Below are 57,147 nucleotides of genomic sequence, written 5' to 3'. Positions count from 1 at the left end.
TCATCCGGCACTTGACGCACCGCGTGCGGCACGGCAGAGGCACGAGGGCGCGTGCCGGGCGCCGGGGAGCGGGGCCAGGCCACGGCCCCTTCGAACTGCTTCAGCGTGATTCTTGCGAGGAACCCCGGGCGTTCACACCAGGCAGGAATCACATCCGGAGGGGAGCGGCGCGCAGCACCGCAGCGGCGTCCGGTGCGCAGCGCCCGGCAGATGGATCGCGGAACCGGGGAAGCTTCCGCTCCAATGCGCGGGCCCGCAGGGCCCGGGCAGCGTCGCGGGTGTGAAGCTGGTGGTGCCCTACGCTGCTGCCGGCGCCCCTGCGCCGGGTGCGGGCGCATCGGCAGGAACGAACCGGGTCTCGCAGGCCTGGTTCGCGTGCCGGTCCTGCGGATTCGTTGATCACGCGGACCGATGGGGGCACCGCCCGCTCGAGCGAAGCCGAGAGTGGGGCAGCATCCGCGCCCGTGCGGTCAGTTGCGGCGACGCGGGGCCCGGTCAACGGCCCGTGGCCCGCCACCGCGACGGGCAGTCGCCCGGTGGGTGAGGGTGAGGGCCTCTTCCGGCCGGTCGACCCGGCACCGTGCTGGCACGAGAGCCCCGACTGCACACGGCTGCCACCTCGGCGATCCCTCCGATGCCCGCCGTGGACCGGGCGAGCCGCAAGGATCGGGTCACACAGGAACCGGGCGGCCGGCGCACCCGTGCTCCGGCAGGCGGTGTACGTCGCACACCCGCAGCGGCGGTTGCCCCGGGTTCTCGAGCCGGGAGCGTCCGGTGGACCGGGGGCGCGGCCGTGGCGCGCTCAGTGCTCCGCCTTCTGCGCCATCGGGTTCTGCCAGGGACGGCACACGCCCAGGAAGCAGACGATCGCGGCCACCGCGCTGCCCAGCTGGACCGCGGCCATCGGCACCGCCGTCTGCTTCCCCGCGATCCCGACGAGCGACGAGGCGATCGCTCCCATGAAGAAGCACGACGTGCCGACCAGAGCGGAGGCGGAACCCGCGGCGTGCGGGGTGCGCATCAGCGCGAGCGCGTTGGTGTTGGGCAGGATCAGGCCCAGCGAGGAGATCATGACGAAGAGGCAGGCGGCGATCGCAACCGTACCCGCTTCGCCGAAGGCGCCCTGCGTCACCAGCAGCAGCGCCCCCCCGGCGAGGGCGAGCACCGCCAGTCCGAACCCGAGAGTCTTGTCCAGGCGGACTCGGCCGACGAGGATCTTGCCGTTGATCTGGCCGACGATCATCAGACCGAACGAATTGAGGCCGAAGAGCAGTGAGAAGGTCTGCGGGGACGCCCCGTAGATGTCCTGGATCACGAACGGCGAGGCGGCGATGTAGGAGAACAGCGCTCCGTAGGCGAAGCCGTTCGTCAGCAGGTACCCGGTGAAGATCCGGTCGGCGCACAGCCCCTGCATGATCCACAGGGCCGCGCGCACCCCACCGCTGTGCCGCCTCTCCGGGGGAGGGTCTCCGGCAGCCGGCGCCAGACGAGCAGGGTGAGCGCGATGCCGATCACGGCGAGGACGAGGAAGATGCCGCGCCAGTTGGTGACGTGCAGTACCTGTCCGCCGATGATGGGCGCGACGATCGGAGCGATGCTGGATATCAGCAGCAGCGTGGAGAAGAACCGGGCCATGGCCAGGCCGTCGTAGAGGTCGCGTACGACGGCCCGGGCGATGACGATCCCGGCCGCGCCCGCCAGCCCCTGCAGCAGCCTGAAGCCGATGAGCACCTCGGCGGTGGGCGCGAAGGCGCACATCGTGGCGGCGACGATATAGACGAGCAGCCCGGCCAGCAAAGGCCTGCGCCGTCCCCACCGGTCGCTCATCGGGCCGACCACGAGCTGCCCGAGCGCCATGCCGGTGAGGCACGCGGTGAGGGTCAGCTGGACGGTCGTGGCGGTCGAGCCCAGCGTGCGGGTGACCTCCGGGAGGGCCGGGAGGTACATGTCCATCGACATCGGCGGCACGGCGGCGAGGGCACCGAGGATGAACGTGACGAGGAGACCGGTCCGGCGCAGAGACCGGTCCCCGTCGGCCGTATCGCCTCCCTTCGCCGGGGATGGCACCCCGGGAAATCGCCTGCCTCCGGCGGTGGCTTCCTCGGCTTGCTGGGACATGCGCCCTCCGCGTCCAGTCGTTGCATGGATAGGGCCGATGCTCTCAACAGGGCGCTACAGAATCGGCAGGGCACCGGTGGCGCAGGGGAAATCGACTTGTGCGCCACTTGAACCCAACTCGGCGTGACCCACGTCACTTTGGGGCGGTCTTGGCGCGGAGAGTGCGCCCGTGTCACTATTCCAGCACGCCCTCCCTGCCCAAAAACTGTTCTGGGGCAGTGGATTGAGCATCGTAGCCACCGTTCTGTACTGGTGAGACCGCGTGTGTGCCAGGTGGCGGCACAGGTTCCCTCTCGCATCAAATCCCCACGCGCCGTGGCGCTTTGCGCTGTCCGGCTTGCCTGCGTGCGCAAGCGCCGCCGGCGCTGATCCGGCATGCCCTGTGCCGCGCCTGTTGTCCAAGTGATCGCGGCGGCCGGCAAGTTCTGTGCGGTGCGGCCTGCTCGCGGCCGCCCGCACCCCGCCTTTGCCGTAACGACCTGACGGGAACCGCTTCGGAAGCTGTGCGCGGATTCTTCACGCACAGAAGGCAGACTCTCGAGAAATGAGACCCCAGATATGCCAAGGCTATGCAAGCCCGCGGTGAGCGCGCCGGAACACGTCATCACGATGGAAGAGACTCTGGAGTTCGCCCAGCAAGCTCATGCAGGAAAGCCGCAGCTTCCTCTGGCGCTCCGGCTGATCCGGAACACCGGGGTGCTGAAGCGGCATATCGTGCAGCCCATTGAGCAGACACTGCGCCACCCGGGGCTGACGGAACGCAACCGCATCTACGAGGCCGAGTCCAAGAAGTGGTGCCCCCCGGTCATCGAACAGGCCCTTCAGAACGCCGATGTGGCGGCTCGTGACATCGACGCCATCATCTATGTGTCGTGCACCGGGTTCCTGATGCCGTCGCTGACCGCATGGCTGATCAACAGGATGGGATTCCGCTCCGACACCCGGCAGATACCCATCGCCCAGCTGGGGTGCGCGGCAGGCGGCGCGGCGGTCAACCGCGCCCACGACTTCTGCGTGGCCCACCCGGGAAGCAACGTCCTGATCGTCTCGTGCGAGCTGTGCTCGCTGTGCTATCAGCCCGACGCCGACGACATCGGTTCGCTGCTGTCCGACGGGCTGTTCGGCGACGCGGTCGCGGCCGCGGTGGTGCGCGGCAATGGCGGCGTCGGCATCGAGCTGGAGCGCAACGCCTCCTACCTCATTCCCAACACCGAGGACTGGATCTCCTACTCGGTGCGCGACACCGGCTTCCACTTCCAGCTGGACCGCCGGGTGCCCGGGACGATGGAGCCGCTGGCCCCGGTGCTGCGGGAGTTCGCCAAGGACCACAGCTGGGACGCCGGCAACCTCGACTTCTACATCGTCCACGCCGGCGGTCCGCGGATCCTGGACGACCTCGCCAAGTTCCTCGAGGTCGACCGCAAGGTGTTCCGTCACAGCTGGTCGACCCTGACCGAATACGGCAACATCGCCAGCGCGGTCGTATTCGACGCGGCACGCAGGCTGTTCGAAGAGGACACCCCGGGCCCCGACGCCACCGGTCTGATCGCGGGTTTCGGTCCCGGTATCACCGCCGAGATGGCGCTGGGCCGCTGGAGCGTCGACGCACCGGGCGAATTGGACTGAGCCCTGTATGACTGGTCTTATTCTCCCGCCCGGTCAGGGGCGAAAGCTGATCACCAAGGCGCAGGAAGTGACCTTCAAGGCCACTGAGGCGCACGGCTCCTCCATATCGATCTTCGAGGTGGTCGTGCCGCCCGGGTTCGATGTCGGGGCACATGTCCACAGCGATGCGCAGGAGTTCTTCTACGTCCTTCAGGGAGAGCTGCAGCTCCTGGCCTTCGAGCCGATCAAGCGCACGGAGGAGAACTGGCACGAGTGGGAGTCGCCCGAAGGGGACCGGGTCGTCCGGGCCACCGAGGGTGCCAGCATGTTCGTTCCTCCGGGAACTCCGCACGCGTTCAGGAACGCCTCGGACCAGCCGGCGCGCATGCTGTTCCAGTGCTTCCCCTCACCCATTCACGAGCTCTACTTCGACGAGATCGCGGAGATCTGGTCGGCCGGCGGGCCGCCGGACGCAGAGGCCATCGAGGAGATGCGCCGGCGCTATGACGTCAGTCAGATCACGCCGCTGCGCTTCGACCCGCCCCTTCTTCTCGATTCCCCGTCGGCAACGGAGCGCCAAGCGCAACGGAGATGAGCGACATGGACAAGATTTCCCTGGTGCACGCCAGCCTGGGGGAGCAGGAACTGGCCGCCGTCGCCGAGGTGTTCGCCTCCGGCTGGCCGGCCGGCCAGGGCCCGAAGGGCAAGGCCCTCGAGGCGCGGTTGAAGGAACGTTACGGTGCCGGGGACGCGGTCGCGGTCAGCAACTGCGGCGCCGCCCTGCACCTGGCGATGCTCGCGTTCGGCGTCAAGCCGGGCGACGAAGTGATCGTCGCCGACTACACGTTCCCGGCACCCGCCCATGCGGTGCGGTACGTGGGCGCCACGCCGGTCTTCGCCGACGTACGCGCCGACACCGGCACCGTTGACCCCGAGGCGGTCGCGGATCTGGTCTGTGCGCGCACCGTGGGCATCATCGCCGTCGACACGGTCGGACTGCCCGCGGACTACACGCAGCTGCAGGCGATCGCCGACCGCCACGGACTGTTCCTCGTCGAGGACGCCGCCTGTGCGGTGGGCGCCACCTACCAGGGGCGGGAGGCGGGCGCGCTGGCCGAGGTGGCCTGTCTGTCCTTCCACGGACGCAAGGGAGCCACCAGCGGGGAGGGCGGCGCACTGATCGCCACCGACCCGGCCATCGGGGCGGACGCGCGCCAGCGCTCGTCCTTCGGCATCGGCAGCATCTACGACCAGGCGCAGGTCATCGGCCTGCCGATCCCTCAGTTCACCGAGATCGGCTACAACTTCAAGCTGTCCGACATCGCCGCGGCGATCCTGCAGGTACAGCTCGGCCGGATCGAGGAACTGCTGCAGCGCCGGCGCGCCGTCGCCGCGCGCTACGCCGAACTCTTCGCCGGGGAGGAACTCCTGACGGTGCCGCACGTGCCGGCGGACCGTACCCACGCCTGGCAGTCCTACCTGGTGACGCTGGATCCGGGCGTGGACCGCGCGGCGGTCGCCACCGACCTGCGTGCTCAGGGAATCGGCTGCCTGCACGGCACCTGGGCCAGCCACCTCCAGCCCGCGTTCGGGGCCAAGCAGGTGTGCCCGGTCTCGGCGGATCTCTTCCAGCGCAATCTCGGCATACCCATGCACGCCGAGCTGACCATGGACCAGGTCGAACGGGTCGTGGACGCCGTGCGCACCGCGGTGCGCACCCACGCACGGCCCGTCGGCCGCGCCGCCTAGGCCCCTGCGGCTCAAGGGGCGTGCCGGGGCCGCGTCCGCGCAATGATCCGCCGGACCGGCCCCGGCCCGCCCGCAGCCCGGCCGGGCAGTTGCTGACGAGCCGTCCGTACCCCCCCGCGGGCCGGGCTGCGGCCACCACAAAGCCTTGCCCTCCCTTGCCGTGCATCGAGCACAGTGCGCCGTTGACCTCGTGACGTGCCCCCGAAGGAGACAGTCCCCATGAAGGGCTCCACAGCCTACAAATCGATACAGAAGCGCGGTCTGCACATCGGCCTGCTGCCGGAGATGGCCGCGGCCGTGAACCCGTCGACGCCGATCAGCCTGGACCACGATCTGGACGTCCTGCCCGAGGTGGGACGGCGCCTGACGGTGGCTCAGTACGCCGAGCACGTGGACGACCTGGCGGGCCGCCTGTGGGCGGCCGGTGTCCGGCCCGACGAGCGCGTCGTGCTCTACAAGACCGCCAATGCCGACCACTGGATGCTCGCCGCCGCGGTGTCCCGCATCGGCGCGGTCGTGGTGAACCTGTCGCCGGCCCTGGACGCCGCGACCGTCGCCGTCCTGCTGGAGCGGGTCGGCCGGCCGACCCTGCTCACCGACGCGGCCAAGCTCGACCTCCTCGCCGAGGTGCCGCTGGCGGAGATCACCCAGCGGGTGATCTCCTCCAGCGGCCACCGGCCGGGGGCACTGCCGCTCGCCGAGTTCGCCGGGGCGCCGCGGGTCAGGCCGGTGGTCCGGCCGATCGACGAGGCCGCCGTGATCACCCACACCTCCGGCACCACCGGGATTCCCAAACTCGTGGTGCACACGCCCCGCACGCAGGGCATCCGCCTCGTACCGCAGTGGCGGCTGCTGTCCCTGATGCGGAAGAAAGAGACCGTCGCGATCCACGTGCCCTTCGTGCACTCGCGGATGGTCGCGGCGATGTCCCTGGCCCTGCTCAAGCAGTACCCGGTCCTGCTCATGCGGGAGTCGGATCCCGCCGACGTCGCCGAGCAGCTCATCGAGCACCGGCCGGCCTTCATCGAGGCGCTGCCCAACTCGCTGATGGAGTGGGAGGGGCTGACCGAGGACCCGCGAGCGCCGTTCGGGTCGGTGAAGGTCTTCAGCAGCACCTTCGACGCGATCCACCCCGCGACGATGAGCCGGCTGCTGAAGGCGTCCGACCGGCGCGGGGCCCTGTTCTTCCAGATCTACGGGCAAAGCGAGGTCGGTCCGGCCGTCGGCCGCGCCTACTTCCGCCACTCCGCCCACAAGGCCAACGGGCGCTGCGTCGGCTGGGCCATGCCGCACGGCGCCGCGAAGATCCGCGTGGTGAGCCGGGACGGCACGACGCCGTCCGAGCACAACCCCGGCTTCATCGAGGTCGCCTGGGACGGCATCGCCAAGACCTACTTCGCCGAGCAGGACCGCTACGACACCAACCGCAACGGCCAGTGGTGGCGCACCGGGGACGTCGGCTACCGCACCCGGTTCGGCTGCCTGCACATGCTCGACCGCGAGGTCGACATGATCCCCGGGGTGCGCAGCTCCCTGGAGATCGAGGACGTCGTGCTGGGCAAGCTGAGCGAACTGAGCGAGCTGGTCGTGGTGCAGGGCCCGAACGCCGAGGCGGTCCCGGTGATCTGCACCGTCGACGACAAGCCGCTGGACCGGGGCCGCTGGCGCGCGGCCGTCGCCGATTTCCCCCAGCTGGCCGACCCCGTCCAGATCCCGCAGGCCGAACTGCCCCGGACCGCCACCTTGAAGGTGCAGCGGCTCGCACTGGCCCGCCGGCTCGATGAGCAGCGGGAGCAGCGGGCGTGACCCGTGATCCGGCCGACTGCCTGTTCAAGGCGGCGTAGGCGATCACCAAGGACGCCACCGGATTCTGCTGCCGGGCCGGCCCTGGAGAGCGCCGGTGTGCCGCTGATCGGTTCCAAGGCCGGCCATCCGGCCCGGCCGCTGCTGACATGGGGGAGGGCCCGGTGGGACGACGGTGTGAAAAGGGCGCGGAACCGCACCCGCGCGGGTGCGCACCCGCGCGGCCCGTGCACCGGCCACGCCGGTCGCGGCGGCGGCGCGGACACGGCGGAGCCGGCCGGCCGGTCCGCCACTGCCGGCTCGCTGCCGGTTGTCCCTCACGCCACTGAAGCCGACGTGCTCCAGGCCGGGTTGCAGAGCCCGGGGCCTGCCCGGCCGGCCCGTCCTGCCCGGCCGCCGTCACTCATGCGCCGCACCCCGCACCCCGCCTCACGTGCTCATTCCTCCTGCCCAAGGAGATACTCAGTGACCGAGGTGACCTCCCGGCCCGGCACCGGTCAGGAGCCGGCTGCCTGCGTGCGCAGCCTCACTGATGACCTGCTGCAGCGGGTGGAGCAGCGGCTGAGCTCGTTTCTCTCGGCCGAGCGCGCCCGCTACGCCGAGGTGGACGAACGGGCGGTCGTCGCGGTCGACGCGCTGTCCGATCTGGTCGCCGCGGGCGGCAAGCGGATCAGACCCGCCTTCTGCATCACCGGCCATCTCGCCGCCGGCGGTGATCCGGGCGACCCCGGAATCGTGGCGGCGGCCGCCGGCCTGGAGATGCTGCACGTCTCCGCCCTCATCCACGACGACGTCCTGGACGACTCCGGCCGGCGGCGCGGAAAACCGACCGTGCACACGGTCTTCTCCACGCGGCACCAAACCCGGGGCTGGCAGGGCGAGTCACGCCGGTTCGGCGAGGGCGTGGCCATCCTCGTCGGCGACCTCGCGCTCGTCTACTCGGACGAGCTGGTGTCCCAGGCGCCGCCGGCACTGCTCGCGGAGTGGCACCGACTGCGCTCCGACGTGACCATCGGCCAGTACCTGGACATCGCCGCAGCCGCCGAGTTCTCGGTCGATCCCCGGCTCTCCCGGCTGATCGCCCTGATCAAGACCGGCCGTTACACCATTCACCGGCCGCTGGTCATGGGGGCGAGCGCGGCGGGCCGGCCCGATCTCGCTGCCGCCTTCACCGCGTACGGCGAGGCGGTGGGCGAAGCATTCCAGCTCCGTGACGACCTGCTGGACGCCTTCGGAGACGCCGCGCAGACCGGCAAGCCCGCCGGCCTCGACTTCAGCCGGCACAAGATGACGCTGCTGCTGGGGTGGGCCATGCAGCGGGACGAGCGCATCCGCTGCCTGATCACGCAAGCGGGACACACCCCCGACGAGGTGCGCCGCCGCCTGCTGGACACCGGTGTTCCCGAGAACGTCGAGAAGCACATCGCCGGCCTCGTCGAGCGGGGCTGCGAGGCCATCGCCGACGCGCCCGTCGCCCCGGCGTGGCGGAACGAACTGACAGACATGGCCGTGCGCGGCGCCTACCGGAACAAATGAGCCTGCACCAGACGCCGAGATCGACGCTTGGAGGAAGAATGTCGGGAACCGCTCAACTGGCAGATCTCTATGCGGACGTCGAAGAATCGGCCGGACTCCTCGACGTGACGTGCTCGCGTGACAAGATCTGGCCCGTCCTGACCGCGTACGAGGACGTACTCCCGCAGGCTCTGATTGCTTTCCGGGTGGCGACCAACAAGCGCCATGAAGGAGAGTTCGACTGCCGTTTCACGGTTCCCGCGCACGTCGATCCGTATGCTCGCGCCCGGTCGGGCGGCCTCATCACCGAGACCGGGCACCCCGTGGAGCTGCTGGTCTCGGACATCGAGCAGCGATGCCCCGTCGACCTCTATGGCGTTGATTTCGGGGTCGTGGGTGGATTCAGGAAAATCTGGGTGTACTTCCCGGAGAGCGGGTATCAGAGCCTTCCGAAGCTCTGCGGCATTCCGTCGATGCCCCGCAGCCTGGCCGAAAATGCCAGTTTCTTCGCCGACCGCGGCCTGGACGACAGGGTCGACGTGATAGGGATCGACTACCACAGCGGGACAGTCAATCTGTACTTCACCGAGTTCCCGGGCGAACTCCGCGAACCGCAGGCCCTCCTGTCGATGCACCGTGACATAGGAATCCCGGATCCGAGCGAACAGATGCTCACGTTCTGCGAGAAGGCATTCGGGTTCTATGCCACGCTGAACTGGGACACTTCGAAGATCGAGCGGATTGCTTTCAGCGTGAAGACCCAGGATCCGCTGTCGCTGCCCGCTCGGCTCGGCCCGAAGATCGAACAATTCGCGAAGAGCTTCCCGTACGGTGCCGACGACCCCAAGATGGTCTATGCGGCCATGACGAAGTCCGGTGAGGAGTACTACAAGCTCCAGTCGTACTATCGATTCCAGCCGCGCAGCCGACTGGATCTGATGCCGTCGGCCGACCTTGCCGCAGATGCCGCGTAGCCCGGGCAGTCACATGGAATCGGCAATCTTTCAGTTCAGCCGGCTGGAGAATCTCCTGCGGGGCCACTCGATCCGCACGGTGACGGTGGACGGCGCCCGCGCGGAGTTCGTCACGGATCCGGCCCTTGTCCACCGCATACTGGTCAAGGACAGCAAGAACTACGGAAAGGGCGAACTCTTCCAGAAGGCCAGGAACCTCAGCAGGGCGGGGCTCCTCGCGGAGGACGAGTCCGTCCACCGGCACTACCGGCGACTGGCCCATCCGCACCTGCGTACCGCGGTGGTCGCCGACTACGCCCCGGTCATGCGTGAGATCGCCCGTGCCGCGGTGACCTCGTGGCGTCCCGGGCAGGCCGTGGACATCCAGGCCGAGATGTGCCGGGTTTCCGCCGAAATCGCCCTGAGCACTCTTCTCCACGGCCTGCCACCGGACATGTCGGCGGTTCTCGGTGAGCGTCTTGCCGTGCTGTCCTGGGAAATGATCAGAAAGCCGCTCCATGGAAAAGCGGCCGCGCGATCACAGCGGCAGAGGTCGTCCGAGCGGCTGCGGCGGGCACGGGAGGACTTCCGCGCACTGCTCGCCTCCTGCCTGGCCGGCCCGTTGCGCTCGCCGGGCTCCAGGACGGACTATCTGTCGGCACTTGTGTCGGACTCCGAAAAGGACGGCACCCCCGTTCTGACCGCGGAGCAGGTCTGCGCCGAGGCGGTCATGCTGCTGACCGCGGCCACGGTCACCACGGCATCCGTGATGTCCTGGGCTCTGTATGTGATGTCCGAGGAACCCCTGATCGAGGAGAAGGTCCTCAAGGACATGGCGCAGGCGGGAGGCGGAAGCGCCGCACCGGCTCATGGGCAGGGGCCGGCCAGTTATACCCTCCGGTTCCTGATGGAGGTCCTGCGGCTCTACCCGCCGGTGTGGATCACGTGCCGGCGGGCCCTTTCGACTGTCGTGCTGGGTGACCGTTCATTCCCCGAGGGCACCCACGTGCTGTTCAGTTCGTATCTGCTGCACAGAAATCCCGTCCGTTACCCGGACCCGCACCGGTTCGATCCGGACCGGTGGCTCTCGATTCGGCCGGCCGCGGGCGAAGCCTCGTATATCCCTTTCGGGACGGGTGCGAAAGGGTGCATCGGGGAATCGTTCGCCTGGAAAGAACTCGAAATCCTCCTGGGCGCAGTGGTGCAGGAATGGCAGCTGACCGTCAAGGCCGGCAGCCGGATCCGTAAAGCGGCGGAGACCACGCTTCATCCCCGCCGGCTTCTCATGGTCCCTCAGCCGCGGTAGTTCCCCAGGACGTCGAAAAGGACCGCCACCGGCTCTCGCCCTGGCCGCGGCGCGGTGCGCGCCGGAAGCAACCGCACGGACGAACCGGGGAGTGCTGTCATGCCGACGACGCCCACGACGCACGGACGGAGGGCCGAACTCGCCTCCCGGGCCTGGACCGTGGCCCGCGCCATGGCGGGCGCCGGCCCGGGCCACGGCCGGCGCCCGCTCGGTGAGCCGGCGCCCGCCGCGCTGCGCGCGCACGGCAGGCTTTCGGCCGGACTCGGGCAGGGTCCCGCTCACCGCGCCCGGGCCGGGAGGCGGCGGGGCAGGAGGGCTTTGTGCCTTCCTGGCGGTGTATGCCGCCCAACAGGAGGCGGGCGGACTGCCGCTGGAGGTGGGCTCGGCGTTTTCTCGCGCGTGAAGGGCCGTACTTTCCGCTGCTCTGGCGCGAGATGGCCACCGTGTCACTCTTTCCGCACGCCTGGCCTGCCCCGGAACCGTCGTGTGGCAGTGGAATGAGCGCCCCCGGCCCGACCAGCGACGCAGCCTCACCCCTGACAGGCCCCGCCGGAACCGCGGCCAAGGCCGCTGAGCTGCTGTCCGAGAAGGGCGCGAATGGCTGATCTCACGTCAGGTCACAAAGGCGAGTGCGAAGGCCGTGTGCCCAGCCGAGTTCGGCAGCAGAGCGTTGGAATCGATACTGGAGGACGCATGTCTGGAGTCACTGTGGTCGAAGATGTGTACTCGGCCATCGAGGAATCAGCCCGGCTGGTGGGGGCCGCCTGCTCACGGGACAAGGTCTTGCCGATCCTGACCGCGTTCTTCCCTGACGGGGAAGCACTGGCGGAAGCCGGGGTGGCGCTCACCGTGCAGACCGGCGAGCGCAACGCAGGGGAGCTCGACTACACCATCAACGTGCCCGCAGAGGTCGGCGATCCGTACGCCCTCGCTCTGTCGAAGGGCTTTGTCGCGGAGACCGACCATCCCGTAGGGGCCCTGCTCTCGGAAGTCCAGCAGCGATGCCCGGTCAACGAGTTCATGATCGACTGTGGAGTCGCCGGCGGCTTCAAGAAGATCTATGCGCACTTCCCTCATGACCTGCAGGCGGTGTCAAAGCTTGCCGGGATCCCGTCCATGCCGCCTGCTGTGGCCGGCAATCTCGGTTTCTTCGCCCGTCATGGACTGAATGATGTGGCGATGATTGCGTTCGATTACCGGCGCAACACCATCAATCTGTACTTCACCCGGCTCTCGGACGAATGCCGCGGACCGCAGAACATCCTGTCGATGCTTCGTGAAACCGGCCTGCCGGATCCGGACGAACAGATGCTGGAGTTCGCTCGAGGCGCGTTCAGGGTCAATGTAACCCTCAGCTGGGATTCTTCGAAGATCGTGCGGTTCTGCTTTGCCCCGCCGCCGGCCCGCGGCTTGGACTCGTCGACACTTCCCGTTCACGTCGAGCCAGGAATCCAGAAGTTCGCAAAGAATGCCCCGTATGCCTACACGGGCGAGCGTGTGAACCTCTTGGGTGTCAAATGGACACCCGATGGAGAATGCCTTGATGTCGCGTCGTACTATCAACTCTCGCCACTGCACCGGAAGGTTTTGTCGGCGATCCACAAGCAAGAATTTTAGAGAACTCGCCGGCCCATGAGTGTCTGAGTCCGGGGCGGCACCCTGGACCTTCTCGGGGTGCCGGATCGCTGGTGCCGGATCGAGATCCGGCGACGCGGCCGCCCCGGACCCTGATGACAAGGGGCGAACTACGGGGCCCAGGGCGGGTGGTGGGCGGCCCTCGCGAAGTCGAGCCGGCCAGTGCATCCCTCACCGGGACTGTCGCAGCAGGCGGGCCCCGAATGAAAACCGACCGAGTGCCTGTTTATTGACGCACTGCTCGACAGCATTACTCCTCTCGCCCGCTCTCGGGATCTGTGGAGGACGGCTCCGGGAACGCTCGAACATTGCTGGTGGCGTGAGGTGTTGGGGGCCGGTGGCCTGGTGTTGTGCCTGGCTTCCGAGGCGAAGAAATACGAGGCGCGCGGTTTTGTATTGACAGACCGCTTGCGCTGTTTTTAGTGTTGTCGCCGCCGGACTGGCATCCGTTGATGTGCCGCGGAATGACCGGACCAACTCGGATACGAGGCAGGGGAGTTCGCGTGGACGTCGGGGCACTGGGCATCTTGGACGGCAGGGGGAGCGTCGTCTCCGTGGCGTCTGTTGTGCCGTGTGCAGGTCGTTCGCCGCGTGCTTCGCGTTGTCTTGCGGGTGGTGCGGGAGTGAGTGGCCCGGCCGGGGGTTTCGGTTTCCCGGTCGGTACGAGACGCGTGCACGACGCCGTGGATCAGTACGTCGCGGGGAGCTAGCCGGTCCGGGGTCCGTGTGCAGCGGGCCTGATCAACGTGTGTGGCGCAAGAGCGGCCACAGCGCCAACAACCGCTTCGAGGTCGCGCATCCCGACGCGGTGATCGGTGCCCGGGACAGCAAGGACCCGGCTCGATCTCCAGGGCATGTCCTGCCTCAGCGGCATCGCCTTGGACGTGCAGACCGCCCCTTCTTGAAGACAAGGACACAACGCATGACGACGTCCGGACGTTCTTCCGTCTCAGGCTTCTCGCCGCAGCGCAGGTCGCTGCTGATCGGTGGTGCCTCGGTCGCGGCGCTGGCCACCGTGGGTTCCACCGCAGCGGCGGCCGCCGGCGCGTCCGCCGCCTCGGCGGCGGCACCCATCGACTTCGACCTCGAGTCCGGCAACTTCATCCGGGACCTGATCGCCAAGTCCGACCGGAACACCTTCGAGGAACTCGTCGCCCCCATGGACGTGACCCTGCTGATGCGGTTCACCCATGCGACGTCGATCGGGTGGTTCGACGCGGTGGCGCCTTACCACCCGACCGCGGTCGGCTTCTACTCCCGGCTCGGCCGCCGTCCTGCCGGCGAGGCCGCTACCAACAGGAACAAGAACATCGCCGGCCTGCACGCCACCTACCAGGTGGTCAAGGGCCTGATCCCGGACCGGCTTGCGGAGTTCCAGACCCTGTTCGAGGCGGTTGGCCTGAACCCCGACGACGAGTCGCAGGACAAGACCAGCCCGGTCGGCATCGGCAACCTCGCCGGCAAGGCCGTCGTCGCGCACTTCAAGCGTGATGGCATGAACATGCTCGGCGACGAGGGCCGCGCGTACCACGGCCGGCCGTACGAGGACTACACCGGCTACGCGCCCGTGAACACTGCCTACAAGCTGGTCCACCCCTCACGCTGGCAGCCGCAGAGTGGGCCCCACCGCCGCCGCAACCTGCGCGAGGGCGCGGGTGACAAGGGCGTGTTCATCGTCCAGCAGTTCGTCACCCCGCAGATGAGACTGGTCAAGCCCCACTCCTACCAGGACCCGGGCAAGTACAGGCTCGCCCCGCCCAACCACATCGACCACACCAACATGCGCGCCTACAAGCGCTCGGTGGACGAGATCGTGGAGGCGCAGGCTGCGCTCACCGACGAGCAGAAGGTGAAGGCGGAGTTCTTCGACAACAAGCTGCTGGGCATCGGCCAGTCGGGGAAGGCGGCGGCCAACGCGCACGAGCTGGACCTGGACGGCTGGGTCCACCTGTTCGCGACCAACTCGACGGCGATTTACGACGCGCTGATCGCCGCGTGGTACCAGAAGAACAAGTACGACGTCGTGCGGCCTCCCAGCGCGGTCCGGCACGTGTACGGCCGCAGCAAGCTGACCGCCTGGGGCGGACCCGGTGTAGGAACGGTCCGCAACATGCCCGGCAGCGAGTGGATGCCCTACCTGAACGTGGGAGACCACCCCGAATACCCGTCCGGTTCCACGACACTGTGCTCCGCCGAGGCGCAGGCGACACGGCGCTTCTTCGACGACGACGTCCTGGACTGGAGGCATGTCGCCCCCGCCGGCTCGACGGAGGTGGAGCGGGGGATCGCCCCGGCCAAGGACGTTGAGCTGTACTGGTCCACCTGGACCGATTTCGTCAAGGACTGTGCCATCAGCCGGGTGTGGGGCGGTGTGCACTTCAAGACGACGATCGAGAGGTCCGTCGTCTTCGGCGAGCAGTTCGGCGATCTGGCCTATGAGTTCGTGCAGAAGCAGATCAAGGGCGACGTCAAGCGCTGATGCTCCGCGGGGCGGCGGGTGCCGATATGCGGCCCGCCGCCCCCGCCACGTGCTTCGGGACCAGCGTGTGGCCGGCGATGCTCCGCGAGGCACGCTCTTCGGGCACCGAACGCCACGCCCCGCCCGGCCAAAGACACAGAGGCTTCGGAGCAGATCTCCGCGCTGACCGCCGACGCACAGCCGCCCTGGCGGAGATCCCGCCCGGGCACTGCACCCGGGACCGCGGCACGATTCGCCGGCTCGGGCGCGCCCTGTCAGCGGCAGGACGCGGATCGAGACGGCTGGTGTGCCGCGGGCAGAACACGCCGTGCGGGGCGGCCGGCCCCAGTACCGGCTGCCACCAGCCACGTTGCGCACAGCGTGCCGGAGCTGCCCGTCGGCAGCGGGCGGGAGCCGGGCCCGGAGCCCCGGACCTGGGCCACGAAGAGGTAACGAAGGGTCGCGCCCGGGCGCCACAGCCGCTATTCTGACAGTCGCTACCGAAAGATTGTCGCCTATCTAAAAATAGGCGACTCTCTAAAGATAGAGCACTCTCATTGGAGGGGTGATGTTGGATTCGCAGAAGGCGAAGCGGTGGGCCCTCGTCGGCATTGTCGTCAGCGTGCTCGTACTGGGGTTCGATCTGACGATCATGAACGTCGCGCTGCCGACGATGGCGGCGGACCTCGGGGCGAGCACGGGTGAACTGCAGTGGATCGTGGATTCGTACGCGGTCGTCTTTGCCGCCTGCATGCTTCCCGCGGGACTGTTAGGCGACCGTTTCGGCCGACGCAAGCTGCTGGTCACCGGACTGGTGATCTTCATGATCGGCAGTTGCATGGGCGTGTTCGCCGACAGCTCGGCCATGGTCATCGCGGCCCGTGCGGTGATGGGCGCCGGCGGTGCGCTGATCATGCCGCTCTCGCTCGCCGTCATTCCCTCGCTCTTTGAAGGCGCGGAGCGGACGAAGGCGATCGGCGCGGTCACGGCGGGGGCGTCGATCGGCATGCCGCTCGGTCCGCTGCTGGGCGGCTGGCTGCTCGACAACTTCTGGTGGGGCTCGATCTTCGTGCTCAACATCCCGCTGGTCGCCATCGGTATCGCGGTCTGCATGCTGATCCCCGACACCCGGGATCCGTCGGCCCCGCGCGTCGACGTGTTCAGCACGGCGCTCGGCGTCCTCGGCCTCGGCGCGCTGGTGTTCGGCGTCATCGAGGCACCCTCCCGGGGCTGGGGCGACTCGCTGGTCGTGGCGACGCTGATCGGCTCCGTGGTGCTCCTCGTCGGGCTGGTGCTGCGCGAGCGTCGGGCCGAGCGCCCGATGCTCGACCTTGGTCTGCTGGGCGACCGCGCCTTCGGCTGGAACACGCTCGTGGCCGTCCTGGCCACCCTCGTGGTCACCGGCCTGCTGTTCGTGACGCCGCAGTACCTGCAGGCGGTGATGGGCAATGACCCGTTCGGCACCGGGCTGCGGATCGCCCCGCTGATGATCGGGCTGATCGTGGTCGGGAAGAAGGCGCCGAAGCTGATGGAGCGGTTCGGCTCCCGGCCCCTGATCACCCTGGGCATGGTGCTGTTCGCCGTCGCCATGCTGCTCGGCAGCCGCACCGAAGTGTCCGACGGCTACGGCTACACCGCCCTGTGGCTCACCATCACCGGCTTCGGCTTCGGCTTCGCGATGGTGCCGGCCATGGACGGCGCGATCGGCGCGCTGCCCCAGGACCGTGCGGGCAGCGGCACCGGGCTGCTCTCCACCCTGCGCCAGGTCGGCGGTGCCATCGGTGTCGCGGTCCTCGGCAGCGTGCTGAGCACCAGGTTCATCGACCGGATCGACACCGACCAGCTGCCCGCGGCGGCCGCCGACCGGGCCGAAGAGTCCGTGGTCGCCGCGCACGGTGTCGCCGACCAGCTGAGCCTGCCCCAACTGACACAGTCGGCGAACGAGGCCTACGTCTCCGGGATGAACACGGTGCTGCTCATCTGCGGCATCGCAGCGCTGCTGATCGCCGTGCTCGTCGCGGTCCGGCTCCCGGAACACAACAAGCAGCCGCAGAAGAAGAAGGAGGACGAGACGCAAGCCGCCGCGGAGTTGGCCCCCGCGGACAGCAGTGGATGACAATGACGCCCATGTCCTCCCCAGCGACTCGCCGCGCCGCCCGGTCCCCGAAGAATCCCGCCCCCGGCCAGGGGCGGGGAGCCGCAGCCAACGGGGCCGGCCTCAGCCTGCGCGAACGCAAGAAGGTGCGCACGCGCCAGGCCATCCGTGAGTCGGCCTACCGGCTTATCGCGGAGCAGGGCTACGACAGCACCACCGTCGAGCAGATCGCGGAGGGCGCGGAGGTCTCCCCGAGTACCGTCTTCCGGTACTTCGCCACCAAGGAGGACATCGTCCTCATGGCCGACGCCCTGGAGCTGGACCAGGTCCTTCGCGAGCGCCCGGCGGCGGAGCCGCCCATTGTCTCCCTGCGGGAGGCGATCATCGGCTCGATGCGCATGCTGTCCCAGGAAATCACCGATGAGCTGCTGCTGCGGCGGCTGCAGCTCATCGGCCAGGTTCCGGCGCTGCGGGCGCAGATGCACGAGGGCATGGACCACAACGTCGATCGTCTTTGCCGGGCGCTGTCGGAGCGGACCGGGCGGTCGGAGGATGACCTGGAACTCAGGGTTGTGGTCGGCGCGATGGTCGGCGCACTCGCCCAAGTGATGCTGGACTGGGTCAATCGGGGCCAGGAGGGAGACCTGCTGGAGACCGTCGAACGGGCACTGGCGGTGCTGGAGCGCGGCATGACGCTGTGACAGTGTCCGGGCCGGGACCGCAAGGCCGACTGCACTGCGCGCTGACACGTCCCGCAGAGGACTTGCTGAACCGGCATGGTCCGGCGGAGTCGGTATCCGGCGCCTCCACGCTTGAGCTTGTCGAGTGACCCAGGTCACTTTGAGGGGCTCTTGGCGTGGAGGCGCCACCCATGTCACTATTTCAGCAAGTTCTCCCTGCCCAAATTCTGTGCGGCATGGATTGAGCCCATAGCCGCCGGCCTGTACCGGCGAGACCGAAGCCGTGCCACATACGGCACAGATTCTCTTCCTCGTTCAACATCCTCGTGCGGTGGCGTCTTCACCAGACGGCCCGGGAGCCGCGGCATGCGGCACTGTCCCGCTCGGTCGTGCCATGAGCGGGAACTGGTGAAGAACCCTTCCCGTACATCGGGTTCGTCCAGGCGCCGCTCGCCGACGGCAGCGGGACGGGGACCGGACGGCAGCGAAGTCGATCAGCCCCCGGAAGGTACGCCGGCAGCCGCCCGCAGGCGCATTGCCGGACCTCGGCGGGGCGCCGGCCACGCTCCGCGGGGCTGTTCGAGGTGCTGTCCGCCGAGGTTGACCTCCCCGCAGGGCGCAAGCGGCGCCGAGCCATCCATGGCGAAACGGGCCACGGCAGTGAGGTTGTCCACGGTGGCCGGCCAACCGCCCGTCGCTCCCATGGACACTGCGCACCTCGCGCAGGAGGTGAGCGCACCCGGTGTGCCCTACCCGGTCGAGGCGGGTGCAGTCGCAGCGGACCAGGACACCGGCGAAGGCCGCCAGATACCAACTGCGCCCGCGCAAGGCCACCCGCAGGCAGCGCCGCCACGCGCATTCGGCGCGTGTACAGGCCTCATCCGCGCCCCCCGGCCTCCGGAGGCCGGGGGGCGCGTTGGCACGGCTCGGGTGCTCGACGATGTGGGCTGTCACCTGCGGTCGGGCCGGAATCGGAAGCGAAACAGCCGGTCCGCGCGGCGGCAGGAATCGGCCTCGGTTCGAGAGAACACAATTCAAAAACAGGCGTCGGATCGATAGTGGAGGACGAATGTCGGAATCCGCCGAGTTGGCAGACCTTTACTCGGTCATCGAGGAATCGGCTCGATTGGCGAACATAACCTGCTCGAGTGACAAGGTCTGGCCCATCATGACCGCGTACGGGGATATGCTCGCGCAGTCCGTGATTGCTTTCAGGGTGGCGACTGGCGCACGCAATGCAGGAGATTTTGAGTGCCGCTTCACGATGCTCCCCAAGGAGCTTGACCCGTATGCGGTCGCACTGGCGAACGGTCTCACTGCGGAGACGGACCACCCCGTAGGGTCCCTACTGGGAGAAATCCATCGGAACTTCCCCATCGGCAGTTGCGGTATTGACTTCGGTGTCGTCGGCGGATTCAAGAAGACTTGGTCCTTCTTCCCTACGGGTGACGTTCAGTCGCTGTCAGAGCTTGCCGGCCTTCCGTCGATGCCGCGCAGCCTGTCCGATAACCTCGACTTCTTCACGAGGCACGGCCTGGCCGACATAGTCACCCTGATCGGGATTGACTACTCGCACCGATCGGTGAATTTGTACTTCGGCAGGATACCTGCTGAATGCTTCGAGCCGGAGGGGATGCAGTCGATTCTCCGCGAGCTCGGAATGCCGGACCCGAGCGAGCGGATGCTGAAGCTCGGTGGGCAGGGGTTCGGAATCTACACCACTCTGAGCTGGGATTCCCCGAGGATCGAACGGATCACGTACGCCGCCATGACGACGGATCCGATGACACTCCCCGTTCAGATCGAACCAGAAATCAAGCAGTTCGTGGAAAAAGCCCCGTACAGCACTGCCGACCGTCAGTTCGTCTATGCCATTACGGCGTCGCCGAACGGTGAGTACCACAAACTGCAGTCGTACTATCAGTGGCAACCCGGGGTGCAGCATTTCCTGCTCGCATCCGATCCCGGCGTGGCTGGCGTGTCGCCCGCCAGTCCCTGAGAGCACAGCCGCAGCACCGCGCTGGGGCACCCGCCGGCACCACCAGACAGGGCGCACGGCATGACGCGCCACGCGCCCTCTGGCGCGTGGCGCGTCATGCGTGTCCGATGCCGGCGGGTACCCCAGCGCGGTGGCGCAACTTCTCGCGCGTCGACTTCGGCTCCCTGCCGCAGCCAGAAGCGGGCGGGACTTCCGCCGCATAACGCACCTGCGAGCGAACCCGCCCTGCGGGCGAGAAATCCAACACCTTCGACCGAACAGTTCAGATCACGCCCATGGGCGTTGGCCGGAATGCACACGAAAGGAGGCCTGGTGTATGCGCATCTATGGAATTATTGTATGCTCTCTCGAGAGGTTTGGCGCCTCATTCGGGGTCGCTGTATTGCGGATCTCCATAGGGGTTATCTTCCTTTGGTTCGGAGCTCCTAAGCTTTTCCCGGGAATGAGTCCAGCGGAATCATTGGTCGAGGAGACCGTAGAGCGGCTGACGTTCGGAATCATCGGAGGAGGAGCCGCTTCCTTTCTGACCGGCGGGCTGGAATCGATAATCGGGATACTGCTCATAAGCGGAAAGGCGCTCAGGCCGACAATCGTGGTGCTGCTCGGGCATATGGCGGGAACATTCACCCCGCTGTTCATCTTCCCGGAACACACCTGGAAGGGGTATGCCATCGGCACGGTTGAGGGGCAGTACATTCTGAAGAACCTGGTGCTCATAGCGGCTGCGCTTGTGGTTATTGGACACTCGAAGTCACGGATCGGCAAGGCCTCTCCGCCGGAAAGCCCGCTCTTGGGGGTGGCCGCTTCCCGCGCCACCGGAATTTTGCCCGCCGGCCGGCAGCTTCAGCCGGTGCCCGTCCACCGGGCCGAAGCGCGCCGCCAGCTGGACTTGGGGCAGGTGGAGAAATAGTCATACCTGATCGCCGTGAACCCGACCAGATCGTCGCGGCGGACGGCCACCGGCCCTTCGCCGTTGTCTCGACGCGGCAGCGCCTGGCCCCCGACGAGCAGGCCCGCAGACGCAGGGCCTCCGTCAGACACCGGCGCTGATCTCTTCCGTCCGCAGCCGATCCCTTTCAGCACCGATTCACCGATTCACCGATTCATCGATTCCCCGGTGTGAGGTGGCACTGCCGCACACTGCACCGCATGCACCACTGCCGCACCAGGAAATCACCGGAGCCGACCGTGCGATGAAGCCGAGGAGTCCCGCCGTGCCGAACCCGAAGCCGCCCGTGTGCAACGCCGAGACCGCCTCCGGGGCCTGGGCCGAGGCCGTTGCCATGACCTGCGCCGATCCAGGCCACTGCCACAGCCCGGCCGGCGAGTTGGCCGCTGCCGCGCTGCGGACGCACGGCTCGCTGTCGACGGGTTTTGGGCGGAGTGTCCCGGTCACCGGGCTGGGACCGGGCGGTGGCGGGGTGCGGGGGCTGGCCGTTTTCCTCGCGGTGTACGCCGCCCAGCACGAGCAGCAGGACGTGCGGAGTCTCGGGGCGGCGGTGTGAGCTGGACCGCGACTGCGGGACGGCTCGAAGTTCCCTGGCACGTACGGGACTTGTGGCTCACCCCTGCCCCGGGTGGAGCCTGCGCGTCTCCTCTCCCAGTCCGCACCCGCCCGCCCTCATCCCCCGACGGCGGGCGGGTGCGTCGACGTTTGCGGACCGTGGGGGCGGTTGCCGTTGTCTGGTTGTGTGCGCGGGGGCAGCGGCCGATGCGGGTGCCCCCGTGGCCGGCGGGACTGCGGGAGTTCGGCGGGATCTGCGTGGTCCGTTGTGGCGCCGGGATTTCAAGGAGGAGCCGGTGTGAGCCGGGCCGAGGAGTTCGAGGAGCTGCGTCCGCTGCTGATCGCACTCGCCTACCGGATACTGGGCAGTGAGAGCGAGGCGGAGGAAGCGGTCCGTGAGGCCTGGCTGTGCTGGGCGGCTTCCCCGACGTATCCCCCCTCGCTCAAGGCTTACCTGGCCGCCGTGGTCACCCGGATCTCCACGGACGTGCTGCGCTCGGCCCGGCTGCGGGAGGGGTACGCCGGACCGTTGCTTCCCGGGCCGCTACTGAGTGGCCTCGACGAGGATCCGGAGCGGTCGGCGGAGTTGGCCGACTCGTTGTCGACGGCGGCCCTGTTGCTGCTGGAGCGGCTGTCCCCGATCGAACGCGCGGTCTTCGTGCTGCGGGAGGTGTTCGGATTCGGCTGGCCGGAGACGGCGTCGACCGTGGGGTGCTCGCAGGCGGCGTGCCGCCGGCTCGCCGCCGGCATCTTTCCGGTTGGCGGCGGCTGTGGCGAGGCTCTGCCTTGGCCCAAGCAGATCGTCGGCGCCGAGACTGCCTCCCGGGTACTCGCCGCGATCATCCCACCGCTGGTCCACATTGGCGTCACATTGGAACAGCACCAGGTCAACGGCCGGTCAGGTGTGATCTTCCGCGACCGGAACGGCAAGGTCATCAACGCGTTGGCACTCGACATCTTCGACGGACGGATCCATGCGATCCATTTGGTGACGAATCCGGCTCGCCAACCACCTCATGACGGAAAGCGCTGACCGATCCTCTTTGAGCCCAGGCCCCCTTCAGACAGGGCCCTGCTCATCCTTGGACCGGAGCCGCGCAGCGGCGGAGTCCGCTGTGTTGTCAGTCGCCCGTTCCCTCTCGCGCTCACGCCTGAACAGGCTGAAATGTGCGAGGAGTTCGGGATCAGCGCTCGCTGAACTCGTACTCGAGGACGCCGAGGGCGACGTCATCGTGGGGCCGGTCGAGGCCCGTGAGGGCGGGGTCGTGAAGCCGGGCGATGCGAGCGGGCGCTGGTGGACAGTGCCGCCCCTGACCCGGCAGTCCCGTACCTGCCCGGCCACCCCGGTGTCCCCTTCTCGTTGCGTGCAGGACGTCTTCCGACTCCCTTGAACTTTGCTGGAGAGCAAGGGGCGTTGGTGCTCGGTGGCCGGTGATGCTTCCAGCTTCTGGTGCGATAAATACGGGGCGTTCGGTTTGGTATTGACAGACCGGGTGTCCTGTTTTTAGTGTTGTGGCCGCCGGACTGGCATCCGTTGACGCCCGCGGAATGACCGGACCGCTCGGGCACGAGACAGGGGGAGTTCGCGTGAACGTCGAGGCGCTGGGCATCGTGGACGGCAGGGGGAGCGTCGTCTCCGTGGAGGCCGCGGTGCTGTGTGCTGGTCGTTCATTGCGTGGTTTGTCTTGCGAGTGGTGCGGAGCGAGTGGCCGGCTGGTGAGCTTCGGTTCGCCGGTCGGTTCAGGACGAGCGCAGAACGCCGTGGATCAGTACGTCGCAGGGAGCTAGTCGGTCCGGGGTCCGTGTGCAGCGGGCCTGATCAACGCTGTGTGGTGCAAGGCGCAGCGCTCTCAGCCGCTTCGGGGTCGCTTGTCTCGATGTGGTGAGGGGTGCCCGGGACAGCAAGGGACCCGGCTTGATCTCCAGGGCATGGTCGCGTCTCAGCGGCCTCGCCTTGGACGTGTAGACCTCTCCTTCTTGAAGAAAAGGACACAACGCATGACGACGTCCGGACGTTCTTCCGTCCCCGGCTTTTCGCCGCAGCGCCGGTCGCTGCTGATCGGTGGCGCCTCGGTCGCGGCGCTGGCCACCGTGGGTTCCACCGCAACGGCAGCCGCCGGCTCGTCCACCGCAGCGGCGGCGCCCGTCGACTTCGACTTCGACACCGGCAACTACATCGAATTCTTCCAGCCCAGCGACGAGAACGCCGGCCAGTCGCCCGCAGCGGCCGTGTTCGCCCCGATGGACGTGACCATGTTCCTCTGGGTCAACCACCTGACGACGATCGCGTGGTTCGACGCGGTGGCGCCTTACCACCCGACCGCGGTCGGCGTGTACACCCGGGTCGGCCGCCGCCCCTCCAGCGAGTCCGCCACCAACCGGAACATGAACATCGCCCTCATCCACGCCACGTACCAAGTGGCCAAAGCCGTGGTGGCGGAGCGGGTGCCGGCCATCCGGCAGCTGATGACCACGCTCGGCTTGAACCCCGACGACGAGTCGGAGAACCCGACCAGTCCGGTCGGCATCGGCAACCTCGCCGGCAAGGGCGTCATCGCGGCCCGTAAGCGGGACGGCATGAACATGCTGGGCACCGAGGGCGGCCGCCGGTACAACCCCCGCCCCTACGCGGACTACACCGGCTACCGGCCCGTGAACACCGCCTTCGAACTGGTCAACCCCTCACGCTGGCAGCCGCAGGTGACGACCCACCGCCGCCGCCTCGGCGCGGGCCTGGGTGACATGGGCATCTTCACCGTCCAGAACTTCATCACCCCGCAGATACGAAAGGTCAAGCCCTACTCCTTCAAGGACCCGGGCCAGTTCGAGCTCGCCCCGCCGATGCACAGCGACCACACCCGGCCCCGCGCCTACAAGCAGTCGGTGGACGAGATCCTGGAGGCCTCGGCCAATCTCACCGACGAGCAGAAGGTGATGGCGGAGATCATGGACAACAAGGTGTGGGGCATCGGCCACTCGACGATCTTCATAGCCCGGCGCCACAACCGCGAGCTGGGCGTACACGGCTGGGCTCACTTCTTCCTCACCCACCTGCTGTCGACGTTCGAACCGCTGATCGTCGCCTGGCACCAGAAGATCAAGTACGACGCCGTGCGGCCGATCAGCGCGGTCCGGCACGTGTACGGCAACCGCAGGGTGACCGCCTGGGGCGGCCCCGGCCAGGGGACGGTCAACGACATCCCCGCCACCGAGTGGATGCCCTACCTGAACGTGGGGGACCACGCCGAATACCCGTCCGGCTCCACGACCATCTGCTCCGCCGAGGCGCAGGCGGCGCGGCGCTTCTTCGGCAATGACGAGCTGGACTGGAGATTCACCGTTAAGGCCGGCTCGACGCTGGTGGAGCCGGGGATCTCCCCCGCCCGCGACCTCGAAATCTACTGGCCCACCTGGACCGAGTTCGTCAAGGACTGTGCCACGAGCCGGGTGTGGGGCGGAGTGCACTTCCGCAAGACGGTCGAGCGGTCCGTCGAATTCGGTGAGCAGTTCGGCGACCTGGCCTACGAATTCGTGCAGCGGCACGTCAAGGGCGAGGTCAAGAACTGACCGTACTGCTGCGGCGGGCACCGGCACACGGCCCGCCCGCCGCAGCGGCGGCCCCCCCGCCACCGTCCCGCCCTGCTCCCGGTCGTCGTCGACCGGGAGCGAACTTCGCAAGCACCGCCTGGCGGTGAGCGGGGGAGCGCCCGCCGTACGGCCGATTGCCGGGCCGGCCAGAACAGCACCCCGGGCACCGCGGAACTGGGCCCGGGGTGTGCGCTGCTGCAGGTGAGAGCCGGAGCCTGGCGGGGTCGGGCTCTCCCGGTCTGGTCATCGACGGCTGCCGGGGTCGAACGGCGGTCGCGGACGGCCGTTTCCGGCGGCTGGACCGTGGCTGGATCCGCGCCGGATTTCCGGTGTCTGTGCAGGTCGAAGATCTGGTTCGGATGTCCGCTGCAACGTGCGGGTGATGCCGCCCCCTGTTTCCGGACGGCTGGGCGCGCCCGCGGGGAGCCACCCGCACCGGCCCGGCGTGACCCACCTCACACCCGGCTTCTGTCAGGAATCGCTGCGCTGTCCCGCTCAAGGGGCAAGCGATTCAGACAGGAGCCACACCATGAAGCACCGCATCCTCGTCCTCGGCGCCGGCTACGCCGGGGCCTTCGCCGCCGGGAGCCTGGCCCGCCGCCTCTCGCCCGCCGACACCGAGATCACCGTCGTCAACGCCGAGCCGGTCTTCGTCGAGCGGATGCGCAACCACCAGCTCGCGGCCGGCCGGGACCTTGCGGCCGTGCGGCTCGCCGACGTGTTCGCGGGCACCGGGGTACGGCTGCGCGTGGCGCGCGTGACCGCGGTGGACCCGCAGCGCAGGACCGTCGCCGTGGCCGGCGAGGACGGTGACGGTGAGCTCGGGTACGACACGCTGCTGTACACGCTCGGCAGCCGGGTCGCCGACCACGGTGTCCCCGGTGTGGCCGAGCACGCCTTCGACGTCGCGGGACGGCCCTCCGCGCTGCGGCTGCGCGCACGCCTGGACAGTCTGGGCCAGGGCGGCACCGTGCTGGTCGTCGGCGAGGGCCTGACCGGCATCGAGACCGCCACCGAGATCGCCGAGTCGCGTCCCGGTCTTTGCGTGGCGCTCGCCGCCCGTGCTGAGCTGGGAGCCTGGCTGTGCCCGGGGGCCCGGCGCCACCTGCGGGAAGCCTTCGACCGGCTGGGCATCACCGTCCACGAGCACACCACCATCGAAGCCGTCCAGGCGAGGTACGCGGTCGGCGGCGACGGCACCTCCTTCCCGGCCGACGCGACCGTGTGGACGGCCGGGTTCGCCGTCGACCCCATCGCGGCCGCCGCCGGTCTCAAGGTCACCGAGGACGGCCGGATCGTCGTCGACGACACCATGCGCTCGCTGTCGCACCCGGACGTCTACGCCGCGGGCGACAGCGCGTACGCGATCGGCGCGAACGGCCGGCCGCTGCCGATGTCCTGCGCCTCGGCGGGACACACCAACATGCAGGCGACGGACGCGATCGTGGCACGGCTGACCGGACGCCGGGTTCCGAGCGTCAAGAAGACCTACATCGGCAACCACATCAGCCTCGGACGGCACGACGCGATCTTCCAGCTGGTCGACGGCGACGTACGGGCGAAGTCCTGGTTCGTGGGCGGCCGCAAGGCCGCGCGGTTCAAGACGGGCGTCCTCAAGGCCAGCCTGTGGGGCGTCTCGCACCCGACCTTCGGCATGCCCAAGCGCAAGCGCCGCCTGACCGCCGCCACGACGGCCGCCGGCACCAGGGCCGCTGCCGCCGCGCCCGGGAATGCTGCCGCATAAGGCCGTCCGCATGGACAGCGCCGTCGCTGACCGCTTCGAGGCCGGCCGGCCGCGGCTGGCCTCGCTCGCGTACCGTCTGCTCGGCTCGGCCGCCGACGCCGAGGACATCGTGCAGGACGCGTACCTGCGCTGGCACGCCGCCGACCGGGAACGGATCGAGGTGCCGGAGGCGTGGCTGACCAAAGTCGTCACCAACCTGTGCCTGGACCGGCTCCGTTCGGCGCCGGTGCGCCGGGAACGCGCGGCCGGCGCCTGGATGCCCGAGCCGCTTCTCGACGGCGATCCGATGCTCGGCCCGGCCGACACCTTCGAGCAGCGTGAATCGGTGTCGCTCGCCGTCCTGATGCTGATGGAGCGGCTCTCCCCGGTGGAACGGGCCGTCTACGTCCTGCGCGAGGCGTTCTCCTGTCCCCACGGCGAGATCGCCCAGATCCTCGACATCTCGCAGTCCGCGAGCCAGCAGTACGTCCACCGGGCCCGGCGCCGGGTCGCCGCCGCGCGCCGCGGCGGCGGTGAGGCCGACCCGGCGTCCGCGCGCAAGGTCCTCGAGGAGTTCCTTGCCGCCGCGTCCTCGGGGCGTACCGAACGTCTGGTGGCGCTCCTCACCGACGACGCGACCGCGGTTTCCGACGGCGCGGGCCTGTCCAGGACGCTGTGGCGCTACGAGAGCCCCGAGCGTGTCGCCACCGTGATGCGGTCCGCCTTCAAACCCACTCCCGCGAAGCGGCGCCTGGCCGGCGGCTCGCCCACGATCCACCTCGGGCAGGTCAACGGCTGGCCCGCCGTGCTCGCCGTGCTCGGGGACCGGATCGTGGGCGCCGTGGCGGTCGAGATCAGCGACGGCAAGGTGGCGGCGCTGCACGGCTTCGCCGCCGCGGAACGGCTCGCCCGCCTCACCGGGAGGTGGCGGCAGCACGAAGCAGACGCGCTGGCCATCGGCCAGTGGTGAGAGGCGTCTTCGCCGCGTCATGCGCGCTCTCCGCGGATGCGGAGAGCGATCTCTGCGCAGGCCTGCTCGCGGCCTTGAGGAAGCAGGCGTCATCGCCGAGCCGGTTGCCGCGCAGGACTCGGGCCGGGACACCTGCCGCCGGCGCGCTTGCGCCTGACGGCCTGGTGTGTGCGGGCCGCTCTCCCCTCGCAAGCCGCCCGCCGTCTTTCGCCGACTCCCGCACGGCCGAGCCACGCCGCGTCGACGGGGGCGTTGAGGACGCGGACGAACAGGCCGCCGGCGGCGCGCCGAGCGTGGTGAAGACCAAACGCCTTGGCACGGGCAGCAGGGCGCGCAGAACATCGCTGCGGCGGCGTGAACTCGAGTTCCGCTACTAGGGAACTCAAGGTTCCGTAGTAGCTGCGGGACGGGATGTGGCGCCGATCCTAGGGTGGTTGTGCACGATGCTGCGCCCGCTCGCCCCGCACCCCCTCCGGGAGACGGGCGGGCGTCGTTGTCTGCCCGTGCCGGAGTTCCCGTCCTGTCGAGCCTCGCTCCCGCACGCGGCCGCGCGAAGCCGTGGCCGGCCGGTGCATGCGTGGGCGGGGGAGTGGCGGCCGGGGCAGCGTGCACGGCGGAGCGGATCCTCGCCGGGTGGTGCGGTGTCCGTCGCGGCGGCCTGGATTCGAGGAGGGGCGTGTGTGAGCCGGAACGAGGAGTTCAAGGAGCTGCGGCCCCTGCTGTTCTCGATCGCCCATCGGTTCCTGGGCAGCCGGGCCGCGGCCGAGGACGCGGTGCACGAGGCCTGGCTGCGTTACGAGGCCGCCCTCACGCCGCCCGTGCCGGGCAAGGCGTTCCTGTCGGCCGAGGTCACCCGGATCTCGGCCGGTTTGCTGCGCTCGGCCCGCGTCCAGCCAGACACGTACGCCGGGCCGCGGCCGTTCGAGCCGCTGATGAGCGGCGCCGGCCAGGACCCGGATCAGCCGGTGGAGCCGGCCCAGTCGCTGTCGGCGATGGCCGTGCTGCTGCTGGAACGTCTGTCCCCGCTCGAGCGGGCGGTCTTCGTCCTGCGGGAAGTCTTCGGGTGCGACCTGTCGCAGATCGCATCGGTCGTGGGGTGCTCGGAGGCGGCCTGCGACCAGCTCGCCGCCGCCGTGTCGCGGGCGGGCGGCGGCAGGGCTCTGCGCTGGCCGCGGCTCATCGTCGGCGCGGATCATGTGGCCCGGGTGCTGGCCGCGATGGCCCCCGCGCTGGTCCGTATCGGCGTCACCATGGAGCCGCAGCAGGTGCACCACGGCCCCGGCGCGGTCTTCCGCGACCGCCACGGCACGATCCTCAGCGCCCTGGCGTTCGACCTCCTCGACGGCCAGGTCCACACGATCCGCTGGGTGACCCGCCCCAGCGCTCCCCGCGGTCCGGCGGCACACGCCCCCGGCGCCGTCTGACCCCGGCACCACTGCGCACCACACCCCGTCCGGCGGCCCGCCGCAAGTGCGTCGGAGCCGGCCACCGCACCGAGGGCCCAGGAGCCGGCCACATCAACGACGGAAGGTGAAGCAGCATGACGACCAGTGCCCCCGCGGCGCAGAGCGCTGCCCGTGGACGACAGGCCCAGACGGCCTCCCGGGCCGGGACGACGGTCAGTCGACTCCGCCGCGAACACGACCGGCTGAGCCTCGGGGCGATCGCCGAACGGGCTGTGTCCGCCGCGTTCCTCCACCAGGACAGCGGCACCCGCGCACGGGTGACGGACGCGGTCGCAGGCAGCCACGGCCATCACGACGCCGAAGAGCAGCGGCCCGGCCTGCTCGAAGCGACCGGGCGCGCGCAAGAGGCCGGGCAGGAACTCAGACGCACCCGGCATGACCTCGAGCAGCGGCCAAAGACAGCCCGCTGCGGCCTTCGGTGTGCGGGCGGGCGCATCACCGGCCTGCAGGCCGAACTGCTCGGGGCCCGACTGCCTCTGGACTGCGCGGCATGATCCGCGTCCTGCTCGCCGACGACCAGCCGCTCCTGCGCAGCGGATTGGGCGCGCTCCTGGACGCCGAGGACGACATCGAGGTGGTGGCCGAGGCCACCCACGGGCAGCAGACCCTGGACCTCGCACGCAGGCACCTGCCCGACATCGTCCTCACCGACATCCAGATGCCCGTCCTCGACGGCATCGAGGCGGCCCGCCGCATCGCCGCCGACCCGGCCCTGGCCCGGGTCCGTGTCGTCATCCTGACCGGCTACGGCCTCGACGATGACGTCTTCGACGCGCTGAGCGCCGGCGCCGCCGGATTCCTCGTCAAGGACATCGCGCCCGACGACCTCTTGCACGCCGTACGCGTCATCGCACGCGGCGACGCCCTGCTCGCCCCCTGCGTCACCCGCACAGTGATCAACCGGCTCTTCGCCCAGCCGCACCGCATCCCCGCCGCAACCGGCCTGGCAGAGCTGACCGGGCGGGAACGCGAGGCCGTCACCCTGGTCGCGCAGGGGCTTTCCACCCGCCAGATCGCCGACCGTATGGTGATCAGCCCGCTGACCGCGAAGTCCCATATCGAGCGGGCCAAGTCCAAACTCCGCGCCCGCGGCCGTACCCAACTCGTGGCCCACGCCTACGAATCAGGCCTGGTCGCCCCACGCAGCCACTGACCCCGCACGGAGCCGGCCCGGCGTGCCCGCACACCCTGCTCACCCGGGGCTCACCCGGGCAGGCGGCCGCTCGGCCTGGAACCGTGCCGCAGCTGAGCTCGAAGTTCCGCAGCACGTACGGGACTTGCCGGCCTGCCGCTTTTAGGGTGGAGCCCGCAAGTCCCCCCTGGGCGTGCCCGCCGGTCTCATCCCCCGACGGCGGGCACGCCCTCCTGTGAGCACCAGGGGGCGGCAGCCGCAACGCTCCGTTCCCGGCTGCCTCCGCTGTGCGTGTGACGGCCCTCCGGACCGCCTCCCGGGGCGGGCGCGATGTCCGGGCGGCGGCGGTGCCCCCTTTTCGTGCGGCCGGCCTGCACCGGATGACCGCGGCCATCAGCGAGCGGCAGCCCGCAGGAGTTTCAAGGAGGAGCCGGTGTGACCAGGACCGAGGAATTCGAGGAACTGCGGCCGCTGCTGTTCGCGATCGCCCACCGGATATTGGGCAGTGTGAGCGGGGCGGACGACGCGGTCCGGGCGACCTGGCTGCACTGGGCCGCCACCCCTGTGCGGCCCGCGTCGACCGGGGGCCATCTCGCGGCCGAGGTCACCCGGATCTGTACCGATGCCCTGCGGTCGGCCCACCTGCGGCGGGAGGAGCATGGCGGGCCATGGCCCGCCGAGCCGCTGCTGGGCGGCTTCCACCAGGACCCCGAGCGGCCGGTGGAGTTGGCCGACTCGTTGCTGACGGCGGCCCTGCTGGTGCTTGAGCGGCTCTCCCCGCTCGAGCGCGCGGTCTTCGTGCTGCGGGAGGCGTTCGGGTGCAGCATCTGCGAGATCGCATCGGCCGTAGGGTGCTCGCAGGCGGCGTGCCGCCAGCTCGTCGCCGCCATCGCCCTGGCCAGCGACGGTGGTCGCGAGCCGCTGCCCTGGCCCGCCCACATAGCCGGCGCCCAGAACGTGGCCCGGCTGCTCGCGGCGATCGTCCCCCCGCTGCTGCACGTCGGCGTCACACTGGAAGAGCGCCTGGTCAACGGCCGGCCTGCTTCGGTCTTCCGCGACCGGAACGGCAAGATCCTCAACGCCCTGGCACTCGACGTCTTCGAAGGACAGATCAAGGAAATCCACTTCGTCGTCAACCCCGGCGAGCCCGGGCGCCCGGATCCCGTGGCCGAGGCCTACGCGATCATCCGCGAGGCGAACCAGGCCCGCTGAGCCGCCACATGCCCCCATGCGGCAGCCGAGCACACCGAAATCCAGCCGACGATCCTTGACGCCCGCTTCGAACGCGGACAGCTCGCCGAGCGAGAAGAAGGGCGAGCGCGTTGAGCGGGCCGGGCCGTCCGCGTTCCGAAGGACGAGTCCAGAAGGGCGTGAGCGCGGCAGGCGGTGGCCCGGTGGGACGGCGGCGCTGCCGTCACCGCCCGGTGCCGGGCCGCCCCGCCGCCCGGCCCGTCATCCCACCGTGACCCTGGCCGTCTTCGGCAGAGCGAGATGCCCGCCGCGAAAGCGGCTCCGCAGGGCGCGGTCGTGGGTGACCAGGATGACCGCGCCCGGGTAGTGGGCCAGTGCTGCCTCCAGTTCCTCGATCAGGGCAGGGGACAGGTGGTTCGTCGGCTCGTCGAGGAGCAGGAGGTCTGCGGGGTCGGCGACCAGCCGGGCCAGGTCCACGCGGCGGCGCTGGCCGTAGGACAGTTCGCCGATGCGCAGCCTCAGCTCCGCCGGGCGGAAGAGGCCGAGGGCCAGCAGGGCGTCCGTGTGCTCGTCGGCCGAGCCCGTGCGGCCCAGCGCGAACGCCTCCGCCACCGTCAGGTCCGGCGGCCAGGGCGTGTCGTCCTGGTGCAGATGGCCCACCCGGCCCGGCACCCGCACCGTTCCCTCGTCGGGCCGCAGCTCACCGGCGAGCAGCTTGAGCAGCGTGGTCTTGCCGGCACCGTTGGGGCCGGTGACCAGGAGCCGGCCGGAGCGGTGGAGGGTGAGGGAGTCCAGGTGGAGGCGGTCTGCTACGCGTACGTCGGACAGCTGGACGCAGGGGAGTTCCGCCGCCGGCGCATCCGCGCCGTCCCCGGCGGTTTCGACCTGCGCGGTGAAGGCCAGCGGCTCCGGCGGCGGCGCCACCGGGTTCGCGGTCAGCCGGCCGGCCCGTTCGCGGGCGTTGCGGATACGGGCCATCGCGCCGTGCGCCCGGCCGCGGGCCCGGAAGCCGCCGTGGCCGAAGTTGGCCAGCGGCGCCTTGCGGGGGATGCCGTCGAGGCGGGCCGCATGGCCGGCGGCCAGCCGCTCGTTGCGGGCCAGTTCGGCCCGCCACTGCTCGTACTGCTGGAGCCGGCTGCGGCGCTCGGCGGCCTTGGCGGTGCGGTAGCCGGCGTAGCCGTCTCCGTACCGGGTGACCTTGCCCGCCTCGGCCTCCAGGATCGTGGAGGTCAGGCGCTGAAGGAAGACGCGGTCGTGGGTGACCGCGAGCACCGTGCCGCGGTGGGCCCGCAGCTGCTCCTCCAGCCACGACACGGCCTGGTCGTCCAGGTCGTTCGTCGGCTCGTCCAGGAGCAGCAGCTCCGGGCGGCCGGCGAGGACGGCGGCCAGGGCCAGCCGGGAGCGTTCGCCGCCCGAGAGGGTGCCCAGGCGCCGGTCGCGGGGGAGGGCGGGCAGGCCGAGATGGTGCAGGGCCAGGTCGACGCGGTGGTCGGCGTCGTAGCCGCCGCGCGCCTCGTACCGCTCGAGGAGGGCGGCGTACGCGGCCAGTGCCGCCGGGTCCGATCCGTTGCCGAGCCCTTGTTCGGCCCGGCGCAGCTGCGCCTGCAGTGCGCGCAGGTCCGCGAGGGCCAGGTCGACGGCGTCCTGGACGGTGGCGGTCGGGGGCAGGGGGATGGTCTGCGGCAGGTAGCCGATGCCGTCGGCGGCGGACACGGTCAACTCGCCGCTGTCCGGGGACTCCCGGCCGGCGATGAGGCGCAGGAGGGTGGACTTGCCGGAACCGTTGTCGCCGATGAGGCCGGCCTTCTCGCCCGGCTTGAGGGTGAAGGAGACCTGGTCGAGGACGGTGCGGCCGGGGTAGCGCTTGGTGACGTGGTCAAGGGCGAGCTGTGAGGTGCGCATGCGCGGGTCCCTCCTGGCCGGAGCTTCGGCCCGGGCCGGATCGGGTGGATGAGAGGGCACGGCGGGGCGCGGCGATGGCGGAGCGCTGCTCTACGCGATCGGCGCCGGCTTTCTCACAGGGAACCCATGCGGAAGACCGTACGGCACGACAGAGGATTTGACAAGACGATACGTCTCGTCACTGGTCGGTGAGACTGCCCGGGAGCGCGAGGCGGATGCCGACCGCCCTCTGGAGGCCGAAACCGACGCCCGTATCGCCGAGTTGGTGACCATCGTGACTCCTCCCCTCGGATGAATCCGGAGGGCTTCTCCTGTCGGTGGCTCAGGCCACGTCAGGAAGGACCAGCCCGGCCCTGAGTGCGACGTTCCAGGCGCCTACCCGGTCCGCGTGGTTGCGGTGGTCACAGGCGGTGCACTGGAACTTTTCGCCGTCGCGGTTCTCGCCGTCCACGTGCCCGCACTGCGGGCAGGTGCGCGAGGTGTTGCGGGGGTCCACCGGGAGCAGAACACGAGCGGCGCTTTCAGCCTTCTGCGTGAGGATTCCCAGGAACACCCCCCAACCCGCGTCAAGAATACTGCGGTTGAGTCCGGCCTTCGAGGCGGCGCCGTTCGGCAGGAACGCGCCGGGGGTCTCGGGGTCGGGCTTCGGTTTGGGGGTGCGAACCATGTTCGCGATGTTCAGCCGCTCATGCGCGAGCTGGTCGTAGTCGCGGACCAGGGCGAGCGCGGCTTTGTGCGCGTGGTCGGTGCGCTGACGGCGCACCTTGCGGTGCAGCTCGGCAACCTTCTCCACGGCTCGCCGGTGCTTCGCAGAGCGGTTCTCCCGCTTCCGGCGCGGGAACGCCTTGAGCGCCCGCTGAGCATCTGCGAGGGCTTCGGCGTTGCGCTTGCCATGTCTCGGGTTCTCGACGTGAGCGCCCTCGGACGTGGTGAGGAAGTGCGTGACGCCCATGTCGACGCCGGTCACCGCGCCCGTGGCCGGGAGCGGTTCGGCGGCCACGTTGTCACAGGCGAGGACTACGTACCACTGGTTGCCCTCGCGCTTGATACTGACGGTCTTGACGCGGCCCTTCACGGGGCGGTGCTGGTGCACGCGGACGTGTCCGACGTCTTGCAGGCGGACACGGGTGACGGGGTCGTGTGGAGTGGAGTCCCAGCGGCAGCCGTCGCCGTCCTTCGGGAACTCCACGGTGTCGAACCAGTTGACGCCCCGGAACCTGGGGTATCCGGGCTTCTCCCCGGCCTTCACGCGCCGGAAGAAGGCGGCGAATGCCTTGTCCAGACGGCGAAGCGTGGCCTGCTGGCTGGAGAAGGACCAGCGGCCTTGCCGCTCGGGGTCGAAGGCACGGATCTCCTTGAGCTGGGCGGACTGCTGCCCGTACTTGACCGAGGTCTTCGAGGCGTGCCGGCAGGCGTCGCGGCGCTCTTGGAGGGCGCCGTTGTAGAGGGAGCAGTGATCCCGAAGCATCTCGCCCAAGGCTTGCGCCTGGCGGGTGGTGGGGCGAAGGAGGAACTTGTATGCGCGTATCACGCCTTGCCCTCCTTCTGCTTCTTCGTCCAGGGGCGTTCCCACTGGGTGTTGATGTACTCCTCCACCGTGTCCGCCGAGACGGCGCCGACCGAGGCGACGAAGAACGACGACCACAGGGTGGGCATCTGGCTCTTGAGGTGCGGGAACTCCGATCGGAGCACGCGGGAGGTGAAGCCCTTGAACTGGTTCGCCACGTAGGAGGCGGAAGCCTTCGGCTCGTGCTTGACGAACAGGTGCACGTGATCCGCCATCACCTCAAGCGCGATGATCTCCCAGCCCTTCTCGGCCGCCTTCTGCTCGATCAGCTCACGCAACCGGACCGCGACCCGGCCACCGAGCACACGACGGCGGTACTTGGGACACCACACCACGTGGAGCCCCAAGTCATACACGCCGCCGGAGTACCGGCGAACCTTCCGCGTCACGGTCATGACGATCACTAGACACACGACGCGCATCTAGTCGGCCGGGGTCAACAGTACAGACCCGTACACACAGTTGAGGTCAGAGCAGCCCTGAGAAGCGATTCCCCTCATGCGTAAACGCACGGGTCCCCTTGCTAGCTATCCGATGGTGACAAGGGCTGTCGCCTGGCTCACAACATCGCACATGTGCTGGACAGTCTTCCGAAGTCGGCCCAGCCCCGGGGCGAGGAAGGCCCTGCAGGAGACCTGCCACGCCGAGGACTGCGACCACGCGCTCAAGGCCACCGAGGGCGCCGGCAGCGCGGCCGCGGCCCTCGCGATGGTGTCCAAGCGTGTGGAGTCCGCCCACGAGCGGTGGCCGGCCGTGAAGGCTCCCTGCCTCGTCGCCCTCGTCCGCGCCGGGGGTCCCGGTGCGAACGCGGCCGGCCCGTCGGGCGACCCGGGTTCGGCGTCGCCTGAGCTGCCGGGCCTGCCCGGCCGATTCCGTGACGCGGCGCGCAGAGGCCAGTCGCCTGGCCGAAGTGAGCCCCGCCCACGCGGACCCTGGGGGTGCGCACTTGGTTTTGTCGTCGGAATCCGACACCACCTGTCGCTCGAGGCCGAGAACGCCTCGTTTCGCCGGAGGGCGATGTCTGTGAGTTCTGGCAACGCCCGGGGGCTTGCGGTGGGAGCATGGACGTGCTCTGCGGGATGAGGCTGCGGTGGCGCCACCGAAATCCAAGGTCGATTTGTACGCGGCGATCCGCCGCGACGCCCGGGCAGGGATGTCGTACCGGGCCTTGATGCGTGAGTACGGAGTCGGATTCCGCACGGTCAAGGCCGCGTTGGCGTCGGTCTGGCCGGAGCCGCGGAAGAAGCCGCGGCCGCGCGGGACCCGCCTGGATGCCTACAAACCGCTGATCGACGAGATGCTCCGCGCAAGCAGCGTCACACCGTCAAGCGGATCTTCGACCGGCTCGTCGACGAGCACGGGGCGGAGGCGGTGACCTGTCCGACGGTGCGAGCCTATGTCGCCGACCGGCGACCCCAGGTCGCTGTTGAGGCCGGTCGCGGTTGCCGTCCCCGAGTTGGTGCGAACAAGTCACGCTGGGTTGGTCCGGGCCGCTACTTGGGCTGCTCGCTTACCGCTCGGCGAAGAGTTCGGCGTATCAGTTCGTCCACGCCGTGCCGTGGTACGAGTCCGTCGGCGACGGCTCGCAGGCCTGTGTAGACGGTGCTCCAGATCATCAACTCTATCCACCTCGCGGGAACTGCCGAGTCGAGTGCCCCTTCACGCTGGCCTCGTTCGATCTCGGCGAGGATCAGCTCGTCGACCTCTCGTGCGATACCGGCGTCAGCCTCAGAAGGCGTGCCTTCGGTGGTGGTGAACAAGAAGCTCATCCGATCACCAGCGTGCACCATCGCGGTGATGATCCGTTGGATCACCTCGAGCGCCGAGTCCGTGGCGGGGCCGGCATGCTCGATCGCCGCTCGCAGCGTCATCCACGAGTCGGTGATGAGCGCTGTGTGAAGGGCCTGACGGTCGGAGAAGTACCGGTGAATGGTTGCTCGCCCCACGCCGGCGGCGGCGGCGATGTCGCCAAGGCCGACGGTGGGATCGCGAGACCACTGCGTTGCTGCGGCGTCGAGGATCGCCTGACGGGTCCGTGCACGTTGAGGGGAGAGGTCCATTGCATCAATGATACGTCGACGTCTTATAGTGAGAAGCCATGTCTCATTTAAAGAAGATCCTTCCCATTATTGTCACCGGGGCCACTGGGACGATCGGCCGCCTGGTCGTCGCAGGGCTGCTTGACGCCGGTCACACAGTGCGCGGAATGTCGCGACACCCGCAACGTGTCTCACTCCCGGCTGGTGCGGACGTGGTCTTCGGCGACCTGGACGACCCGTCCACACTGAGGCACGCATTCGACGGTGCCGCGCAACTCGTCCTGATCGCGGTCCCTGAGACCGTTGAGGCGGTCGTCTCTCGCGCAAAGCAGGCGGGCATCAAGCACGTGGTCGTGGTCTCCTCCGCCGCCGTAACGGCCGGCTACGACACCACGTACAACGCCGTCGTCGAGCAGGCCGTCATGGACTCAGGACTGGATTGGAGCATCGTGCGTCCCGGTGAGTTCGCGACAAACTCACTCCTCATATGGGGGCCGGCGATCAAGACACATCGCCGAGCTGTGGAGCCCTTTCCTGATCAGATCGGGCATCCCATCCATGAGGCCGACATTGCCGACGTCGTCCTGGCCAACCTGCTCGACCCACACCGCCTCGGACGGATCGACACGATCATTGGACCGGACAGTCTCACCAAACGCGAACAGGTTGCAGTGATCGCAGAAGCGATCGGAGAACAGATCACGCTCGATGAGGTCTCGGCCGAACAAGCCCGCGGCTTCTACCGAGCCCAAGGCGGCTTCGCGGCCGCGAACGCAGACTTCCTGTTCGGCTTCGAAAGCTACGACGGCGTCGAAGGCATCACAGATGAACCCCATGACACGAGCGCCCCGGACGACCATGCCTACCTCACACTCGACCAGATAACGGGAACTCCCGCTCGCACCTTCCGCCACTGGGCGCACGATCACGCCCCCGACTTCATTTGAGCGATGCTCACACAAGGGTGGCGGGGGCAAGCGCACTCCCAGAGGTTGCTTCCTCCCGATGTTTCATCCCGGAATTGGTATTTCATCCGGCTATACCGCGCCGCCACGAGATGGTGGCTTCGCCGGTGAGGCGGCGGGCCATCAGGTCGGTCACAGCGAGGTGGATCACCGCTTCCCAGCGGGCGGGTTCAGGAGCCGCCAGCACCCCGGGACCGTTGCCAGTTCTCATCGACATTTCCGGACCGATTGATCGCGAAGTGCTACCCGAAACCGTCGACAATCGTTGCTGGCTCCCACGTACAAAACCACGCACTCCCCTTTCCGCACCGCCGCACTCCCTGTCCCGGCAACCGGCCGCGTGGTCAACTGCGGCCGTACACAACCCCTTGGCCTCACCGGAGCTGTCGTGCCCATCCGCATCACCGCACTCACCGAGCCCGACCGCACCCCCTTCCGGCTGTCGCCCCGCGTGGCTGGCCAGCGGCGAGGACGGTGATCCGCTCGGGTCCGCGTTCTTGCGGATGTTCACCCGGCAGGGCCAGGAACACCCGGCCGAGCTGCAGCTGAATGTGCACCCGGCACAGCGGCGCAGGCAGGTCGGGTCGCAGCTCCTCAAGACGGCGGTGACGGCGGTGACGGCCGCGCGGAAGGCGCACAGGCGGTCGGTGGTCGCGCAGGCCGACGCGGGCACACCCGGCGATCACTTCCTTGCCGCACAGGGCTTTCGCACGGTGCTGACCCTGACGTATGCCCGGCTTGCGCTGGACGAGCCGGGCAGCGGCACCGCCGACGGGATCAACAACGCGATCGCCGGGCGGCCGCATCCTGGCTACCGCCTCGCGTCATGGCGCGGCACCGTCCCCGAGGAGCCGGCCAAGACCTTTGCCGACTCGCGCCGCGCGATGGACGACATGCCGATGGACGCCACCGACTACGGTGTCGTGGCCTGGGACGCCGAGCGGGTCGTGGCCGCTGCCCAGGCCGTCGCCGACCGCGGGCAGCTGCTCACCACGGTGGTCGCCGTCGACGAGTGTCGGGCAAGGCACTCCTCGGTTCGCGGTCTTCAGCAGTGGGGCCTGAGATCAACGAGCTGACCTGCCGGCATGTTCCCGGCGCGGTGCGACGTCGCGCCAGACGCACCTTTGTGCCATCGGCGGTGAGGGCGGCCATGGCTGGTGAGCGGGTGAACTCAGGCAGTGCGGCCTGTAGTTGCCTCCCGCGGAACATCCCCCTCGGCTTCGGGCGGGCGGCGGACCCGCCGGTGCTGGTGAGTGCCTGTTTGTGAACCGCCGTTCTGAGCAGCCTTGGGTCCTACGCTGGCGTGGTGTCCGAGGGCGCCTGGCGGGCCGGAGAGCGGGAGTGTGCGGGCTGTGGTGAACGGCTGAGACCGGAAGCGCGGCCCGATGCCGTGTACTGCTCGGCGGCCTGTCGTGCCAGGCAGTGGCGCCGGGAACGGCGTCTGCGCAAGCGGGTGGCCGCGGAGTTGAGCGGTGCCGGCCGGGCTGTCTGCCCCGAGTGCGGGGACAGCTGGGTGGCGGGGGTGGACCGGCGGTCGAATGCCGTCTACTGCTCGCGGAAGTGCGTGACGAGGGCCTGGAGGGCCCGGAAGGAAACGTTCGGCGAACGGTCACGGTGACCGCATCGCGAACGCATCCGAAAAGCATCTTCGACTCTGGCGTGGGGCGGGGCCGTAGCAGCCGGGGGGCTGACCGTGGCGGGTTCTGCCTTCCCGCGCCCGGGCCGGGCGGCAGGAATCGGTGCCGGCACGCGCTCAGAGACAGTGGAGGTTCAGCGGCGGAGGCGGCAGGCCGGGCAGGTGGTGTGAGCGGGGCGCCGCGGTGCTGGCGAGCCTGCTCCTGGTGGCGGTGGCGCGCCGCCCGGCCACCGGCATGTCTGTGGCTCTTGGCCCCCCGCTCTGCACGAAGGGGCATCCGACATGCGCGGTACCCCGTTCGGCTCCACACTGAGGCTGTGACCTGGCCGTCCCTCACCGGCGTCAGGAGATACGAACCGGAAGAAAAGGGGAACGTCCGCTCCCCCTGCGCGTCTTGGCGTGTCTTCCTGCGGCCACTTCAGCGAGATCCGGTTGAGAGCCCGACACCCGACCCCCCTGGGAGGCGCTGTGGCCCTCATCGCTCTGTGCCTGCCCGCGCTGATGATGGCTTTGATACTTGCGCTGGGGATGCTCGAGGACTTCGTATTCCCCCGCCCGCCGTCCCCTCCGGATGAGACGGAGCGTGCCGGGGAGACCGCGCCCGGGCCTCGGCCGTGAGCGGCAAGACCTCGCCGGTGCCTGCTCAGTCTTCGGACACCGTTTACTGGGCTGCTCCGCAATGCTCACCGGATGCCTCGGCGGGGTCCGGGGCCGGTGCGGGAAGCCTGAGGGCGTCCTTGCGCGTGGTGACATCGTCGAACTGCTGGATGAGTTCCGTGACACCCGGTTGCGTGGTGGCCTGTGCGCCGAGCTGGCTCTGTGCGCGCAGCAGTTCACCGTAGAGCGCTCCGTAGGTTCCGCAGAGCTGGATGGTTTCCTCGGCGCGGTCGTGCAGCCCGGTTGCGTAGGGCGCGGCGATGGCCGCCGCGGCGAGGCAGGACAGCGTGGACACCACGACCTGGGCGTGGAAGCGGGAGGAGTCGGCGATGACCGGCCAGGCGAGGAGCCCGGTGATGATGCTGAGTGCGGCGCCGGCGAGGTGGTACAGGCGGGCCCTGTGCAGCAGATGAACCGCTTCTCTCGGGGTGCGTTTCACCCAGTAACGGGCACGTGCGGCGCTGCCGTTGAGCCGGCCCCGGATCGTGTCGTCGACTTGCTGGGTACCGGCAGGACTTTTCTGTCGTCTGACCAACGTCAACAGCACACCCATCACTCCCGCGCTCTTCCGGTCGTGATTCCACAGTGACGTCAGTCAATCGCACTTTTGTATCGCGACGCGCCGATTCCCTGGGTAATGGCAGTCACCGGCCGCCGATCAGCTGTATGCCCGCGCGCCTTTGCGATCACTGCGGGGTGGGCGCACAGTGGGAAACGAGCCCAGCCGGGTGTTTCCGGGTGAAGGAGATACCCTGTGCCGGAGCCCCGGCCCGATTACGGCGGGCCGGGGCTCCATGTGACAGGGCGAGGCTGTCGTATCCCACAGGGACTTGTTCACGATCGGGTCGCTGCCGCGGTGTCCTCGGGACTACAGGTCGATGACGCGGAAGCTGCCCGTCACGGACGAGAAGAGTCCGAACCTGGAGTCACCAGGCAGGACCGTGACAAGGGGCTGGCCGGAGCAGTTGCCGCTGTTGAAGAACTCAACGACCCTGTCGGTACTGTTGCTGATGTTGGCGGTGCCACCCACCGGGGTGGTCACGGTGACGCATGCTCCGGGGTTCTCAGAGTACGTCCGCTCGTTGATCTGGATCTCGCCGTCGTCCTTCTTGTACCCGTCGTGGTCCTTCTTGCCGTAGTGGTCCTTCTTGCCGTAGTCCCAGTCGTGGTCGCCGCCGAGCGGGGCGGAGGCGGGGCGGACGGCTTCCCGGACGGACGGGGCGGACTGGGGGGCGTCCGCGGAGGCGTAGGTCACGCCGGTGACGGTCATGGCCACGGCTGCCGCGGAGCCGGCAATCAGGGCGACGGTACGTGTCTGCATCTCAGTTTTCTCCTTCTTCCAGGGAAATCGGCTGAGCTGCCGATCTGTGAATGAACCTACTGAGGGCATTTTCCGACGGCACCCTCAGAGATCACTAACGTGTGACGCACTGCGGCCAACCAGCCGTACGCGAGGAAATCCAGTGAACCTCCCAGCCCTCCTGATGAGCCATCAATAGTGGGAATGCACGGGCGACTTGACGAAGGGGTTAGGCCGGGCCGGTGAATGAACCGGCGGCCGTCACCCCGTCGGAGCGCCGGAGGCGTGTCGGACGTTGACAACGGTTCTGAACCGCCCCTCGAACGTCTGTCAAGGACCGAAGCCTGCCGTGTCGGGGCTCAGCGAGACGCAAGGGGTCGTCCCGCCGGGTGCAGGGCTGCGATCGGTTCGGGTGCGCTACACCGGCAGCCAGGAGGCGCCGATCCGGAACGCCGGGGCATGGGGCACCGGCCGCTGACATCGCGAGCGGTGTGACGTGGGCGGCCCTGCTCCCGGCACCGGGAGCAGGGCCGCCCACCGGGGGCAGGGACCGGCATGAGCCGCGGCCGCTGATCACCGCGGAGAGGGCCCGGCTCGGCGCCCGCAGCGAGCTGCCCGTGGCGGGCAGCCGCGGCACAGGGGCCGGAAGGGCATCGGCGGTGCGGTGCCCACGGCCTTTGCAGGAGTGCTCTCAAGGCACCTGGAGCCGGGCGGGCGGTATCCCGGGCGCCGGCGTGGGCACGGTGGGCGACACGCGCCACGCACCCGGCATCGCGCCGCAGCGCTCACTGCGGCCAGGGACGGACGTGGGCGCTGGCCGCGCCGATCGCCGCTCTCGCCGCCCGTTCCACCAGCGAGATCCCGCTTTTTATTGACGCGTTGCCGCTGCTGAGGACCGAGACCAGATACCGGCGCCCGTGCACCGTGACCTGACCGACGCTGTTGATGACCCACAGGCCGGTGGTCGTCCGCCGCAGCCAGCCGTTCTTGAGGGCCCATCGGGAGCCCGGGGAGCCGGCCGCGGACACCCCCCAGTCCTGGTCCTGCGCGATCGAGCCCATCAGCTCCCGGATACAGGCACGGGAGGCCTCGTTCAGCCCCTCGGGCGGGCGGGCGAGGGCCGCCGGCCCCCGCGCGAAGATCGCGCGCAACAGCTTGACCTGGTCCGTCGCTGTCGTCTGGGTGAGGCCCCATCTCATGCCGGGACCGCCCCGGGTCGAGGAAAGCCCCAGCCTCTCGCCAGCCGTGTCAAGGCCTTCCGCCTCGCCGATCGCCCGCCACAGGACATTCGTCGCGTCGTTGTCGCTCGTGCGGATCATCGCCTCGGCACTGCGGCGCTCCGCGGCTGTCAGCTCGCGCTCCTCGTCCTGCGCCTGGAGCAGCAGCGTCGCGAGGATGCCCACCTTGATGATGCTCGCCGTGTCGAATGCCGCGTCCTGCCCGTACGACGCGACCTCCTGGTCGGCGCTGTCCAGGGCGAGCACCGCCACCGCCAGCCGCCTGTCGCTGCCCGGCAGGACCGGCCTGAGCGCCCGCGCGAGAGTCGCACCCAGGTTCTCGCGCGCCGCTGGCCCGGGGGCCGGTGCAACCGTCCGCGCCACGGGCGCCTGCGCCCGGTAGGGCGTGCCGGCCACGGAACAGGCGGCGAGCGACACCACGACTGCGGTGGCGGCACAGCCCCTCAGCGTGTGGGCGCCAAGGCCGCGCGCCGTGTGCGTCCGGTTCTGTCTGTCGGGCATGGCGGGGCAGGCCTCGATAATCATGACGAGAACGACAGCGAGTGACCGAAAATACAATAAACCGGATGAGATGGCGGTGATGGACACCAGGGCAGCGTGTCGTTCCCGGGGAGGAGGGAGCAGCCTCATGGAGCCGGACGGCTTTTAAGACGTGTGGCACAAGGCCCTGGGCAGGAAGCCTCACCACCCCTCGCCCGGCTCTGGCTGCCCCCGCATTGCCGGATCGTCTCCGCACGCTCCCGGCAGCCCACCGGCCCGCGGTCCCCGCCTGCGTGGGCGGACCTGCTGCATGCCAGTGCGCCCGGCGAGCCGCTCGGGCTGAAGCGCCGCCGGGAGTCCGTACCACTCGCACGCGGCCCCGGTGAGCACGAGCAGCGGGTCGGCGTCCTTGCCGCAGCCGTGCAGCGCCGGGGCCCCGAGCCGGGCCTGGCTCAAGGGTGGCCGGCTACGCACGCCGGATCACGGCCGGGGCCGCCGGTGTTCTCGACTCGCCGCAGCCCGTGGGCGGTTCGGTCGGCCTGGCGACTTCTGTCACGGTCTCGTCGCACACCGGGGGGATGACAGGCGGTTCGCGACCGGGTCGGCCTTCGCGGGCCGCGCCCTGCCGGCGGCGCGCTTCCTGCGGGCGCCGCCGAGAGCGGCGCCCGCAGCTCCGGTACGACCGGATCCCGCACGGCGGATCTCGTACGACCGGATCCGGTCACCGGCGGCTGTGCGAACCCGTATCCCCGCCCTCTTCTCCAGCCGGTCTCCACGAGCCGTCCTCCTCACGGACCCGCCGTCGCGAACGCCCCGCCCCCGCCCTCGACGGGGGCGGGGCGGTGGAGAGCAGGCGCGGCCTACGCCGCGAGGACGGGCGCGGCCACCGGCCCCTGCCGCGTCAGGCGCCGTCCGGCCCGGCCGCGGCGGGCGGCGAAGACGTACAGGCGCAGGACGGCGAAGCGGGCTGTGCCGGCGAGGCCGGAGGCGCTGAGGTAGACGATCTGCTCGGTCAGCAGGCCGGGGGAGGGCTGCACCAGATGCAGGACGCACACGGCCATGCTGGTCGCCAGGTAGGCGGCGACGGCCGAGCCCGCCGACTGCCAGTGCTCCCGCCGGCCGGCGCCGCGCCCCTGGGCGAAGGTGTAGCGGGCGTGGAGTTCGGTGCACAGCAGGGTGGAGGCGGCGGTGATGGCCGCGTTCGAGACCGCCCAGGGCAGGGCCAGGGCCAGCAGCGGTACGGCGAAGCTGGAGAGGACTCCGACGCCGCCCCCGAGGAGCACGAACCGCAGGAACGAGGCGATGGGGCCGGGGCCGCCCGGCGTCGCCGGCTCGGGCCTGTGTGCCAGTGGCGACGTCATGGGGGTGCTCCTTGTCTCACGGGGCGTCAGGGGCTTTGGGGGCCTTACAGGCTGCGGGCGGTGATGTCGCCGTGCTGGGTGGTGGCGTGGAGGGTGAGGCCGGCGGCGGCGCCGTCGGTGTTGCGCAGTGCGTTGTCGATGCGGCCGTAGGCGCTGTGGGCGTTGAGGGTGGCGGAGGCCTTGCGGGCGGCGCCGACGGTGATGTCGCCGGACTGCGTGGTGAGCGTGACCGTGCCGTGGACGGCCTCGGTGATGTGCAGGTCGCCCTTGTGGGTGCTGATCTCGGCGGGGCCGCCCAGGCGGCCGAGGAAGATGTCGCCGGCGAGCAGGGTGAGGCGGGCGCTCGCGGTCTCGTCGAGCCTGACGGTGCCCTGCGCGCCCTCGAAGGTGACATCGCCGAGGCGTCCGGCGCTGCGGAACTCGGCGTCGGCCGCCTTCGCCTCGATGCGGGAGCCGGCGGGCAGCTGGACGGTCACATCGAGGGAGCCGGACGGTCCCAGGAGCCGGTTCTTCGCCGCTGCGGTCTCGATCCGCAGGACGCCGTCGCCGTAGCTGACCTCGGTCTGCTCGGCCGCCTTGATGTCGCGGCTCTTGGCGGCGTTGGCGGGCAGGACCTCGACGGTGGTGTCGGTGCGGTCGGCCGCGACGAGGCGGATGTGCCCGGCGGGGATGTCGAGGACGACGGAGATGGGGGCGGAGGTGGCGTACTGCTTCATGGGGTGATCCTTCGGCTCGTCGTTTCTGATGAAAGAAACGCTACGTTGCATTCAATGATCTGGCAACGAAATCGTTGCTCATAATCACCATTAATGCAGGTAGATGCCGAGAAATCGTTGCAACGGTTCTGAATCTAATGCAACAGCGCCTGCTTCGCTCATTGCAATGAATTGGGAGTGAACGCTATGCCGGACCCCAGGGGGCGGCCCGCCCGGCGCGCAGTTGAGCGGCGCGGGCGTTTCTTCAGGGCGCGGGAGCGGATGCGGATATCCGCACCTGGGACGCCATCGTCGATGCCTGGGCCAGGGGGGTGCCCGGGCGCTCGACGACGCCTGGATCGACGGATGGTCAATCCGGGATCGCAATGGGGGAAGTGCGAGTACGTCACCATTTCTCAGCACGCCCCGCATCCTGGTAACAGCTGTCACCATCGGGGGATGGCGAAGACCCAGCTGGGCGCGCGCGTCGATGACGAGATCGCGGAACTGGCCAGAGCCCGTGCCAAGGACCGCGGCCTGAGCGTCGGCGACTACATCGCCTCCCTCGTACGGGATGACGCCGACGGGCTACGGCAGCGAGGCATGGACGCCGCACGGCGCTTCCTCGACGAGCACCAGGCCGTCTTCGACGAAGCCGAAGACGCAGACGCAGGCGCAGGCCAGCACACCCCGGGAGCGCACGCCGCCTGATGGAACTGCACATCGACGTTCCCTGGATCCTGCAGGTCGCCGGGATCGCCGGCGCACAGGACCCCGCCCCCGACGACTACGGGGTACCGGTGGCCGCAGTCGCCGCTCACCGCGCTGAAGTGCTCGAACAGCCCGTCTACGACGGCCCCTACGCCCGTGCCGCCGCCCTGGTGCACATCCTCGGCCGCTGCCGCTGGCTGGAGCGCTCCGACATGGCCGTCGCCGCCGCAACGGGCGTGATGTACCTGGAGGCATCCGGCATCCCCGTCAAGCCAAACCACGAGGACGCTGTTGCCCTGCGCGACCTCCTGCGGGAACCCGCGTGCACCGCAGCGAGAATTGCCGCGCTCCTGCGCGCCTGGCCGCAGGCCACCTGACCCCGCCCTGTGCGGCATGTCGTTGCTGCACAGGCGCAGGCTCTGAGCTTGAGTTTTAACCTCCACCCGGTTACCAGGAGGCGCTGGGCGGCGTGAACGGCTACGAGGGCGACAGCTCGGCCCATGCCGGCATGTCGCGCTCGAAGGCGTCGCGTCCGGCCTGGACGAGCAAAAGCGCGTCGGTGCCGAACAGCAGGCGCGTCGGCGGGCCGGCCGCCACGATGCGCGGCACCGCGGCCGCGGCCTTGTCCGGGTCGCCCGGCTGGTGCCCGCTGCCGTGGATGCGCCGGGCGCGCAGCGGCTCGAACAGCTCGTCGTAGTCGGCGATCACACGGGCTGCGCGGATCATCGAGCGGCCGGCCCAGCCGGTCCGGAAACTGCCCGGCTCGACTGGCCGGAGGGAGCCGGCATGTACGACGTCATCGACGTCATCGACGAGGTCTACGCCACCCGGCACCGCCCATGGCGTGACGTCCCCCGAGCGGCCCCCGTCCTGCTCCGCGCGGGCGCAGGCGAGGGCGAGGGCGAGACGGCGGAGTCGTAGCTGGTGCGGGGGATCGACTGAGGCGTATCGGCGGCTGCGTGTCGGAGAATTCCTGCGTCCGGCCACCTCGCTTCACAGCGCACTGACGCAACCAGGCTGCGCGACACGCTGGTTGGCCGTCTGGCCCGATGACGAATCCGAACGAATATTCGCCATGTTTAGGTAAAGCTTTAGTATGCTCTTGGTCATGATCTGGTTTGACTTCGGAGGCGTACTCTCCCCGCCTGTGGCGGAGTTGTACGCCGACTACGAGCGCAAGACCGGGATTGCGCCCGCACAGCTCCAGGGAGCGATGAAGGCGGCCGGCGAGGAGCTGGGCATGCCGTCCCTGGCGCCCGTCGAGTTGGCCGTGGTCACCGAGGCCGAATGGGGCCGGGCGCTCGGCCGCATCTTGGCGGACCGGTATCCGGGGATCGACCTGTCCCGGGCACGTCTGGAGACCTTCGGAGAGCAGTGGTTCGAGGGCGTCACCGCGAACTCAGCCATGGTGGGCGCGCTGCGCCGCGCTCGCGAAAGCGGTTTCCGCGTGGGGATCCTGTCGAACAACGTCGTCGAGTGGGAGCCGTACTGGAAGGCCATCGTGGCCTCCGGCGGCGACGTCGACTGCCTCATCGACTCCTGCAAGGTCGGCCTGCGCAAGCCCGACCCGGAGATCTTCCGGCTGGCGGCGAGACGCGCGGGTGTCGATCCCGTGCTGTGCGTGCTCGTCGACGACCTCGCCGTCAACTGCGACGCAGCCCGGGCCCAGGGATGGCGCACCGTGCACTTCCGCGACAACTGCCAGGCCCTGCACGACCTCGGCCGGCTCACCGGACTGCCGGCCCCGTGCGGTGCTGCGCCCTTGGCCCCGTCGGCGTGACACGAGGGTTCATGCGGTCCGGCGGCAGCTCCCGCCGGCCGCTCCGGTGCACAAGAAGCGCTGCCGACGTCAGCGACGCCTCACGACGAACGTAAGGAAGTCATGGACAGCACCGCTGCGCCCACCTCCACCACCAGCGTGAAGAACATTCCGCATCTCGATCCGCCCCTCCCCTATGAGCCGTTGGCCGGTACCTCCGGCGGAGGCCTGCCGAGGGTCGCCCTGCCCAGCGGCCACGCAGCGGTGCATTTGACGCGCTACGCCGATGTCCACAAGGTGCTCACCGACCCGACGTTCAGCCGCACTCGGGCCAACACCGACGACGGGCCCAGCTTCCTGCCGATGGCCCTCGCCCCCGAGTTCCTCATCACCCTCGACGCCCCGCACCACGCACGGATGCGGAGCGTCGTGGCGGCCGACTACAGCTCGGCCGCGATCGCGAAGCTCCGGCCCACCATGGACACGGTGATCGACGAGCGGTTCGCCGTGTTGCGCGCGGAGGACCGGCCCGACCTCTTCCGCACCGTCCTCGACGTGGTGCCCGCCACGGTCAACTGCCGCCTCCTGGGCGTGCCGACGGAGTACATCGACTCCATCCGGCCCTGTGGCCGCACCGTGCAGATGGGGTCCGCCGACGATGTGCCCACGCTGATGGACCACTTCGTCAAGGTCTACGACTACGTCACAGACCTGGTCACCGGTGTGCGCCCGACGGATGCGGACGGTCTCGTCGCACGGTTCGTCGCCGGGCGTGATCAAGCCGAACCACCGCTTACCGACAAAGAGTTGGTGGGCATTCTGCTTGCCGCAGTCGTGGCCGGGGACCAGAACACCCTCTCCGTCCTCGCCAAGGCGGTGTACACGCTGCTGTGTGCCCCCGACCTGTGGCGGCGTCTCGTGGAGGATCCGGGTATGGCGCCGCGGCTGACGGAGGAACTGATCCGGCTCATACCCCTCGGCGTCAGCTCGACCTTTCCGCGCATCGCCACACGTGAGATGGAGACGGCCGACGGGGTGGTCCACGTGGGCGACGTCGTGTACGCCGATGCGTTCGCTGCCAACCGCGATCCCGACGTCTTCCCGCACCCCGAGATCATCGACCCCGAGCGCAGCGGAGAGCGGCATCTGCAGTTCGGCTACGGAATGCACCACTGCATGGGCGCCGCCCTGGCCCGCCTTGAGATCAGTGCGTTGCTGACCAGGCTGGCACGAGACTTCCCCGCACTCGCCCTGGACGTGGATCCGGAGTCGCTGCCCTGGGACCAGGGGATACTGCTGCGCCGACCGACTTCGCTGCCGGTGCGTTGGTAGCGGCGAGAGCGGGGCATCGCTGCGTCTCGGATCTGGGGAGGAATCCGAGACGCGGCCCTGCAGGTGTGGTCAGCGCGCTGCGGGCGATCCCACGAGGGCTGTCAGCACGCTGGTGAAGGTGGTGTCGTCGCCCTGCGAAGCGAGGACCTGGACCTTTTGCTGGTCCCGTGCGCGGGTTGGCTCCGGCTCGGCCGACAGGCGGCAGGGGGCGTCGAGTTCGGTGAACTGCAGGAAGCTCGACTCCATCCTGAAGGGGTAGGCATTCGCGCCGCATACGGCGTGCGTGGCCTGGCGTGCGGCTTCAAGCACCAGCATGCCGGGGGAGTGGTCCAGCGGGTGGTCGAACAGAACCGGGTGGGACGTGTCGTTGCGCAGTGTCCAGCGGCGGTGATGCTCAGTCGGCGAAAGCACCACGTTGTCCTCCCGGTCGCGCGCCACCCGGCTTGGCAGGACCGGCGGCGGAGGAGCCCCGGCCGCCGCGACGGCACGCTGCAGATCGGCGTAAGGGCCGCGCAGGCGACGGTATATGGAGGGTGCGTGGCAGGAGAATCGGGCTTCTGCCGTGCCCAGATGTTCACCGCCGCGCAGGGCGATGACGTGCAGGGTCAGTGCGGCCAACTGGCCTCCGCCTCGGTACCGGATGTCCGAGCAGGTGATGTACAGCTCGAGCTCGGTGGGGCCCTGCCCGGTCCGCATCGCCGAGGGAACGACCTCGGAGGTCACGTACTGCCAGATCAGGTGGTGTCCGAAAGGCAGGCCGTAGCCGGCGTGCGACAGCAGAGGAAAGCACTGGCGCACGCTCTCGGTGAAGAGCATCGGATCGTGCCGGCCGTTCTGCGACAGATAGAAGCGGTGACGTGTCGGCCAGCGGACGGAGACGACGAATGTATCGGGACGGAACGACTCCCAGCCCGTGACCAGAACTTCAGATTCATCCCGTTTGTGTACGTAATGCGGTGGAACTATTGAGCCTGCTCGGACAGGTGTGAGTTCGTTGATGACAGGCATGGATGCCCCCCGCTGCCTGGAGATGGTGGACGCTTCGCCGTGCTGAGTTGGCACTGTCGCGACGCACTAGCAACATAACGAGTGTTCTTTTTGTTGTCGAGGGCTGACGCGAACTTGACACTCACCTGAAGTTGCGTCCGGGGGGCTCAAGGGGAGACGTTGCGGCGCTTGGAGTCGGCAGTCGGACCCTGCTCCGCGATGGAAGGGTGTTGGTGAGGCCTGTCCAGGCTTGTCGCGTGCGCAACTTGGCCGGAATTGATCTGTCACGGTGAGTGGCGGAGGTGGTCGGGCGACGGTGTCGGTGGCCGACTTCCGTCGTGGGTGGAGGACTTCGTGTGGCCTCGTGGGGATGGGTGAGATTTTGCCAATGCTTGCAGGTTGCAGTTGGCTGGCGCGACGTGAGGCCAAGTAAAATAACGGCCGTTCGTTTTGGTTGTCCCGGGAGGTTGGGCGCTTAATGGTGGATCCCAAACAGGAGCGTGCCCTCAAGACGCGCGACGACATCCTTCATGCTGCGGCCAGCGCCTTTGATGAGCTCGGCTATAAGGGCGCCAGTGTGCGGGAGATCATGCGGCGAGCCGGCGTGACGCTGGGTGCGCTGTATTTCCACTTCGAGAACAAGGAGGCGCTGGCACGCGCTGTCATGCTGGCCCAGCCCCAAGAGCTCGTCCCGCGCCTGCACTCTGTAGGGGTGCAGCGCATGGTCGACTTCTCGCTGGTGTGGGCGCATCAGCTGAACGTCAACCCGTTGATGCGAGCGGCTGTGCGGCTCGCCGTGGAACAGCAGGCTCTCGGCATCGGGGACGACGTTTCCTACGGAGATTTCGAGGCACTCTTCGCGGGTTGGCTCAAAGAGGCCGATGACAAGGGCGAGTTGGCGCGCGGGGTGGAACCCGAGGTCGTGGCCCAATTCCTGGTGGGGGCATTCACGGGAATCCAGCACTATGCGCACTTGGCCGGGAGCACTGACACCCTCCCCGAGCGCGTCATTCGAATGTGGACATTGCTGCTGCCCGGCGTCGCGAGGCCGGAGGTGGTGAAGAGGATCGACCTGGACCCGGGGCGCGGCGAGTAGGTCCCGCCCTCATGTGAATAGACGGCCTCGTGCGAGCAGACGGCGCTCAATGAGGACTGTGTGCACCTGCGGTCAGAGTCGGTCACAAAAGTGAATGACCTTGGCGTCACTCGGGCAATATGGAACAGTTCCACTTGGCTGAAGGGGGAGGGCTGTGCCGTACATGCCTGGTCAGGGTGAGGAAAGAGGCCTGTTGAGCGGGGCCACGGTCATGATCGCTGGGGCCTCCAGCGGAATCGGTGCCGCCGCCGCCCGGCTGTTCGCCGCCGAAGGAGCGTCGGTCGTCCTCATGGCCCGTCGCGAGGACCGGCTGCGGGCGTTGGCCGAGGAGATCACCGCGGCGGGCGGCAGGGCGCTCGCGGCGCCGGGCGACGTCACCGACCCGGGAGATGCGGCGCGGGTCGTCAAGAAGGCGGTCAACACCTACGGCGGACTCGACGGAGCATTCAACAACGCAGGCTGGGCGACCGCAGGGACGCCGCTGCATGAAACCGACGACGCGGTGTTCACTCAGGCACTCGACGTCAATCTGCGCGGCGTGTGGAACTGCCTCAAGGCCCAGATCGGCGTCATGCTTGAATCCGGCAGGGGCGGCTCCATCGTCAACACCGCCAGCATCGCCGGCGTTCTGGCCACCGGCGCGACCGCCCCGTACATAGCCGCCAAGCATGCGGTGATCGGCCTGACACGGGCCGCAGCGGACGAATACGGGCAACGAGGCATCCGGGTCAACGCGCTGGTCGTGGGCAGCACACGTACCGAGCTCATCAGGAGTGTCCTGGAGTCCGCACCAGCGCTCGAAGAGGTATTCACCATGCGCTCTTTGCAGAAGCGCATGGCCCACCCCACCGAAGTGGCGCAAGCGGCCGCCTGGCTCTGCAGCGACCGTGCCTCCTTCGTCACGGGTGCCGCGATGCCCGTCGACGGAGGCTGGACCGCGGCCTGACCTTCGCGCCGCAGACCTCGACTTCCCCGGAAAAGAGGGAAGGATGACGCTCGGCTCCCGAGTCGCACAGGGGCGGCGAGGCCCGACGGCCGGCCGCCCGTCGTCGTACGACTCGAGAGGACAGCTTCCTGCGCGTGGAGATCTGGTCGGACCTCACCTGCCCTTGGTGCTACGTCGGGCACGCCCGCTTCGATCAGGCGCTTGCCGCCTTCCCGCACCGGGAGCACTTCGAGGTCGTGCACCGGTCCTACGAGCTCGAGGTGGTCAGTTCGCGGGTGACCGCGACCGGGGTCTCCAGGGGTGGCAGATGGCCGGCCCCGGGCACCGTCACGAGCCGCCCGTGCGGCAGCAGAGCGGCGGTGTCACGGGACTCCTCCGCGGTGACCAGCGACCACGCAGATCGTGCTCGCCCCCTCCGGCACGGACTCGGGTCCTCGGCGGCCCGCTGCAGATAGTCGTCGTTCCTCGGTGCCGGGCGCGCGGAGGGTGTCGGCCCCTTCGGCCAGCCGGGCCCACTGGTCCGGGTCCTGTCGGAAGAGGCGGTCCTTGATCTGGGTGGGGCGGACGCCGTCTTCGACAGGGACTGCCAGTCGCGCACGAATGCGTCGGTGTCGAGCAGCGCCAGGGACGGTTGCGCGAGCCGTCCCGTGGTGCGGGCCCGGTCGTAGTCGGCTAACTCGCGGCGCAGGGCCCGGTCGAGGCGCTCGGGGAAGCGCCCGGCCCCGTCCTGGCTCCAGGGGGTGTGCGGAGCGAGGGCGAACTCGTAGGCGGGGGAGCCCGGTTGGGCCCTCGGCCGGGAGGAGAGCCAGGGCCGGGGGGCGGGCCGAGGCGGCAGGCCGCGTTGCGCACCTCGAGGCCGCCCACGCCCAGGGCCGCCGTGAGAGCCCGGATCACCTGGGCGTCACGCAGCCGCTTGCCGGCGTGGTCGGAGCGGGTGGAGCGGCCGGTGTACTCCAGGCGCGGCACGCCGTCGGCGTGGTCGACCACCCGGACCACATCGCCGACCGCGTACCGGTAGAGGCCGCCGACATGGCTGAAGACGACGTGGTAGTCGCGGTCCGGCTCCAGCTCGTGCGGCGCGAGGGTCTCCGAGCCGGCGCACAGGTCGGCGTCCGCGTCGGCGAACTCGTACACCGAGGCCGTCACCACCAGGCTGCCCGCGCTGGGATGCCGGTCGAGGGCCACGCCGACGGGCCCTTCCGAGGCGGCCACCGGGGCGGGAAGCACGGTCACCGCGGCGCCGAACTCCTCGCGCAGACACGGCAGATACAGGGCAGCAAGGCCGGTGGTCCAGCAGAACAGGGCCCGCATGTTGGGCCAGACATGGGCGGGGCGGACCGTGCCGTACCGCTCGGCCAGTTCCTCGAGCCGGCGGGCCCGCCCGGGGTTGGGCGCGGTGGGCGGAAGGCCGCCCAGGGTGCCGTCGCGGACCTCCTTGACGATCCGCGGCCACCACGGGTTCAGCTGATACGGCAGCGCCACCATCGCCGCGTTGATGCCGATGACACAGCGCACATCGCTCTCCACGGCGAGCCGGAGCCGCAGATACATCTTCTCCAGGTGAGCGTCCGCCGCGACCGGCACGGGCAGTGACCCCCAGGGCGCCCCGGTACCCGGCTCGGCGGACAGCGGCTCGCCGAACTTCGCGCCGAAGCCGACCTGGCTCGCGCCCACATGAGGGTGCCCGGAGGCGGTGGTGGGCGGCGCAGTCCCAGCGGGTCGTGCTTCAGGTTGAGCACCGCGTCCGGGCGGCCGATGACGTCCGGGAAGTGCTCGATGAGCGGGGCCCACGCCGCGTAGTAGAAGGGGAAGAAGGTGGTGTGCAGCCAGGTCTGAATGACTCTCATGGTGCGGTGGCGAGTGCCGCGGCCACTTCCAGCGCGAAGGTCGCCGTGGCGCTGCCCAGCTTCTCGGCGCCGGGCCGGGTGAGCTCCGCGTACGAAGAACGGCGGTCGTCCGTGCCGACGCGCCGGGCCACCAGCGCATCCGTCTCCAGACGCGACAGCATCCGGCTCATCGTCGAGGACGAGACGCCCACCGCGTCGGCCAGTTCCATGACGCGCAGCGGGCCGCCGCCCGCGTCCTTGAGGGCACTGAGCGTGAGGAAGTCGGACAGGCCGATGCCGTGGCGGCGCAGGAGCGCCCGGTCGACCGCGTTCCCGACCCGCCACGTGAGGATGATCTGCTGCCGCCACCGGGCGGGTTCGGCCGTCACCACCGGCTGCTGCCCTGCGCGGCGCCCGCCCGGGCGGGGACGGTGTCCTCGGCCCGGGCGGCGGCGATGGCCGCCCGCAGACGCGCCACGGCCGGCACACCCTCGATGCGGTGGGTGCCGTCGACGATGACGGTGGGCACGCTCGTGATGCGGTGCCGGTCCGCCGCGGCGAGCGCGCACCGATGCGCGGTGGCGTACGTGCCCTGCTCCAGGACGGTGCGGAACTCGGCCGCGGGCAGGCCGAGTTCGGCGGCGATCCGGGTCAGTACCTCCAGATCGCCGAGGTCACGGTCGACGTGGAAGAACGCCCGCAGCATCCGCGGCACACAGCTCTGGCCGAGACCGTGCCCGCGCGCGAACTGGTAGCGCTCGAAGGCGAGCCGGGTGTACGGCTGCGGCGACACGTCCGGCAGCCGGCCGGCCGGCCCCATCCGCTCGGCCGGCGGATACACCGAGCGCTCCCAGGCGCCCTGCCGATATGAGCCCTCGGGACGCAGCGTGGGCGTCGGGTGCGGCCGCAGCTCGAACGGCATCCACTCGATCTCCGCGTCCGCGCCCAGGACCGCCTGCCGCAGCGGTTCCTTGGCGAGCAGGCAGAAGGGGCACACGTAGTCGGACCAGACCTTGATGCTTACCATCACCCGTAGCGCCTCCTGTCTTGCCGCATTTGGATTCGAACCGTCGTCCGTGGCACCGCAGATCGCCCTTCGGGCTCGTCCTCGATCGCCGGACGGGCTCGATCTGCTCCCTGCCGGGCTCGGCTCAGCCTCGGCCGACTGCCGCCGGCTCTTCCTCGCGCTCACGCGTCCCGCAGGCAGGCGCCGAAGACGCGCTCTGCTTCTGCAGCGCAGCGCAGCTGTCCGCCGAGCCGCAGGCCGGGGCCGGGAGCAGGCTGAGCGGTTCCGGCTCCTGCGTCTTGGTCGGGGCGTCCTTCTTCAGGGCCAGGGCGAGGAAGCCGCCGAGGAGCAGCAGGCCCGCCCCGATCAGACCGGCAAGGCGCAGGCCGGAGACGATGTCGGAGCCGGCGGCGGTGGCGTACGTACCGGTGAAGGTGGAGTTGGCGACGGCGACCAGGACCGCGAGGCCGACGGCGCCGCCGACCTGCTGGGCGGTGGAGGCCATCGCGCTGGCCATGCCCTGCTCCTCGTCGCCCACGCCGGAGCCCGCGGAGGCGAAGACCGACACGAAGACGAGTCCGCCGCCGATGCCCCAGATGATCGAGCCGGGCAGCAGGGCGTAGAAGGAGCCGCCGGTGGTCATGACGGCGGCGGTCAGGCCGATGCCGATACCGTTGACGATCATGCCGGTGGCGAGCGTGACGCGCAGGCCGTAGCGCTCCATGAACCTCGGCGCGAGCTTCCCGGAGCCGATCATGGAGGCGAGGGTCAGCGGCAGGAAGGCCAGACCGGCCTCGATGGCGCTGTAGCCGAGCACGGGCTGTACGTAGGTGGTGAAGATGTAGTAGCCGCCCGCGAGCGCGGTCTGGAAGACGAGAAGCACCGCGACGGAGACGACAAGGGGCCGGTTCTTGAGCAGCCGCAGCGGCATCAGGGGCTCACGCGTCTTGGCCTCGGTGACGAAGAACGCGGCGAGCAGCACCACGCCCACGATCAGGGCGCCGAGCGGCAGTGTGTGCGTCCAGCCCTCCTCGGGCCCGGTCACCAGGCCGGTCACGATCGAGGAGACGCCGACGGTCGCGAGGATCGCGGCCGGCAGGTCGAAGCCGCCCGCGGAGAGATTGGCGCGCCCGTCGCGGCGGATCGCCTTCGGGGCGGGGAGCAGCACGATCAGGGCGAGCGGGACGTTGATGAAGAACACCCAGCGCCAGGAGGCCAGATCGGTCAGGACGCCGCCGAGCAGCGCGCCGGCGGCGAGCCCCAGGGAGCCGGCCGCGCCCCAGACGGCGAACGCCTTGGTGCGCAGGGTGCCCTCGAAGGACGTGGCGATCAGGGCGAGTACGGCGGGGAAGAGCAGCGCACCGCCGACGCCCTGCACGAGGCGGGCGCCGATCAGGACGCCCTGGGTGGTGGCGAAGCCGCCCACGAGCGAGGACACCGCGTAGAAGACCAGACCCGTCAGGAAGAGCCGACGCGCACCGATCCGGTCCACCGCCCGGCCGCCGAACAGGAGCAGACCGCCGAAGGAGACGGCGTACGCGGAGACGACCCACTGCAGCGACTGCGCGGAGAAGTCCATGGACTCCCCGATGTCGGGCAGGGCGACGTACACGATGTTGTAGTCGACGCTGATGATGAACTGGGAGAAGGCCAGCAGGAACAGGACGAGACCTGTTCGCTTTGCTGGAGCCGTGGTCATGGGACCTCCTGGGCCTGACGGTGAATCAACTTGCGGGCAGGGAGTGGGTGTGTGGTGTGCGAAGAGCCCCAACTGGCAGCGGCGTGAATTCGGTCCGGTCGCGGTGGTGGATGTGGTCCCATGGCTCGAATCATCCGAGTGCCGTCTTGAAACCGACGACGGCCTCGCCCCAGGGCGCGGGTTTCGCGATCACGGCTCGCAGGGCGCGCACCGGGCGCGGCGGCAGATCGGCCGCGGCCACCCCGGTTGCCTGGCCGTCCGCGCCGTACAGGGCCGCGGCGCTCAGTCGGCCGCCGCATCTCGGTGTGCACCAGCTCGGCCAGGGAGAGCAGCCCGTGCGCCTGGATCCTGAGGTCGTACTGGTCTGACCAGAAGTAAGGCACCGGAGTGAACTCAGCGGCAGTCAGGCCCGGTTGGGGCCGCAGCGCGGCGAGCAGGTTTCGGGCCGCTGCCGT

General features: G+C 69.4%; 51 protein-coding genes and 3 pseudogenes (2 of these 54 running past the window's edge). 34 read left to right on the top strand and 20 right to left on the bottom strand.

Going from position 1 to position 57,147, the window contains the following annotated elements; translation table 11 throughout:
• A protein-coding gene (locus QQY66_RS49965) for a DUF3099 domain-containing protein (RefSeq protein WP_301987991.1) crosses the window boundary here: on the top strand, window positions 1–15 show its end. The gene continues 354 nt to the left of window position 1, outside the view; only the last 15 of its 369 coding nucleotides appear in the window; its start codon lies off the left edge, out of view; its stop codon occupies window positions 13–15.
• Window positions 16–802: 787 nt separating this feature from the next.
• On the opposite strand, the pseudogene QQY66_RS49960 reads toward QQY66_RS49965, so the two are convergent.
• Window positions 803–1,959, bottom strand: a pseudogene (locus tag QQY66_RS49960) (multidrug effflux MFS transporter).
• A gap of 768 nt (window positions 1,960–2,727) precedes the next feature.
• On the opposite strand from QQY66_RS49960, the gene QQY66_RS49955 reads away from it, so the two are divergent.
• From QQY66_RS49955 to QQY66_RS49850, 22 genes are all read left to right on the top strand, one after another.
• Complete coding sequence (locus QQY66_RS49955) at window positions 2,728–3,744, top strand: type III polyketide synthase (protein ID WP_301987990.1); 1,017 nt, start codon at window positions 2,728–2,730, stop codon at window positions 3,742–3,744.
• A gap of 7 nt (window positions 3,745–3,751) precedes the next feature.
• Complete coding sequence (locus QQY66_RS49950; RefSeq protein ID WP_301987989.1) at window positions 3,752–4,318, top strand: cupin domain-containing protein; 567 nt, start codon at window positions 3,752–3,754, stop codon at window positions 4,316–4,318.
• Window positions 4,319–4,323: 5 nt separating this feature from the next.
• Window positions 4,324–5,472 carry a DegT/DnrJ/EryC1/StrS aminotransferase family protein gene (locus QQY66_RS49945; RefSeq protein WP_301987988.1) on the top strand — a complete coding sequence of 383 codons (1,149 nt, stop codon included), beginning with the start codon at window positions 4,324–4,326 and terminating at the stop codon, window positions 5,470–5,472.
• 219 nt (window positions 5,473–5,691) lie between these two features.
• Window positions 5,692–7,278, top strand: a complete 1,587-nt coding sequence (locus QQY66_RS49940) for a class I adenylate-forming enzyme family protein (RefSeq protein ID WP_301987987.1) — start codon at window positions 5,692–5,694, stop codon at window positions 7,276–7,278.
• A gap of 462 nt (window positions 7,279–7,740) precedes the next feature.
• Complete coding sequence (locus QQY66_RS49935; protein WP_301987986.1) at window positions 7,741–8,811, top strand: polyprenyl synthetase family protein; 1,071 nt, start codon at window positions 7,741–7,743, stop codon at window positions 8,809–8,811.
• A gap of 38 nt (window positions 8,812–8,849) precedes the next feature.
• The gene (locus QQY66_RS49930) at window positions 8,850–9,764 is read left to right on the top strand and encodes an aromatic prenyltransferase (RefSeq protein ID WP_301987985.1); all 915 of its coding nucleotides are present in this window, start codon (window positions 8,850–8,852) and stop codon (window positions 9,762–9,764) included.
• Between the two features lie 13 nt (window positions 9,765–9,777).
• On the top strand, window positions 9,778–11,049 hold the full coding sequence (locus QQY66_RS49925; protein ID WP_301987984.1) for a cytochrome P450: 1,272 nt from the start codon (window positions 9,778–9,780) through the stop codon (window positions 11,047–11,049).
• 693 nt (window positions 11,050–11,742) lie between these two features.
• On the top strand, window positions 11,743–12,666 hold the full coding sequence (locus QQY66_RS49920; RefSeq protein WP_301987983.1) for an aromatic prenyltransferase: 924 nt from the start codon (window positions 11,743–11,745) through the stop codon (window positions 12,664–12,666).
• A 940-nt stretch (window positions 12,667–13,606) separates the two neighbouring features.
• The gene (locus QQY66_RS49915; RefSeq protein ID WP_301987982.1) at window positions 13,607–15,163 is read left to right on the top strand and encodes a vanadium-dependent haloperoxidase; all 1,557 of its coding nucleotides are present in this window, start codon (window positions 13,607–13,609) and stop codon (window positions 15,161–15,163) included.
• A gap of 547 nt (window positions 15,164–15,710) precedes the next feature.
• The gene (locus QQY66_RS49910) at window positions 15,711–17,258 is read left to right on the top strand and encodes an MFS transporter (RefSeq protein ID WP_301987981.1); all 1,548 of its coding nucleotides are present in this window, start codon (window positions 15,711–15,713) and stop codon (window positions 17,256–17,258) included.
• 11 nt (window positions 17,259–17,269) lie between these two features.
• A complete protein-coding gene (locus tag QQY66_RS49905) occupies window positions 17,270–17,938 on the top strand; it encodes a TetR/AcrR family transcriptional regulator (RefSeq protein ID WP_301987980.1) in 669 nt (222 codons plus the stop codon).
• Between the two features lie 1,048 nt (window positions 17,939–18,986).
• Window positions 18,987–19,916 (top strand): aromatic prenyltransferase, encoded by a 930-nt coding sequence (locus tag QQY66_RS49900; RefSeq protein ID WP_301987979.1) that lies wholly within the window; start codon window positions 18,987–18,989, stop codon window positions 19,914–19,916.
• A 316-nt stretch (window positions 19,917–20,232) separates the two neighbouring features.
• Complete coding sequence (locus QQY66_RS49895) at window positions 20,233–20,826, top strand: DoxX family protein (protein ID WP_301987978.1); 594 nt, start codon at window positions 20,233–20,235, stop codon at window positions 20,824–20,826.
• Between the two features lie 304 nt (window positions 20,827–21,130).
• Window positions 21,131–21,421, top strand: a complete 291-nt coding sequence (locus tag QQY66_RS49890) for a hypothetical protein (RefSeq protein ID WP_301987977.1) — start codon at window positions 21,131–21,133, stop codon at window positions 21,419–21,421.
• 297 nt (window positions 21,422–21,718) lie between these two features.
• On the top strand, window positions 21,719–22,453 hold the full coding sequence (locus tag QQY66_RS49885) for a sigma factor (RefSeq protein ID WP_301987976.1): 735 nt from the start codon (window positions 21,719–21,721) through the stop codon (window positions 22,451–22,453).
• A gap of 965 nt (window positions 22,454–23,418) precedes the next feature.
• Window positions 23,419–24,987 (top strand): DUF6851 domain-containing protein, encoded by a 1,569-nt coding sequence (locus QQY66_RS49880; RefSeq protein ID WP_301987975.1) that lies wholly within the window; start codon window positions 23,419–23,421, stop codon window positions 24,985–24,987.
• A gap of 550 nt (window positions 24,988–25,537) precedes the next feature.
• Complete coding sequence (locus QQY66_RS49875; RefSeq protein ID WP_301987974.1) at window positions 25,538–26,752, top strand: NAD(P)/FAD-dependent oxidoreductase; 1,215 nt, start codon at window positions 25,538–25,540, stop codon at window positions 26,750–26,752.
• A 10-nt stretch (window positions 26,753–26,762) separates the two neighbouring features.
• Window positions 26,763–27,701 carry a sigma-70 family RNA polymerase sigma factor gene (locus QQY66_RS49870; RefSeq protein ID WP_301987973.1) on the top strand — a complete coding sequence of 313 codons (939 nt, stop codon included), beginning with the start codon at window positions 26,763–26,765 and terminating at the stop codon, window positions 27,699–27,701.
• A 680-nt stretch (window positions 27,702–28,381) separates the two neighbouring features.
• On the top strand, window positions 28,382–29,125 hold the full coding sequence (locus QQY66_RS49865) for a sigma factor-like helix-turn-helix DNA-binding protein (protein ID WP_301987972.1): 744 nt from the start codon (window positions 28,382–28,384) through the stop codon (window positions 29,123–29,125).
• Between the two features lie 116 nt (window positions 29,126–29,241).
• A complete protein-coding gene (locus QQY66_RS49860; protein WP_301987971.1) occupies window positions 29,242–29,661 on the top strand; it encodes a hypothetical protein in 420 nt (139 codons plus the stop codon).
• Complete coding sequence (locus QQY66_RS49855) at window positions 29,658–30,320, top strand: response regulator transcription factor (RefSeq protein WP_301987970.1); 663 nt, start codon at window positions 29,658–29,660, stop codon at window positions 30,318–30,320. The genes QQY66_RS49860 and QQY66_RS49855 overlap by 4 nt, the downstream gene beginning before the upstream one ends.
• 414 nt (window positions 30,321–30,734) lie before the next feature.
• Window positions 30,735–31,511: a sigma factor-like helix-turn-helix DNA-binding protein gene (locus QQY66_RS49850; RefSeq protein ID WP_301987969.1), complete on the top strand. Its 777-nt coding sequence runs from the start codon at window positions 30,735–30,737 to the stop codon at window positions 31,509–31,511.
• A gap of 240 nt (window positions 31,512–31,751) precedes the next feature.
• Here the strand turns inward: QQY66_RS49850 and QQY66_RS49845 are convergent, their stop codons facing one another.
• The 3 genes from QQY66_RS49845 to tnpA form a co-directional block, all read right to left on the bottom strand.
• Window positions 31,752–33,392, bottom strand: coding sequence for a TlrC/CarA/OleB/SrmB family ABC-F type ribosomal protection protein (locus tag QQY66_RS49845; RefSeq protein WP_301987968.1), 1,641 nt, complete (start codon window positions 33,390–33,392; stop codon window positions 31,752–31,754).
• 322 nt (window positions 33,393–33,714) lie between these two features.
• Window positions 33,715–34,923 carry a transposase gene (locus tag QQY66_RS49840; RefSeq protein ID WP_301987967.1) on the bottom strand — a complete coding sequence of 403 codons (1,209 nt, stop codon included), beginning with the start codon at window positions 34,921–34,923 and terminating at the stop codon, window positions 33,715–33,717.
• Window positions 34,920–35,354 (bottom strand): IS200/IS605 family transposase, encoded by a 435-nt coding sequence (tnpA, locus tag QQY66_RS49835; protein WP_301987966.1) that lies wholly within the window; start codon window positions 35,352–35,354, stop codon window positions 34,920–34,922. Before tnpA ends, QQY66_RS49840 begins: the two co-directional genes overlap by 4 nt.
• A gap of 271 nt (window positions 35,355–35,625) precedes the next feature.
• On the opposite strand from tnpA, the pseudogene QQY66_RS49830 reads away from it, so the two are divergent.
• A pseudogene (locus QQY66_RS49830) lies at window positions 35,626–35,751 on the top strand (IS256 family transposase); the annotation flags it as partial.
• A 701-nt stretch (window positions 35,752–36,452) separates the two neighbouring features.
• Here QQY66_RS49830 and QQY66_RS49825 read toward each other — a convergent pair.
• Window positions 36,453–37,019: a TetR/AcrR family transcriptional regulator gene (locus QQY66_RS49825; RefSeq protein WP_301987965.1), complete on the bottom strand. Its 567-nt coding sequence runs from the start codon at window positions 37,017–37,019 to the stop codon at window positions 36,453–36,455.
• Between the two features lie 38 nt (window positions 37,020–37,057).
• Here QQY66_RS49825 and QQY66_RS49820 point away from each other — a divergent pair, with 38 nt between their 5' ends.
• Complete coding sequence (locus tag QQY66_RS49820) at window positions 37,058–37,945, top strand: SDR family oxidoreductase (RefSeq protein ID WP_301987964.1); 888 nt, start codon at window positions 37,058–37,060, stop codon at window positions 37,943–37,945.
• An 82-nt stretch (window positions 37,946–38,027) separates the two neighbouring features.
• Here QQY66_RS49820 and QQY66_RS49815 read toward each other — a convergent pair whose 3' ends face one another.
• Window positions 38,028–38,174, bottom strand: coding sequence for a hypothetical protein (locus tag QQY66_RS49815; protein ID WP_301987963.1), 147 nt, complete (start codon window positions 38,172–38,174; stop codon window positions 38,028–38,030).
• 292 nt (window positions 38,175–38,466) lie between these two features.
• On the opposite strand from QQY66_RS49815, the gene QQY66_RS49810 reads away from it, so the two are divergent.
• A complete protein-coding gene (locus tag QQY66_RS49810) occupies window positions 38,467–39,039 on the top strand; it encodes a hypothetical protein (protein ID WP_367667110.1) in 573 nt (190 codons plus the stop codon).
• A 1,221-nt stretch (window positions 39,040–40,260) separates the two neighbouring features.
• On the opposite strand, the gene QQY66_RS49805 is transcribed toward QQY66_RS49810, so the two are convergent.
• From QQY66_RS49805 to QQY66_RS49780, 6 genes are all read right to left on the bottom strand, one after another.
• Entirely contained in the window at window positions 40,261–40,695 is a 435-nt protein-coding gene (locus QQY66_RS49805; RefSeq protein ID WP_301987962.1) for a hypothetical protein, read from the bottom strand.
• A 429-nt stretch (window positions 40,696–41,124) separates the two neighbouring features.
• Window positions 41,125–41,577, bottom strand: coding sequence for a hypothetical protein (locus tag QQY66_RS49800; protein WP_301987961.1), 453 nt, complete (start codon window positions 41,575–41,577; stop codon window positions 41,125–41,127).
• A 764-nt stretch (window positions 41,578–42,341) separates the two neighbouring features.
• The gene (locus tag QQY66_RS49795; RefSeq protein WP_301987960.1) at window positions 42,342–43,295 is read right to left on the bottom strand and encodes a serine hydrolase; all 954 of its coding nucleotides are present in this window, start codon (window positions 43,293–43,295) and stop codon (window positions 42,342–42,344) included.
• Between the two features lie 180 nt (window positions 43,296–43,475).
• A complete protein-coding gene (locus tag QQY66_RS49790) occupies window positions 43,476–43,730 on the bottom strand; it encodes a hypothetical protein (protein ID WP_301988024.1) in 255 nt (84 codons plus the stop codon).
• 404 nt (window positions 43,731–44,134) lie between these two features.
• Entirely contained in the window at window positions 44,135–44,635 is a 501-nt protein-coding gene (locus QQY66_RS49785) for a hypothetical protein (RefSeq protein WP_301987959.1), read from the bottom strand.
• A gap of 44 nt (window positions 44,636–44,679) precedes the next feature.
• Window positions 44,680–45,351 (bottom strand): DUF4097 family beta strand repeat-containing protein, encoded by a 672-nt coding sequence (locus QQY66_RS49780; RefSeq protein WP_301987958.1) that lies wholly within the window; start codon window positions 45,349–45,351, stop codon window positions 44,680–44,682.
• 438 nt (window positions 45,352–45,789) lie between these two features.
• On the opposite strand from QQY66_RS49780, the gene QQY66_RS49775 reads away from it, so the two are divergent.
• Both QQY66_RS49775 and QQY66_RS49770 read left to right on the top strand, forming a co-directional pair.
• Entirely contained in the window at window positions 45,790–46,041 is a 252-nt protein-coding gene (locus tag QQY66_RS49775; protein ID WP_301987957.1) for a hypothetical protein, read from the top strand.
• A complete protein-coding gene (locus QQY66_RS49770) occupies window positions 46,041–46,418 on the top strand; it encodes a fic family toxin-antitoxin system, toxin component (protein ID WP_301987956.1) in 378 nt (125 codons plus the stop codon). The genes QQY66_RS49775 and QQY66_RS49770 overlap by 1 nt, the downstream gene beginning before the upstream one ends.
• A 100-nt stretch (window positions 46,419–46,518) precedes the next feature.
• Here QQY66_RS49770 and QQY66_RS49765 read toward each other — a convergent pair whose 3' ends face one another.
• Window positions 46,519–46,749 (bottom strand): hypothetical protein, encoded by a 231-nt coding sequence (locus QQY66_RS49765; RefSeq protein WP_301987955.1) that lies wholly within the window; start codon window positions 46,747–46,749, stop codon window positions 46,519–46,521.
• 78 nt (window positions 46,750–46,827) lie between these two features.
• Here QQY66_RS49765 and QQY66_RS49760 point away from each other — a divergent pair, with 78 nt between their 5' ends.
• The 3 genes from QQY66_RS49760 (at window position 46,828) to QQY66_RS49750 (ending at window position 49,132) form a co-directional block, all read left to right on the top strand.
• Window positions 46,828–46,962 carry a hypothetical protein gene (locus QQY66_RS49760; RefSeq protein WP_301987954.1) on the top strand — a complete coding sequence of 45 codons (135 nt, stop codon included), beginning with the start codon at window positions 46,828–46,830 and terminating at the stop codon, window positions 46,960–46,962.
• 187 nt (window positions 46,963–47,149) lie between these two features.
• Entirely contained in the window at window positions 47,150–47,821 is a 672-nt protein-coding gene (locus QQY66_RS49755; protein WP_301987953.1) for an HAD family phosphatase, read from the top strand.
• Between the two features lie 102 nt (window positions 47,822–47,923).
• Complete coding sequence (locus tag QQY66_RS49750; protein WP_301987952.1) at window positions 47,924–49,132, top strand: cytochrome P450; 1,209 nt, start codon at window positions 47,924–47,926, stop codon at window positions 49,130–49,132.
• 69 nt (window positions 49,133–49,201) lie between these two features.
• On the opposite strand, the gene QQY66_RS49745 is transcribed toward QQY66_RS49750, so the two are convergent.
• Window positions 49,202–50,140 (bottom strand): ScbA/BarX family gamma-butyrolactone biosynthesis protein, encoded by a 939-nt coding sequence (locus QQY66_RS49745; RefSeq protein ID WP_301987951.1) that lies wholly within the window; start codon window positions 50,138–50,140, stop codon window positions 49,202–49,204.
• 457 nt (window positions 50,141–50,597) lie between these two features.
• Between QQY66_RS49745 and QQY66_RS49740 the strand changes: the two genes are divergently transcribed.
• The 3 genes and pseudogenes from QQY66_RS49740 to QQY66_RS49730 form a co-directional block, all read left to right on the top strand.
• Window positions 50,598–51,215, top strand: coding sequence for a ScbR family autoregulator-binding transcription factor (locus QQY66_RS49740; protein ID WP_301987950.1), 618 nt, complete (start codon window positions 50,598–50,600; stop codon window positions 51,213–51,215).
• 211 nt (window positions 51,216–51,426) lie between these two features.
• Window positions 51,427–52,161, top strand: coding sequence for an SDR family NAD(P)-dependent oxidoreductase (locus tag QQY66_RS49735; protein WP_301987949.1), 735 nt, complete (start codon window positions 51,427–51,429; stop codon window positions 52,159–52,161).
• Window positions 52,162–52,289: 128 nt separating this feature from the next.
• Window positions 52,290–52,421, top strand: a pseudogene (locus QQY66_RS49730) (DsbA family protein); the annotation flags it as partial.
• On the opposite strand, the gene QQY66_RS49725 reads toward QQY66_RS49730, so the two are convergent.
• The 6 genes from QQY66_RS49725 to QQY66_RS49700 form a co-directional block, all read right to left on the bottom strand.
• Entirely contained in the window at window positions 52,409–52,759 is a 351-nt protein-coding gene (locus QQY66_RS49725; RefSeq protein WP_301987948.1) for an alpha/beta fold hydrolase, read from the bottom strand. The pseudogene QQY66_RS49730 and the gene QQY66_RS49725 sit on opposite strands and share 13 nt — an antisense overlap.
• 74 nt (window positions 52,760–52,833) lie before the next feature.
• A complete protein-coding gene (locus QQY66_RS49720) occupies window positions 52,834–53,835 on the bottom strand; it encodes a GH3 auxin-responsive promoter family protein (protein ID WP_301987947.1) in 1,002 nt (333 codons plus the stop codon).
• 169 nt (window positions 53,836–54,004) lie between these two features.
• Window positions 54,005–54,376 (bottom strand): MarR family winged helix-turn-helix transcriptional regulator, encoded by a 372-nt coding sequence (locus QQY66_RS49715; RefSeq protein ID WP_301987946.1) that lies wholly within the window; start codon window positions 54,374–54,376, stop codon window positions 54,005–54,007.
• On the bottom strand, window positions 54,373–55,014 hold the full coding sequence (locus tag QQY66_RS49710; RefSeq protein ID WP_301988022.1) for a DsbA family protein: 642 nt from the start codon (window positions 55,012–55,014) through the stop codon (window positions 54,373–54,375). The genes QQY66_RS49715 and QQY66_RS49710 overlap by 4 nt, the downstream gene beginning before the upstream one ends.
• Before the next feature lie 124 nt (window positions 55,015–55,138).
• Complete coding sequence (locus tag QQY66_RS49705) at window positions 55,139–56,692, bottom strand: MFS transporter (protein ID WP_301987945.1); 1,554 nt, start codon at window positions 56,690–56,692, stop codon at window positions 55,139–55,141.
• On the bottom strand, window positions 56,689–57,147 hold the 3' portion of the coding sequence (locus QQY66_RS49700; RefSeq protein WP_301987944.1) for an FAD-dependent oxidoreductase. The gene runs 795 nt beyond the window's last position; only the last 459 of its 1,254 coding nucleotides appear in the window; its start codon lies beyond the right edge, outside the window — the gene reads right to left on this strand; it ends in the stop codon at window positions 56,689–56,691. The genes QQY66_RS49705 and QQY66_RS49700 overlap by 4 nt, the downstream gene beginning before the upstream one ends.

The organism is Streptomyces sp. DG2A-72, assembly GCF_030499575.1.
Taxonomy (GTDB): domain Bacteria; phylum Actinomycetota; class Actinomycetes; order Streptomycetales; family Streptomycetaceae; genus Streptomyces.
Note: the sequence above shows the minus strand (reverse complement) of the source record. Positions and strands in the feature narration are given on the sequence as shown.

Bases quoted from the DNA above. Each gene is read 5' to 3' on its own strand.
- QQY66_RS49955 (WP_301987990.1), top strand. From the start codon at position 2,728: ATGGAAGAGACTCTGGAGTTCGCCCAGCAAGCTCATGCAGGAAAGCCG.
- QQY66_RS49950 (WP_301987989.1), top strand. From the start codon at position 3,752: ATGACTGGTCTTATTCTCCCGCCCGGTCAGGGGCGAAAGCTGATCACC.
- QQY66_RS49945 (WP_301987988.1), top strand. From the start codon at position 4,324: ATGGACAAGATTTCCCTGGTGCACGCCAGCCTGGGGGAGCAGGAACTG.
- QQY66_RS49940 (WP_301987987.1), top strand. From the start codon at position 5,692: ATGAAGGGCTCCACAGCCTACAAATCGATACAGAAGCGCGGTCTGCAC.
- QQY66_RS49930 (WP_301987985.1), top strand. From the start codon at position 8,850: ATGTCGGGAACCGCTCAACTGGCAGATCTCTATGCGGACGTCGAAGAA.
- QQY66_RS49925 (WP_301987984.1), top strand. From the start codon at position 9,778: ATGGAATCGGCAATCTTTCAGTTCAGCCGGCTGGAGAATCTCCTGCGG.
- QQY66_RS49920 (WP_301987983.1), top strand. From the start codon at position 11,743: ATGTCTGGAGTCACTGTGGTCGAAGATGTGTACTCGGCCATCGAGGAA.
- QQY66_RS49915 (WP_301987982.1), top strand. From the start codon at position 13,607: ATGACGACGTCCGGACGTTCTTCCGTCTCAGGCTTCTCGCCGCAGCGC.
- QQY66_RS49910 (WP_301987981.1), top strand. From the start codon at position 15,711: ATGTTGGATTCGCAGAAGGCGAAGCGGTGGGCCCTCGTCGGCATTGTC.
- QQY66_RS49905 (WP_301987980.1), top strand. From the start codon at position 17,270: ATGTCCTCCCCAGCGACTCGCCGCGCCGCCCGGTCCCCGAAGAATCCC.
- QQY66_RS49900 (WP_301987979.1), top strand. From the start codon at position 18,987: ATGTCGGAATCCGCCGAGTTGGCAGACCTTTACTCGGTCATCGAGGAA.
- QQY66_RS49895 (WP_301987978.1), top strand. From the start codon at position 20,233: ATGCGCATCTATGGAATTATTGTATGCTCTCTCGAGAGGTTTGGCGCC.
- QQY66_RS49880 (WP_301987975.1), top strand. From the start codon at position 23,419: ATGACGACGTCCGGACGTTCTTCCGTCCCCGGCTTTTCGCCGCAGCGC.
- QQY66_RS49875 (WP_301987974.1), top strand. From the start codon at position 25,538: ATGAAGCACCGCATCCTCGTCCTCGGCGCCGGCTACGCCGGGGCCTTC.
- QQY66_RS49870 (WP_301987973.1), top strand. From the start codon at position 26,763: ATGGACAGCGCCGTCGCTGACCGCTTCGAGGCCGGCCGGCCGCGGCTG.
- QQY66_RS49860 (WP_301987971.1), top strand. From the start codon at position 29,242: ATGACGACCAGTGCCCCCGCGGCGCAGAGCGCTGCCCGTGGACGACAG.
- QQY66_RS49855 (WP_301987970.1), top strand. From the start codon at position 29,658: ATGATCCGCGTCCTGCTCGCCGACGACCAGCCGCTCCTGCGCAGCGGA.
- QQY66_RS49845 (WP_301987968.1), bottom strand. From the start codon at position 33,392: ATGCGCACCTCACAGCTCGCCCTTGACCACGTCACCAAGCGCTACCCC.
- tnpA (WP_301987966.1), bottom strand. From the start codon at position 35,354: ATGACCGTGACGCGGAAGGTTCGCCGGTACTCCGGCGGCGTGTATGAC.
- QQY66_RS49825 (WP_301987965.1), bottom strand. From the start codon at position 37,019: ATGGACCTCTCCCCTCAACGTGCACGGACCCGTCAGGCGATCCTCGAC.
- QQY66_RS49820 (WP_301987964.1), top strand. From the start codon at position 37,058: ATGTCTCATTTAAAGAAGATCCTTCCCATTATTGTCACCGGGGCCACT.
- QQY66_RS49815 (WP_301987963.1), bottom strand. From the start codon at position 38,174: ATGAGAACTGGCAACGGTCCCGGGGTGCTGGCGGCTCCTGAACCCGCC.
- QQY66_RS49810 (WP_367667110.1), top strand. From the start codon at position 38,467: ATGTTCACCCGGCAGGGCCAGGAACACCCGGCCGAGCTGCAGCTGAAT.
- QQY66_RS49800 (WP_301987961.1), bottom strand. From the start codon at position 41,577: ATGCAGACACGTACCGTCGCCCTGATTGCCGGCTCCGCGGCAGCCGTG.
- QQY66_RS49795 (WP_301987960.1), bottom strand. From the start codon at position 43,295: ATGCCCGACAGACAGAACCGGACGCACACGGCGCGCGGCCTTGGCGCC.
- QQY66_RS49785 (WP_301987959.1), bottom strand. From the start codon at position 44,635: ATGACGTCGCCACTGGCACACAGGCCCGAGCCGGCGACGCCGGGCGGC.
- QQY66_RS49780 (WP_301987958.1), bottom strand. From the start codon at position 45,351: ATGAAGCAGTACGCCACCTCCGCCCCCATCTCCGTCGTCCTCGACATC.
- QQY66_RS49775 (WP_301987957.1), top strand. From the start codon at position 45,790: ATGGCGAAGACCCAGCTGGGCGCGCGCGTCGATGACGAGATCGCGGAA.
- QQY66_RS49770 (WP_301987956.1), top strand. From the start codon at position 46,041: ATGGAACTGCACATCGACGTTCCCTGGATCCTGCAGGTCGCCGGGATC.
- QQY66_RS49760 (WP_301987954.1), top strand. From the start codon at position 46,828: ATGTACGACGTCATCGACGTCATCGACGAGGTCTACGCCACCCGGCAC.
- QQY66_RS49755 (WP_301987953.1), top strand. From the start codon at position 47,150: ATGATCTGGTTTGACTTCGGAGGCGTACTCTCCCCGCCTGTGGCGGAG.
- QQY66_RS49750 (WP_301987952.1), top strand. From the start codon at position 47,924: ATGGACAGCACCGCTGCGCCCACCTCCACCACCAGCGTGAAGAACATT.
- QQY66_RS49745 (WP_301987951.1), bottom strand. From the start codon at position 50,140: ATGCCTGTCATCAACGAACTCACACCTGTCCGAGCAGGCTCAATAGTT.
- QQY66_RS49740 (WP_301987950.1), top strand. From the start codon at position 50,598: ATGGTGGATCCCAAACAGGAGCGTGCCCTCAAGACGCGCGACGACATC.
- QQY66_RS49735 (WP_301987949.1), top strand. From the start codon at position 51,427: ATGATCGCTGGGGCCTCCAGCGGAATCGGTGCCGCCGCCGCCCGGCTG.
- QQY66_RS49710 (WP_301988022.1), bottom strand. From the start codon at position 55,014: ATGGTAAGCATCAAGGTCTGGTCCGACTACGTGTGCCCCTTCTGCCTG.
- QQY66_RS49705 (WP_301987945.1), bottom strand. From the start codon at position 56,692: ATGACCACGGCTCCAGCAAAGCGAACAGGTCTCGTCCTGTTCCTGCTG.